Annotated in this window: 53 protein-coding genes, 2 tRNA genes and 1 pseudogene; 19 read left to right on the top strand and 37 right to left on the bottom strand. The window is 59.2% G+C overall.

The window, feature by feature from the left end; translation table 11 throughout:
- The first annotated feature begins 157 nt into the window (after nt 1-157).
- The gene (locus tag MHY24_RS10060; protein ID WP_367398059.1) at nt 158-1522 is read left to right on the top strand and encodes a hypothetical protein; all 1365 of its coding nucleotides are present in this window, start codon (nt 158-160) and stop codon (nt 1520-1522) included.
- 21 nt (nt 1523-1543) lie between these two features.
- Nucleotides 1544-2167 (top strand): hypothetical protein, encoded by a 624-nt coding sequence (locus tag MHY24_RS10055; protein ID WP_239230361.1) that lies wholly within the window; start codon nt 1544-1546, stop codon nt 2165-2167.
- A gap of 309 nt (nt 2168-2476) precedes the next feature.
- On the opposite strand, the gene MHY24_RS10050 is transcribed toward MHY24_RS10055, so the two are convergent.
- A protein-coding gene (locus tag MHY24_RS10050) for an IS3 family transposase (protein WP_239230352.1) occupies nt 2477-3711 on the bottom strand; the annotation gives its coding sequence in 2 pieces (ribosomal slippage) (nt 2477-3423 and nt 3423-3711; 1236 coding nt in all).
- Between the two features lie 1098 nt (nt 3712-4809).
- Between MHY24_RS10050 and MHY24_RS10045 the strand changes: the two genes are divergently transcribed.
- A complete protein-coding gene (locus MHY24_RS10045; protein ID WP_239230350.1) occupies nt 4810-5337 on the top strand; it encodes a hypothetical protein in 528 nt (175 codons plus the stop codon).
- Nucleotides 5338-5528: 191 nt separating this feature from the next.
- Nucleotides 5529-6191: pseudogene (locus MHY24_RS10040) on the top strand (HNH endonuclease signature motif containing protein); the annotation flags it as partial.
- A gap of 92 nt (nt 6192-6283) precedes the next feature.
- Here MHY24_RS10040 and lepA read toward each other — a convergent pair.
- Complete coding sequence (gene lepA, locus MHY24_RS10035; RefSeq protein ID WP_239230348.1) at nt 6284-8134, bottom strand: translation elongation factor 4; 1851 nt, start codon at nt 8132-8134, stop codon at nt 6284-6286.
- An 18-nt stretch (nt 8135-8152) separates the two neighbouring features.
- On the opposite strand from lepA, the gene MHY24_RS10030 reads away from it, so the two are divergent.
- Complete coding sequence (locus MHY24_RS10030; RefSeq protein ID WP_204611198.1) at nt 8153-8689, top strand: type II toxin-antitoxin system PemK/MazF family toxin; 537 nt, start codon at nt 8153-8155, stop codon at nt 8687-8689.
- A gap of 271 nt (nt 8690-8960) precedes the next feature.
- Nucleotides 8961-9224, top strand: a complete 264-nt coding sequence (gene rpsT / locus MHY24_RS10025) for a 30S ribosomal protein S20 (protein WP_239230339.1) — start codon at nt 8961-8963, stop codon at nt 9222-9224.
- A 117-nt stretch (nt 9225-9341) separates the two neighbouring features.
- On the opposite strand, the gene MHY24_RS10020 is transcribed toward rpsT, so the two are convergent.
- The gene (locus MHY24_RS10020) at nt 9342-9920 is read right to left on the bottom strand and encodes a TetR/AcrR family transcriptional regulator (protein ID WP_204611196.1); all 579 of its coding nucleotides are present in this window, start codon (nt 9918-9920) and stop codon (nt 9342-9344) included.
- 333 nt (nt 9921-10253) lie between these two features.
- Between MHY24_RS10020 and MHY24_RS10015 the strand changes: the two genes are divergently transcribed.
- Nucleotides 10254-11096 (top strand): DNA adenine methylase, encoded by an 843-nt coding sequence (locus tag MHY24_RS10015; protein WP_239192421.1) that lies wholly within the window; start codon nt 10254-10256, stop codon nt 11094-11096.
- Entirely contained in the window at nt 11089-12420 is a 1332-nt protein-coding gene (locus tag MHY24_RS10010; RefSeq protein ID WP_239230337.1) for a hypothetical protein, read from the top strand. Before MHY24_RS10015 ends, MHY24_RS10010 begins: the two co-directional genes overlap by 8 nt.
- Here the strand turns inward: MHY24_RS10010 and MHY24_RS10005 are convergent.
- From MHY24_RS10005 to MHY24_RS09925, 17 genes are all read right to left on the bottom strand, one after another.
- Nucleotides 12417-13064 carry a LysE family translocator gene (locus tag MHY24_RS10005; protein WP_239230335.1) on the bottom strand — a complete coding sequence of 216 codons (648 nt, stop codon included), beginning with the start codon at nt 13062-13064 and terminating at the stop codon, nt 12417-12419. The two genes, MHY24_RS10010 and MHY24_RS10005, sit on opposite strands and share 4 nt — an antisense overlap.
- Entirely contained in the window at nt 13061-13450 is a 390-nt protein-coding gene (locus tag MHY24_RS10000; protein ID WP_239230333.1) for an ankyrin repeat domain-containing protein, read from the bottom strand. Before MHY24_RS10000 ends, MHY24_RS10005 begins: the two co-directional genes overlap by 4 nt.
- Nucleotides 13451-13460: 10 nt before the next feature.
- Nucleotides 13461-14438 carry a DNA polymerase III subunit delta gene (holA, locus tag MHY24_RS09995; protein WP_204611191.1) on the bottom strand — a complete coding sequence of 326 codons (978 nt, stop codon included), beginning with the start codon at nt 14436-14438 and terminating at the stop codon, nt 13461-13463.
- 1 nt (nt 14439) lies between these two features.
- The gene (locus MHY24_RS09990; RefSeq protein ID WP_239230331.1) at nt 14440-15852 is read right to left on the bottom strand and encodes a ComEC/Rec2 family competence protein; all 1413 of its coding nucleotides are present in this window, start codon (nt 15850-15852) and stop codon (nt 14440-14442) included.
- Between the two features lie 18 nt (nt 15853-15870).
- On the bottom strand, nt 15871-16563 hold the full coding sequence (locus MHY24_RS09985; RefSeq protein ID WP_239192389.1) for a helix-hairpin-helix domain-containing protein: 693 nt from the start codon (nt 16561-16563) through the stop codon (nt 15871-15873).
- 99 nt (nt 16564-16662) lie between these two features.
- Nucleotides 16663-17538 (bottom strand): DegV family protein, encoded by an 876-nt coding sequence (locus tag MHY24_RS09980; protein WP_239230329.1) that lies wholly within the window; start codon nt 17536-17538, stop codon nt 16663-16665.
- Nucleotides 17538-18236 (bottom strand): histidine phosphatase family protein, encoded by a 699-nt coding sequence (locus tag MHY24_RS09975; protein ID WP_204611184.1) that lies wholly within the window; start codon nt 18234-18236, stop codon nt 17538-17540. The genes MHY24_RS09980 and MHY24_RS09975 overlap by 1 nt, the downstream gene beginning before the upstream one ends.
- 6 nt (nt 18237-18242) lie before the next feature.
- Nucleotides 18243-18686, bottom strand: a complete 444-nt coding sequence (gene rsfS / locus MHY24_RS09970) for a ribosome silencing factor (RefSeq protein WP_179387589.1) — start codon at nt 18684-18686, stop codon at nt 18243-18245.
- A gap of 146 nt (nt 18687-18832) precedes the next feature.
- A complete protein-coding gene (gene nadD / locus MHY24_RS09965; protein WP_204611183.1) occupies nt 18833-19450 on the bottom strand; it encodes a nicotinate-nucleotide adenylyltransferase in 618 nt (205 codons plus the stop codon).
- A 23-nt stretch (nt 19451-19473) separates the two neighbouring features.
- Nucleotides 19474-20742 (bottom strand): glutamate-5-semialdehyde dehydrogenase, encoded by a 1269-nt coding sequence (locus tag MHY24_RS09960; protein ID WP_239230327.1) that lies wholly within the window; start codon nt 20740-20742, stop codon nt 19474-19476.
- A 97-nt stretch (nt 20743-20839) separates the two neighbouring features.
- Entirely contained in the window at nt 20840-21745 is a 906-nt protein-coding gene (locus MHY24_RS09955; RefSeq protein WP_239230325.1) for a D-isomer specific 2-hydroxyacid dehydrogenase family protein, read from the bottom strand.
- The gene (locus MHY24_RS09950) at nt 21745-22674 is read right to left on the bottom strand and encodes a D-isomer specific 2-hydroxyacid dehydrogenase family protein (RefSeq protein WP_239230323.1); all 930 of its coding nucleotides are present in this window, start codon (nt 22672-22674) and stop codon (nt 21745-21747) included. The genes MHY24_RS09955 and MHY24_RS09950 overlap by 1 nt, the downstream gene beginning before the upstream one ends.
- A 33-nt stretch (nt 22675-22707) precedes the next feature.
- Nucleotides 22708-23940, bottom strand: coding sequence for a glutamate 5-kinase (proB, locus tag MHY24_RS09945; protein WP_239230321.1), 1233 nt, complete (start codon nt 23938-23940; stop codon nt 22708-22710).
- A gap of 60 nt (nt 23941-24000) precedes the next feature.
- Nucleotides 24001-25533 carry a GTPase ObgE gene (gene obgE / locus MHY24_RS09940; protein WP_239230319.1) on the bottom strand — a complete coding sequence of 511 codons (1533 nt, stop codon included), beginning with the start codon at nt 25531-25533 and terminating at the stop codon, nt 24001-24003.
- Nucleotides 25534-25770: 237 nt separating this feature from the next.
- Complete coding sequence (gene rpmA / locus MHY24_RS09935) at nt 25771-26049, bottom strand: 50S ribosomal protein L27 (RefSeq protein WP_005324079.1); 279 nt, start codon at nt 26047-26049, stop codon at nt 25771-25773.
- Nucleotides 26050-26091: 42 nt separating this feature from the next.
- Nucleotides 26092-26397 (bottom strand): 50S ribosomal protein L21, encoded by a 306-nt coding sequence (gene rplU / locus MHY24_RS09930; protein ID WP_005324077.1) that lies wholly within the window; start codon nt 26395-26397, stop codon nt 26092-26094.
- Nucleotides 26398-26623: 226 nt separating this feature from the next.
- Nucleotides 26624-30490, bottom strand: coding sequence for a translation initiation factor IF-2 N-terminal domain-containing protein (locus MHY24_RS09925; protein WP_239230317.1), 3867 nt, complete (start codon nt 30488-30490; stop codon nt 26624-26626).
- A 203-nt stretch (nt 30491-30693) separates the two neighbouring features.
- Between MHY24_RS09925 and MHY24_RS09920 the strand changes: the two genes are divergently transcribed.
- Entirely contained in the window at nt 30694-31461 is a 768-nt protein-coding gene (locus tag MHY24_RS09920; protein ID WP_239230315.1) for a hypothetical protein, read from the top strand.
- Here MHY24_RS09920 and arsB read toward each other — a convergent pair.
- Nucleotides 31458-32522, bottom strand: coding sequence for an ACR3 family arsenite efflux transporter (gene arsB, locus MHY24_RS09915; RefSeq protein ID WP_239230313.1), 1065 nt, complete (start codon nt 32520-32522; stop codon nt 31458-31460). The genes MHY24_RS09920 and arsB overlap by 4 nt on opposite strands.
- Before the next feature lie 108 nt (nt 32523-32630).
- On the opposite strand from arsB, the gene MHY24_RS09910 reads away from it, so the two are divergent.
- Nucleotides 32631-32981 (top strand): metalloregulator ArsR/SmtB family transcription factor, encoded by a 351-nt coding sequence (locus MHY24_RS09910; RefSeq protein WP_239192360.1) that lies wholly within the window; start codon nt 32631-32633, stop codon nt 32979-32981.
- 269 nt (nt 32982-33250) lie between these two features.
- Here MHY24_RS09910 and ndk read toward each other — a convergent pair whose 3' ends face one another.
- From ndk to MHY24_RS09880, 6 genes are all read right to left on the bottom strand, one after another.
- Complete coding sequence (gene ndk, locus MHY24_RS09905; RefSeq protein ID WP_005324068.1) at nt 33251-33661, bottom strand: nucleoside-diphosphate kinase; 411 nt, start codon at nt 33659-33661, stop codon at nt 33251-33253.
- Between the two features lie 79 nt (nt 33662-33740).
- Nucleotides 33741-34052 (bottom strand): hypothetical protein, encoded by a 312-nt coding sequence (locus MHY24_RS09900; protein WP_239230311.1) that lies wholly within the window; start codon nt 34050-34052, stop codon nt 33741-33743.
- A gap of 46 nt (nt 34053-34098) precedes the next feature.
- Nucleotides 34099-34611 carry a DUF4233 domain-containing protein gene (locus MHY24_RS09895; protein ID WP_005324066.1) on the bottom strand — a complete coding sequence of 171 codons (513 nt, stop codon included), beginning with the start codon at nt 34609-34611 and terminating at the stop codon, nt 34099-34101.
- Nucleotides 34608-36143, bottom strand: a complete 1536-nt coding sequence (locus tag MHY24_RS09890; protein WP_239230309.1) for a folylpolyglutamate synthase/dihydrofolate synthase family protein — start codon at nt 36141-36143, stop codon at nt 34608-34610. Before MHY24_RS09890 ends, MHY24_RS09895 begins: the two co-directional genes overlap by 4 nt.
- The gene (locus MHY24_RS09885; RefSeq protein ID WP_239230307.1) at nt 36143-38863 is read right to left on the bottom strand and encodes a valine--tRNA ligase; all 2721 of its coding nucleotides are present in this window, start codon (nt 38861-38863) and stop codon (nt 36143-36145) included. The genes MHY24_RS09890 and MHY24_RS09885 overlap by 1 nt, the downstream gene beginning before the upstream one ends.
- A gap of 80 nt (nt 38864-38943) precedes the next feature.
- The gene (locus MHY24_RS09880; protein WP_239230297.1) at nt 38944-39894 is read right to left on the bottom strand and encodes a malate dehydrogenase; all 951 of its coding nucleotides are present in this window, start codon (nt 39892-39894) and stop codon (nt 38944-38946) included.
- A gap of 334 nt (nt 39895-40228) precedes the next feature.
- Between MHY24_RS09880 and MHY24_RS09875 the strand changes: the two genes are divergently transcribed.
- Nucleotides 40229-40993, top strand: coding sequence for a TetR/AcrR family transcriptional regulator (locus MHY24_RS09875; protein WP_204611162.1), 765 nt, complete (start codon nt 40229-40231; stop codon nt 40991-40993).
- A gap of 10 nt (nt 40994-41003) precedes the next feature.
- Here the strand turns inward: MHY24_RS09875 and clpX are convergent, their stop codons facing one another.
- The gene (gene clpX, locus MHY24_RS09870) at nt 41004-42299 is read right to left on the bottom strand and encodes an ATP-dependent Clp protease ATP-binding subunit ClpX (RefSeq protein ID WP_239230295.1); all 1296 of its coding nucleotides are present in this window, start codon (nt 42297-42299) and stop codon (nt 41004-41006) included.
- A 227-nt stretch (nt 42300-42526) separates the two neighbouring features.
- Between clpX and fabG the strand changes: the two genes are divergently transcribed.
- Nucleotides 42527-43294: a 3-oxoacyl-ACP reductase FabG gene (fabG, locus tag MHY24_RS09865; protein WP_239230293.1), complete on the top strand. Its 768-nt coding sequence runs from the start codon at nt 42527-42529 to the stop codon at nt 43292-43294.
- Between the two features lie 99 nt (nt 43295-43393).
- On the opposite strand, the gene MHY24_RS09860 is transcribed toward fabG, so the two are convergent.
- The 6 genes from MHY24_RS09860 to MHY24_RS09835 all read right to left on the bottom strand — a co-directional run bounded on the left by MHY24_RS09860 (nt 43394) and on the right by MHY24_RS09835 (nt 48695).
- Nucleotides 43394-43648: a hypothetical protein gene (locus tag MHY24_RS09860; RefSeq protein ID WP_239230291.1), complete on the bottom strand. Its 255-nt coding sequence runs from the start codon at nt 43646-43648 to the stop codon at nt 43394-43396.
- Between the two features lie 164 nt (nt 43649-43812).
- On the bottom strand, nt 43813-44103 hold the full coding sequence (locus MHY24_RS09855; protein WP_049377224.1) for a hypothetical protein: 291 nt from the start codon (nt 44101-44103) through the stop codon (nt 43813-43815).
- 3 nt (nt 44104-44106) lie between these two features.
- Nucleotides 44107-45405: an inorganic phosphate transporter gene (locus MHY24_RS09850; RefSeq protein WP_239230365.1), complete on the bottom strand. Its 1299-nt coding sequence runs from the start codon at nt 45403-45405 to the stop codon at nt 44107-44109.
- A gap of 321 nt (nt 45406-45726) precedes the next feature.
- On the bottom strand, nt 45727-47229 hold the full coding sequence (locus MHY24_RS09845) for a peptide MFS transporter (protein WP_239230289.1): 1503 nt from the start codon (nt 47227-47229) through the stop codon (nt 45727-45729).
- Between the two features lie 222 nt (nt 47230-47451).
- The gene (locus tag MHY24_RS09840; protein ID WP_239230287.1) at nt 47452-48075 is read right to left on the bottom strand and encodes an ATP-dependent Clp protease proteolytic subunit; all 624 of its coding nucleotides are present in this window, start codon (nt 48073-48075) and stop codon (nt 47452-47454) included.
- Between the two features lie 20 nt (nt 48076-48095).
- Nucleotides 48096-48695 carry an ATP-dependent Clp protease proteolytic subunit gene (locus MHY24_RS09835; RefSeq protein ID WP_005324051.1) on the bottom strand — a complete coding sequence of 200 codons (600 nt, stop codon included), beginning with the start codon at nt 48693-48695 and terminating at the stop codon, nt 48096-48098.
- Between the two features lie 138 nt (nt 48696-48833).
- Here MHY24_RS09835 and MHY24_RS12110 point away from each other — a divergent pair, with 138 nt between their 5' ends.
- The 6 genes from MHY24_RS12110 (at nt 48834) to MHY24_RS09795 (ending at nt 54298) form a co-directional block, all read left to right on the top strand.
- Nucleotides 48834-49514, top strand: coding sequence for a metal-dependent transcriptional regulator (locus MHY24_RS12110; RefSeq protein WP_005324050.1), 681 nt, complete (start codon nt 48834-48836; stop codon nt 49512-49514).
- 115 nt (nt 49515-49629) lie between these two features.
- Nucleotides 49630-50097, top strand: coding sequence for a class Ib ribonucleoside-diphosphate reductase assembly flavoprotein NrdI (gene nrdI / locus MHY24_RS09815; RefSeq protein ID WP_005324049.1), 468 nt, complete (start codon nt 49630-49632; stop codon nt 50095-50097).
- A gap of 50 nt (nt 50098-50147) precedes the next feature.
- Nucleotides 50148-52343 (top strand): class 1b ribonucleoside-diphosphate reductase subunit alpha, encoded by a 2196-nt coding sequence (gene nrdE / locus MHY24_RS09810; protein ID WP_239230285.1) that lies wholly within the window; start codon nt 50148-50150, stop codon nt 52341-52343.
- 52 nt (nt 52344-52395) lie between these two features.
- A complete protein-coding gene (gene nrdF, locus MHY24_RS09805) occupies nt 52396-53421 on the top strand; it encodes a class 1b ribonucleoside-diphosphate reductase subunit beta (RefSeq protein ID WP_239230283.1) in 1026 nt (341 codons plus the stop codon).
- Nucleotides 53402-53677 carry a hypothetical protein gene (locus tag MHY24_RS09800; RefSeq protein WP_070564615.1) on the top strand — a complete coding sequence of 92 codons (276 nt, stop codon included), beginning with the start codon at nt 53402-53404 and terminating at the stop codon, nt 53675-53677. Before nrdF ends, MHY24_RS09800 begins: the two co-directional genes overlap by 20 nt.
- Before the next feature lie 39 nt (nt 53678-53716).
- Entirely contained in the window at nt 53717-54298 is a 582-nt protein-coding gene (locus MHY24_RS09795; RefSeq protein WP_239204981.1) for an NADPH-dependent FMN reductase, read from the top strand.
- Between the two features lie 173 nt (nt 54299-54471).
- On the opposite strand, the gene tig is transcribed toward MHY24_RS09795, so the two are convergent.
- From tig to MHY24_RS09780, 3 genes are all read right to left on the bottom strand, one after another.
- Nucleotides 54472-55830: a trigger factor gene (tig, locus tag MHY24_RS09790; RefSeq protein ID WP_239230281.1), complete on the bottom strand. Its 1359-nt coding sequence runs from the start codon at nt 55828-55830 to the stop codon at nt 54472-54474.
- 90 nt (nt 55831-55920) lie between these two features.
- Nucleotides 55921-55994, bottom strand: a tRNA-Pro gene (locus MHY24_RS09785).
- 134 nt (nt 55995-56128) lie between these two features.
- Nucleotides 56129-56953, bottom strand: a complete 825-nt coding sequence (locus tag MHY24_RS09780) for a DUF1542 domain-containing protein (protein ID WP_239230279.1) — start codon at nt 56951-56953, stop codon at nt 56129-56131.
- Nucleotides 56954-57075: 122 nt separating this feature from the next.
- Here MHY24_RS09780 and MHY24_RS09775 point away from each other — a divergent pair.
- Nucleotides 57076-57150, top strand: a tRNA-Gly gene (locus MHY24_RS09775).
- The last annotated feature ends 172 nt before the right edge of the window (nt 57151-57322 follow it).

Below are 57322 nucleotides of genomic sequence, written 5' to 3'. Positions count from 1 at the left end.
AAACGAGTCTCAAGAACAGCCGGCAGACTCATGGAAGGAGCCCGAGTATCCGGCTGGAAACAAGCCATCAACCAAATGGCCGTGGCCTACCCCGACCGCTTCGACAAATACCTATAAACCCCGCCCCACACACAAACAACTTGACACGCTCAGCTCTATCCGCGCCGAGGCCCCCACCCGCCGAGTGGATACTACTCAAGATATTGCGCCTTTTGCTAACGGTGTCTACAACTACGACACCGGGGAGTTTAAGCCCTATATCCCAGACCAGACCCACCTGTTTAAGTTCGCTACTAAGTGGACCCCCGATGCCCCATTACCTGTCATTGACCAGGCAGACGACACTCAGTGGCGACCAGATGAGTGGCTTGGTTCCTTATTCAAGGATGATGCAGAGCTAGTGCTATCCATGTGGCAGGTTATAGGAGCACACATTCGCCCTTATAACAGCTTTGACCAATGGCCCACATTCTACAAGAATGAGACCATCCAAGAGCTTGGTACTACACGCCGCTGGTCCATCTCCACTAAGGACAAAATGCCCATTGATGTACCACACCTTATTACTACCGGTACGGTGCGCGGCGCGGCTATCCGGCAGGGCTACAACCAAGCATGTGTGGATTTAAACACATTAGTAGATAGCATCCCGCAGGCCGCTAACCACGCGTACTACCTCAACTCTATTGCTGACCGGGCCATCATTGTAGACATTGAAAAGACGTGCCCTAAAGATGTGGCCCCATCTCTGTTAGGCATGTTGCCGGACGCACTGTACTCGGAAACTTCTATGAGCGGCAAAGGCTACCACCTAGTTATGCCGCTACCAGAGACCTTTCATCAGTGGCCGGACGCGACAACCAGACCGGTACTCAAGCACCCTAAAGGCTGGTTCGCGCTTCTGCAGCGTCATTGGGTGACATTTACCCGCAACCCCATACCAGATGACATTGTCGCCGAATCTCGCGAGGCCGTGCGTGTGGACTGGGACACACTTTGGGCGTCATTAGCCGAAAAAGCACCCGCCCCAACTGTTGTTAACAGCTTCGATATCACCGAAGAGGACCTGTTGCCGGAGGACTACAGCGACGAAGACGCTGAAGTAGAAGACCAGATAACAGAGGTAGTCACCGCAAGTATGGAGTGGCTGGAAGAAGAGAGCCGACTACCGGACCGAGAGAACTACGGCGGAGACTGGAGTCGCTACGAGTTCGGGCGTATTGCCATCATTGTTCAGAAAGTTTTCAAAGATATTTTGTACCGCGTCATCGCGGAGAAGGGAGCTGACTATGTACAACGGGAAGACCACGGTGGGGTTCACCCAGGGACCGTCATCAGGATATCTACCCGGGTGGCCCGGGAGGTACTTGACCATCGTGACAAGCACGAGCAAGAGCGCGACGGAATGGACTTCATCGTGTGGCGCGTAACACAAAATCTAGAGTTGCAGGACCTAGACGAGCTGATAGATAAAGCACTCGCCATAGGAGATGCGACTACTACCCAAAGTGAGAACTACTAATCGAAAGGATATTCATACATCATGCCCATCCTTAACCAAAAGACCAAAGAGGCGAAAGTTACCTACCGTGAAGTTGATGGTGTCAAGGTAGATACCGAATCTAGTAACCCAGAATACAACGAGTTTATAAAAGACCTCGCTAAAACCACGCCGGACATTTTCCCGCACATTGTGGGGTGCAAAATGACTGCCCGTTATATTGCCCACCGTGTAGAAAATTTGGGAATTGTCGTAGCCACCGGCATCGAGTACGTCCATCCCTTTACGACGAACATAAACGTAGTCATGGCCCCCGTAGAAGATAACAGGGTATCTATCATCATCGCCCGAGGCTTGAACTGGGGCAACGAACTAGATGCTGAAACCGGTGAGTTATCCACCTACGACCACGCAGCTACCGTCACTATCAAAACATGGGATTGCACAGACCACTCAGCCGGCAAGACCTACTCGTCGGTTGTTCGCGAGGTGGGACACCAGCTTAACGAGGCGGTACGGACATCTAATCCGATAAGACTAAACGCGTACGGTCAGAGTGGTAGCGCCGACGTAAGAGCGGTCACCCTTGAACTGGACAATATTATCGCCAAGCTGGGTAACCGACTGCACAAGTTCTACGGCCACAAGCTAGAGCCCAAGAAGTAGCCACCAACCACCGAGGGGCGATTCCACCACCGTCGCCCTTTTATAAATCATAAATATTCATTTAGAAGTCGACCACCAAAACACTGGATTAGTCTACTCTGCAGAGTAGTTACCACAACACCGAAGACATGTAAGCGCAAGAAGAATACGAAGTCGGTATGGCAGGATACTTATACCGAGCTTGTCTTCGGGCTGCAGGGATTCACGTTCGAAGACTGGAAGGATATCTAGAGCTTTATGGCCAATATCGTATCAGTACGATAGTCCATAACCGTAGCGTCAGGAGTTGAAGTGCCCCGGGTTTTGTTCCTAGGCGTTTGCCTTGATTTCTATTATTGCTTGCGGCGGGTGCTGGTCCCAAAATTCGGTTTCCACTTCGACCGGGGTTCGGTATCCCAAGCTTTGGTGAAGCCTCGTCTCGTTCCACCATGACACCCACTCAAACGTCGCGATTTCCACCTCGACAACCTCATCCCACCTGCGAGTATGGATCAGCTCGTTTTTGTAGGAACCATTAACGTTTTCCGCCAGAGCATTGTCATAGGAATCCCCGACAGTTCCGGTGGAAGCGGCAATCCCGTGCTGGGCAAGACGCTCGTTGTAGACAACGCTGACATACTGCGCGCCGTGATCCGAATGATGAATGAGACCTGTTGTTTCCTCAGCACACACGAGCGCCTGGTTAAGAGCTTGCAGCGGCAACGCTTCGGTGCGCATGGAATCTGATAACGCCCACCCAACGATCCGTCGGGAGTAAACATCGGTGACAAACGCGGCATACACAAAGCCTTTCTTCGTGCGCACGTAGGTAATATCAGCCACCCACAGCTTGTTCGGGCCTTCGGCTTTGAATTCTCGCTCCATCAAGTCCGGGCGCAAATCCGGCCTTTGAGGTGTGCGAGTGGTCATAGGCGAGCGGCCTTTGCCTTTGCCAGAAACACCGGCCAGGCGCATTAAACGGGCAGTTTGTTCACGACCGATTTCAATTCCGTCACAATGAAGAGCATGCCACATTTTCCGCACACCGTAGATGCCGTAATTATCCCGATGGATAGCACTAATGCGTTCAACCAGCACAGCATCACGAAGGCGGCGAGCACTTACCCCACGGGCCTTGGACTGACGATACCCACGCGAGGTGATGAACCCACCAGCGCGGTTATTTTTCAACGTCTTACAGATAAACTCGACAGAGAAACGATTCCGGTATTCATCGATGAACCGGATCACTTCCGACGTTTTGGACCTGGTTCCGACGCGAAAAAAGCTGAGGCAGCCTTTAAAAGTTCATTGGTGTCGCGTAGCTCTTGATTTTCACGGCGAAGCCTCGCGTTTTTGGCGGCCAGATCTTCAGGCACGGGTTCTGGGATGTTTCCCGCACGGCGGGCCTGTTGGGTCCATTGACGGGCTGTGTGCCATGACACCCCCAGCTTTGGGGCTACTGCCTGGCACGCGGCTTGCATCGACATATTTTCCGCCAAGATGCGGTCCTCTACAAGACGGACCACACGATCCTTCGCATCCTGGTCAAATTTTCTTGGCATATTCCAGATTTTCCCATCTACTCAAACGGAACAAAACCTGGGACACTTCATATATTGATGCAATCCTTGAAGAGCAGCAACTGGATGTTGCTGCATAGATTTTAAGCCGACTAGGTCATCGAAGGCCTCGCCCCTCGGGCGGGGTCTTTTTATATGTGGGTATAAGAGAGGCGTCGGCTATGCCGACCACATGCAGGGGTTTTACCCCAAATGTGCCACTCTCTCTTATGCCCTTTATCCCCCTTGCGCCCTTAGACCGCCTACGGCGGTCCTTGGCGCGGTAAAAACGTCCGATGACGTGGGTAAATGGGTAATAAAGTACACTTTAAAAGTACCCATTTAAACGCGTCTTCGAGTATTTTAAAATTAAACCGCAGGTTTAAAACCCCTGGTCAGGGGATTTTTAAAGTATCCAATTTTTAAAATTGGAGTGCTATCGTGGCACACGATAAAAATTGGCCGGGTTGGAGCGATATCGCTGCAACCAATTTTAAAACTGCCCCTTTTGAAGGGGCTACTACCTCGTGGCTGGCACACCCCGGTGGCACTCTTGTCACCTCGCGGTGTGGCCCAAAAAATAGACCACCCGTAGGTGGCTTTGGGCTGCTAACCATGTATGGCTAGCGGGTGGTTGCTAGATGGTCGCTGTATGGTCGCTACCACACACGGACACTCTACGGTTAGTATCTGGTCAGTATCTGGTATGTACCATACACGAACCACACGTGGTCGGTATCTGGTCACTGTAAGGTCGCTACCACATACTAACCGTATATGGTCGGTACATGGTCGCTGTATGGTGAAAAAGGGTTAAGTAGCAGAATGCGTGTCCGTTCGGCGTGTCGCGGGGCGGGTACACGGTTGGTTACTTCATGGGGCCTTTTCGGACCTGCCCCCTGTTAGGTCCTAGCTACTGAAGGAGTAATTCTCCCTTCTGAAGAAACGGTAAGACAACATTAACCCAGTGTGTTAATGTAAGTATATCCTGTCAACGGGCTGCCATACGCCTGGCAATTTGGTCAGCAAAGCCCCCTTTTTCGATAAAGGGGTGAGGGACTAGCACTTAATATACGTGGATATTTTGATTGGAGAATGAGGATGCGTAAATCTCAAGCACTTGGAAGCCTTTTAGTAGCAGTGTCGTTGGTGGCAACAGGCTGCGGGGTTTCCGGAGGGCCAGAGAAAACTTTCAAAAAGGCAGCTAATGAACGCTGGGACAACCAGATGGATCTTTTTGAGATTGCTGACACGTATCAAGGCGGTGACAGCGAGAAAGCTGAAGAGTCTGCGAGGGAGTGGACAGATGACTTTAATAAATTCCAGTCAGAATACATCTGTAGAGAAGAACGCACTCCAACAGATTCAGATGAAATTTTCAAGCTCATCAAACAAATGAAGCCGAGTGAAGTTCCAAGCGAAGACGACAGAAAGGAATCTAAAGAAGCGTTCAAGGATGCACTTAAAGATTTAGAAAAGTTCGACGACTCAGACGACGAGGCTTACGTTAAGTCGGAGCATGAGGACTTCAAGGACTTTTTTGGAGTCAGCCGTGTCCATATGAAAAAAGAAGATGGGGACTGGAAAGCTTGCGATGACTCCCTGTTTCAAGGCTCTGGAATAATGTGAAAGCGACTATAATGTACCAGCTTATGGGCGTGGTCGAAATTTTGTTTTTCTAAAAGTCCGTTTTCTTCATTTACCCAGCACATACCGGGCATCGTGGTCTGTTCTTACTCACCCAGAAAGCACACCAACCCCCGACTACCACATGGGGGTGCCATTCCGATGGATTGAACACGAAAAGGGCGGCTATAAGCATCAAGACCATATATCCGCCCGATTTACCGGAAAAGGGCGTGCGGATGACGCGGCGCAAGGGAGGGCCGTCGACGCTTTCGATTACCGGTGATTCCGATTTCATTGCTGACCTGCACGCCAGCATCAATGAGGAGAAACCTCTCGATTCCGTGGAGAATATCTTCTTCCGCGGCGGAGCTACGGCACGGCCTGCCGCGACGACGAATATCATCATCCAACTCGATGAGTTGGATGAAATCTTAGGTGGTGGAGGCGAGGAGATCACGCTGCGTCTGACCAATGGTGCCGAAATCAGCGGCGCCAAGCTGGTGGAAAAGCGCCTGGCCGAAAGCGGGCTCGTCACGCTTGTCCATCCTTATGAGGGGCCGGTGAACCTGTATCGCACCTCGCGGCAGGCCTCGGATAAGCAACGGCTGATGGCGAGTGCGGAAAACCCCACCTGCCCGTGGGCCGAGTGCAATTATCCGGCGGATAAGTGCCAGATTCATCACCTGCAGGCGTGGAAGCACGGCGGCGAGACCAATATGGCAAACCTCAGCGTGGCGTGTCCGTATCACAACGGCGTGAACGACGACGATCCGCACGCGCCCCCGGTGCGCGGCCGCCTCGAGCGGCGGCAGGGCCGAATAGTCTGGGTCCCGCCCTGGGCCGGGTCGACCTAGTTACACGCTTTGGGCACTCAGGCCGCCGCTTCACCTGACCTCGCAACCACGCCGTGGCTGCGAGGCGGGTGCGGCATGCGTGAAGTGGTGTTTTAATCTTCGGCGTCGGTAGACAGCGCGGCCACAAAAGCCTCCTGCGGCACCGAGACGGAGCCCAGCGTCTTCATGCGCTTTTTGCCGGCCTTCTGCTTTTCCAGCAGCTTGCGCTTACGGGAGATATCGCCGCCGTAGCACTTGGCCAGCACGTCCTTGCGCATAGCGCGGATGTTTTCGCGGGCGATGATCTTCGAGCCGATGGCCGCCTGGACGGGCACCTCGAACTGCTGGCGCGGGATGAGTTCCTTGAGCTTTTTGGTCATCTTATTGCCGTACCACTGGGCGGAATCGCGGTGGACGATGGCAGAGAAGGCATCGACTGGGTCGCCATTGAGCAAGATGTCGACCTTTACCAGGTCCGCGAGCTGCTCGCCGGCCTCCTCATAGTTCAGCGAAGCGTAGCCCTTGGTGCGGGACTTGAGCATATCGAAGAAATCAAAGATGATTTCGCCGAGCGGCATGGTGTAGCGCAGCTCCACGCGGTCCTCGGAGAGGTAATCCATGCCTCCCATCTGGCCGCGCTTGGACTGGCAGAGTTCCATGGTGGGGCCGACAAATTGCTCAGGCACGATGACGGTCATCTTCACCACGGGCTCATAGACCTCGTTGAGCTTTCCTTCCGGCCAGTCAGACGGGTTGTGGACCCACTTTTCCTCGCCGTCTTCGGCCACCACGCGGTAGGTCACCGATGGCGCGGTGGAAATCAGGTCGAGGCCGAACTCGCGCTCCAAGCGGTCGCGGGTAATTTCCATATGCAACAAACCCAAGAAGCCGCAGCGGAAACCAAAGCCGAGGGCGACGGAGGTTTCGGGCTCGAAGGTTAAGGAGGCGTCGTTAAGCTGCAGCTTTTCCAACGCATCGCGCAGGTCCGGGAAATCGGCCTGGGAAATGGGGAAAAGGCCGGAGTAGACCATCGGGTCCGGGTCCTTGTATCCCTTAAGTGGGGTTTCGGCGCCGCCGTTAGACCAGGTGACGGTATCGCCCACCTTGGTCTCGCGGACGTCCTTTACGCCGGTAATGAGGTAGCCCACCTCGCCAGGACCCAAGCCCTCACACTTTTGCATCGTGGGCGAAACGATGCCGATTTCCAGCAGCTCATGGTTGGCGTTGGTCGACATCATGGTGACCTTCTGGCGCGGGGTGAGCTTGCCGTCCACCATGCGGATATAGGTCACCACGCCGCGGTAGGTGTCATAGACGGAGTCAAAAATCATGGCGCGGGCCGGCGCATCGGCGTCGAATTCAGAAGATGGCGGCGGGACTAGCTCGCAGACCTTGTCCAGCAGCTCGACGACGCCCTCGCCGGTCTTGCCCGACACGCGCAGCACCTCTTCCGGCTCGCAGCCGATGATATTGGCGATTTCCAGCGCGTATTTTTCCGGGTCGGCGGCCGGCAGGTCGATTTTATTGAGGACCGGGATGATTTCCAGGTCGTTTTCCATCGCCAGGTAGAGGTTGGCGAGGGTTTGGGCTTCGATGCCCTGGGCGGCGTCGACAAGCAGGATAGCGCCCTCACACGCCTCGAGCGCGCGGGAGACCTCGTAGGTAAAGTCCACGTGGCCGGGGGTGTCGATCATCTGCATGACAATCTGCTCCCCCTGCGCGGTGCCGGACTGGGGCACCCACGGCAAGCGCACATTCTGCGCCTTAATGGTGATGCCGCGCTCGCGCTCGATGTCCATATTATCGAGGAACTGGTCACGCATATCGCGCTCCGCAACCACCTTGGATAGCTGCAGGATGCGGTCCGCCAGCGTCGACTTGCCGTGGTCGATGTGAGCAATAATGCAGAAGTTTCGGATTCGGGCGGGATCCGTAAACGTCGTGGCCGCAAAGTTTTCAGACATACGTCTACAATAGTCGACATGAAAAGCGCCATGCTCACCCGTCTGCGCCAAGCGCTGGGAATCAGCGAGCGCGAGCCAATAGACACCGGCCTGAGCCGCATTAATTCCCGGTTGGGGCTGGATAGGTCGGATGAGTTCCACGGGCCGCGCAAGGCCGCCGATATCCAGGTAGAGGCCACTGCCTCCCACCCCCGGTCCATATTTTTCACCCCCGATATGGACGGCCAGGCCGACTCCGGCGAGGTGGTCTGGGTGTGGGTACCGGCCGAAGGTAAGCAGGCACCACCGCGCGAGCGCGCCATTTTGGTCGTCGGCCGCACCCGCACCACGGTAATGGGCTTGCTTATCTCCCCCAACCCAAAGCATGCGCTTGACGACGCCTGGCTGGAAATCGGTTCCGGCGAATGGGACGAATCCGGGTGCGATTGCTGGGTGCGCCTCGACCGCCTGCTCGAGGTATCCGAGGAGCAGGTGCGCCGGCAAGGCACGCTTTTTCCGGAACGCAGATTCGAACGAATCGCGAATAGGTTGCGGGCGCGCTACCACTGGGCCTAGCCGCCGCGCGGCCGGTGGCTAGGGAGCCAGCGGGCCGGGAGCCAGAGACCTGGGAGACGGCTGTCGCGGGGAGGGTTTTGGCAGGTCGGGTTCGGTACTGCTATTGTGTGTTGGTTACTTACTTGCCGGGCGCGTTGGTCGGGGCGGGCAGGACCTTGGGTTCGCTCTTCGAATACCAGCGCCGAGCGCGCCAGTAATTGCTGGCCGCGGGAGTAGTCCGAGTAGGTCGGTTTCTACGTCAATCACTTTCGATTACTAAGAGGTATTTTTCATGGCAAATATCAAGTCCAAGCAGAAACGCGTTATCACCAACGAGAAGGCACGTCAGCGCAACAAGTCCGTTCGCTCCGCCGTCCGTACCGAGATCCGCAAGTTCCGCGAGACCGTTGCCGCTGGCGACAAGGCTGCTGCTGAGAAGCAGCTGCGCGTGGCATCCCGCGCCCTGGACAAGTCCGTGTCCAAGGGTGTCTTCCACCGCAACACCGCAGCCAACAAGAAGTCCGGCTTGGCTTCCGCGTTCAACAAGATGGACTAAGAGCCATTGCACAGATCATCCCCCGGTCGCGCTCTACGGAGCGCGCCGGGGGATTTTCTTAGCTTATTTTGGCCGGCGGAACCGGCAGGTAGGGCCGGTAAGACTTAGGCGGGGCGCTTAGGCCAGTTCATCGTTGAAGTAGTCTTCGAAGATGGCGCCGGCGTTGTGGAAGGCGTCGGCAAGCGAAGTGCCGCCACGGGTTTCCACGAAGGTCTCAAAGGCGGTCAGGAACTGGGTGTGGATGATGTTGACGGTCGGCGTAAGACGCGGATCGGAGGACTTCCAACCTTCGCGAGCCTGCACCGCCTGGCGGACGCGCTGAATGATGCGGCTATTGCGCTGGCAGTACAGGGCGCGCAGCTTCGTATCCTTAGCCAACGCCTGGGCCGTGAGCTGGGAAATTTCGGGGAAGAACTCATCGCCTACGGCACGATTGAATACGGTCATGGCCATGATTTTGGAATCTTCGCGCAGGCTTCCGGTGGGCAATCCCGCGGCGAAATTTTGGAATTGGTTCTCCACTTCCTCCGACATTTCGGAGCCTAAAACTGCCGATTCTTTGTCTTTTATGTAATTAAAAAGCGTACGGCGGGAAACGCCCACTTTGTGAGCGAGCTCCTCCATGGTGAACCCGTCATAACCATTCTCGATGACGAGGTTGAGCGCAGCGACTCGGATTTTTGATATACGCGGCATGAATGCCCCTTTCTGTCCCGACGCTCTTCAAGCTTCAGTATCTTTTCTTTCTCCCTAAGAAATTGTGAGGAAATTCTATTTTGCCTACAAGCTAAGGGATTTTGAGGCGATTTTATTACCTTATATTCGGTCAGAGAAACTGCCATGCACACCAGGGGAATTCCCCGCCGACACGGCTGCGCATTTTCGCCCGCCATGGCACCATTAGGCGAAACTGTGACGTTGGACAACCAAGATGGCGCCGCCGCGCGGCCACGCATCCGATTTACCCGCTCGCACGTTCGAAAACCCGATGGTGCTTGTGTCCGGTGGGACGGCTAAGATGAGTCAACGATGAAAAACGTTAAGCCACTGGTGAAATGGGCGGGCGGGAAGCGCCAGCTCTTGCCGCATATCCACGCCGCCCTGCCGGCGGAGGCCCCGCGGCGTTATTACGAACCCTTCATCGGTGGCGGCGCGGTGCTTTTCTCTCTGGAGCCGGCCAGCGCACGGGTCAACGATCTCAATAGTGAGCTCATCAACCTCTATGAGGTGGTGCGTGGCGGCGTCGATGAGCTCATTGAGGAGCTCGCGGGCTACCCCAATGACGCAGAGTTTTTCTATGCGCTGCGCGCAGTGGACCGGGATGCCCACAAGTTTGCCGCCCTCTCCCCCGTCGAGCGCGCGGCACGAACGTTGTATCTCAACCGCACCTGCTATAACGGCCTGTACCGCGTGAACGCGGCCGGTCAATTTAATGCCCCGTTCGGGCGTTATAAGAATCCCACCATCTGCGATGAAGACACGCTGCGCGCGGTGCACCGCTATTTTGCGGATAATGATGTGGCCTTCTCGCAGGGTGATTTCGCCGCGGCGGTAGCACAGGCGCGCGAGGGGGACTTTGTGTACTTCGACCCGCCCTATGACCCGGTGAATGTGACGAGCTCGTTTACCGGCTACCAGAAGGGCGGCTTTGACCGTGCGGAACAAGAGCGTCTCAAAGAGGTCTGCGATGACTTGGATAGGCGCGGGGTGAAGTTCCTGTTGTCTAATTCGGCCACCGAGTTCATCCGCGAGCTCTATGCGGACTATGAAGTAGGCATCGTGGGGGCAACGCGGGCGATTAATTCCGTTGGTTCGAAGCGGGGCAAGGTCGACGAGGTCCTGGTGCGCAACTACGAGGTCCGCGGTGACTAGCGGGCCGGAAGCGCAGGAGCTGCGGGCGCGCTTTGGTGTGCCGGAAACGGTGAAGCTCGGCGTCAATGACTGGGGCTGGCTGCGCATCCTGGCGTCGGGATACGACGCGGAGCTGGAGCGGCGCGGGTATTTCTATATTGGCGCGCGGGAGCTAGAACGGCTCTCGGGCCGGCAGCCGCGGCTGATGGCCAAGCATGATTTTTCTACGTCGCGGCCCTGGATTTTTCAGCGTCTCCAGCTGGGAATCGTACCGGTCAGCCGCAGCGAATATCTGGTGGGGCGATTCAACCTCTACGAACGGTTTCCAGAAACCCAGCGCGGCGAGGTACGCACGCTGGAGTTGCCGGCGGGGCTGGACACCCTCTCGTTGGAGGGGGTGAGCTCGGAGGCGGTGGCGTTAAATGGGGCGTCGGCAAGCGGGATGCTAGAGGACTTCTTGGGCTGCGGGCCATTGCAGGCGACGGTGGCCGGGCGCATGTCCACGCGCGGGCTTAAGGTGCGGCTGCCGGACTTGGGCGTGGATGTGGCGGTGGACCGCGCGCAGATGGAGATCGACGGCGGCTTCGAATCGCTCGAGCACCTGGTGCTGGTGGAGGCGAAGAACCACCTTTCGGATGATTTCAATATCCGGCAGCTATATTTTCCGTATCGCCGGTTCCAGCAGCGCCTGGCCAAGGATGTCGTGCCGGTTTACCTGGTGTACTCCAATGGTATTTTCCACCTGTACCGCTATGAATTTCGGGACCCGGCGGATTTTCGCAGCATTGCGCTGGTCGATAGCGCCCGCTACGCGCTGTCCGCCTCGACTCTGGATGCGCAGGCGGCGCTCGATATTGTGCGGGCGGTAGAGCCCGAACCCGAGCCAGCCGTGCCGTTCCCGCAAGCTAATAGCTTCGAGCGGGTGGTCAACCTGCTGGAGCTCATCGCCCTGCAGCCGCTAAGCAAGGCGGAGATTACCCAGCGCTATGATTTCGACCCGCGGCAGGCGGATTATTATGCCAATGCCGCGCGCTACCTGGGCCTGGCGGAGCCGGTGAAGGAAGCGTGGGAGCCGACGGAGCACGGGCGGCGGGTTATCGAGCAACCGCAGCGTGACGCCCGGAATGCGGCGCTCATACGAGCGCTGGCGGCGCGGCGGGTTTTCCGCGAAGTCCTAGAGCTCAGCCTGGCCCGCGGCGCGGTGGCTAGCACCGCAGAGATTTGTGCGGCCATGGAGGGGCTGGGCCTGAGCTTGGCGACGTCCCGGCGGCGCGCATCCACCGTCGCCCGCTGGACCCAGTGGGTGCTGGACACGGTGGCAGAGGGCACGCCGCGCCTGTTTTAGGCCAGCAGGTTCTGCCCGCCGGAGATGATGAGGACGATGCCGGCGATGATAAAGAAGAGGCCAGAGCCGATGTCGATCCACGGGCCGGCGGCGATGAGCTTGCGGCGCACGGCATGGGTGGAAATTACCGTGGCGACGACGAGGAAGAAGAGGAAGGCCGACAGCGAGAGCGAAAGTGTCAGCGCAATGGCCAACCAGATGGGTGGGCTAGCCGGAAGCAGCGGGGCGATCATCGCGGCGAGGAAGAGCACGATTTTCGGGTTGGACATATTCGTGGCCAGGCCGACCTTGAAGGCGGTGCGCAGGCGGCCGAGCTGGGCGGCGGCGTCTTCCAGATCCACGGGCGGGTTGGCGCGCTGGGCGATGCCGCTGCGCAGCGCGCGGGTTCCCATAAACACTAAGAAGCAGCCGCCGATGGCCTGGACCGCGCCGAGGATTTCTGGAAAGGCGGTCAGCAGCGCGGCGGCGCCAAAGACGGTGGCGGCGCACCAGAAAAGCACACCGATCTGGATGCCGGCGGCCGCGGCAATGGCGTGGCGGCGCGAGCGGGTGGCGTAGCGGGTCACCAAAATGATGTCCGGCCCCGGCGAGGCGACGCCCACCAGGTTCATCAGCAAGAGGGTGAAAAAGGATGTCCAGGTCACTCCCCCGCCTCGCTTTCGAGGCGGGGGATAAGGTCCTCGCGGCCGAACAGCCGGGCAGAATCCAGCGCGGAAGGCTGGCCGGCGGTGGGGTCGGCGTGGGCGGCAAGGAGGGCGTCGATAACCGCGTCTTCCTTCTTGAAGATGGCACCGGCCAGCGGGGACTGGCCGCGGTCATTGAGTAGGTTGACGTCTGCGCCGGCGCGGGCAAGTGCGGTAACCAGCTCGGCGTGGCTGTGATAGGCGGCGAGCATGATAAAGGACTGGCCTTCGTGGTTGACGAGGTCGATATTCACGCCGTGGTCGATATAGGCGAGGAGGTCCAGGTTGCCCTCGCGCGCCATGTCAAAGAGTCGACCGGCGAATTCTTGCACTTGCGTTTCAGACATGGTTTCTAGCTTATCGCGCCAGTTCCGCGACGCGTTTGACGGCCGCCTCTAGGGCGAATTCGGGCTCACCGCCTTGGCCTTTGACGGCGGCATCGAGCTCGGAGACGAGGATGACGGCCTTGGTGACATTATCGGCGGACCAGCGGCGGGCCACCGGCTGGGTCATCTTGACCACGTAGGGTGCCAGGCCAGTTTGGCTCGCCAGCGAGTACTGGTCCCCGCGCGCGGAGTAAAGGCGGGCGACAGCGCCGACCTTATTGGCCAGCGCGGCGGCAATCGCCACGGGGCTCGCGCCCAGCTGGAGGGCTCGGCGGCAGGTGGATACGGCGGCTTCGACGCGGCCGGCGACGGCGGCGTCGGCAATGTCCCAATTGGCCACCTCGGCCACGCCGACGTAGTAGTTTTGCACCGCTTCGCGGGTAACGTTGCCGCCGGTATCGGAGACCAGCTGAGAAATGGCCGAGGCCAGCTCGCGCAGGTCAGAGCCCACGCCTTCGAGCACGGCGTGGATAACGTCCGGGGTGGGTCGCACGCCGTGGCTGGAAAATTCGCGGGTGGCCCACTGGCCCAGCTCATTGGGGTAGAGCGAAAAGACCTCGTGGACCTCCGCAATCTTGCGCAGCTTGGCCACGAGCTCGGGCTGCTTCTTCTTTTTCTTCAGCGTCTTGGCCGTCACGGAGTAGATGATGACCATGGTCATGCCCGGCGCGGGGTTGGCACAGGCGCGCAGGAGGATATCGACTACTTCTTTGCCGGCACGCTCGCAGTCGCTGATGACGATTACGCGGTTATCGCCAAAGAGCGACGGGCTGGTGGCCTCGAGGAGCTCTCCCTCAGAGACCTCGGAGGCCTTGAGCTTGGTCAGCTCGGGCCGGGTGCCGGAAGATCCGCTCTCCTCGGCCGCGGCGCGCTGGATGTGCAGGCGGGCGCGTTCGGTGAGGAATTCATCGTCGCCGAGGATGAGGTGTACTGGAGGCATGCCCGCCATTCTAGCCTGCGGCCAGGCCGAGCCAGGCGATGCCCGCCAGCGTCAGCGCCAAGGTGAGCCACGGGCGGTGATAGAGGAGGCCGGCAATGATCCAGGCGTAGGCAAGCAGCGTAAAAAGCGGGTTAGCAGGAATGGTGACCACGGGCAGGTGGGCCACGCCGTGGGCGATGGTATTAATCCACCACGAGAAGGGCTCAATGAGGCGCAGCAAGCCGGCGCCCAGCACATCGAGCGGGCCCAGCTGGGCAAAGATGGCGGCGATAAGCCCCACGATGGTAATCGGCACGGTGGCGGGCTCGACGAGGATATTGGCCAGCACGGAGACCACGGAGACCTCGCCGGACATGAGTGCCACCAGCGGGAGGGTGACGATATCGGCGGCGATGGCCACGGCAACCGCACGCAGGAAGATGGCGGGCCAGCCGGTCACGGCCAAGTGCTTATAGATGAGGGGGCTGAGCGCCCCGATGCCGAGCGTCGCCGCGCAGGATAAGGCGAAGCCAAAGTGCACGGCGAGGTCGGAATCCACGAAGAGCAGCGCGATGATGCCGAGGCTTAAGGCATGGATGGGCTCCATGCGCGTGGAATTGAGCACGGCGAGCAGCCCCACTACCCCAGCGACGGCCGCGCGCTGAACGGAAGGTTCGAAGCCCACAAGCAGAACATAGGTGGCAAGGGCGCACAGGGAGGCGGCCACGCGGGCGCGGGGCCCGAGCGCGAAGGCGGCGCAGACCACGGCCGCGGCGGAGCAGACTATGGCCACATTGGCCCCAGATACAGCGCTCAAGTGTGAGAGCCCGGTGGCGATATACAGGTCGCGCTCGGCGGTATCTTGCAGCGCGGTATCGCCGAGCACCATGCCGGGAATCAGGCCTTGGCTGGAGGGCCCGACGGTATCGAGGACCAGCGCCCGGAAATTCTCGGCCACCTCGGCCGCCCAGCCGGCCAGGCCTTCGGGCTCGGCGGTTACCTGCACGTCGGTGGCATTGGCGCTGAGCTTTCCGACGCCCGCCCTATCCGACTCCCCTACCCTCACACTGATCGTAAGTTCGGCGCCAGCCGCCGCCGGGACCGGTTCCGGGCTAAAGACCGGCAGCTGGGTGGGGTATCCCGGAACCTTGAGCTTGAGCAGCCAGCCGCCCGTGCTGGTCTGCGTCGGTGCAGTGACAAGGCGCCCGGTGACTTCGCTGCCGAGGTCGAAGGCGGCGGCGCGAGCCTGGCGCACCGCGGCGACGAGCGCCGCACCCCCAGCGACCGCCCCGCAAAAGAGCGCTTGGCCCCATTGACGGGCAATGAGGCACAGCGCGACGATGACCGCGATGAGTGCGATGGCCCAACCGCGGCCGGCGAGCAGCACGGCGATGACGGCCAGCCAGGCGGTAGCCGCGCCGGGGACGAGCCGCAGTTCTCGCATCGCACGCTCAGGTACGGGCTAGAGCTGGACTTGGTCTTTAAGCTGTGCCAGCTTCGCCGGCCCGATGCCGGAGACCTCCAGGAGCTCTTCCACATCCTTGAAGCCGCCGTGCTCCTCGCGGTAGGCCACGATGGCCAGCGCGGTCACCTCGCCGACGCCCTTGAGTTCGGTGAGCTCCTCGGCGGTGGCGTTATTGAGGCTCACGCCGCTGCCGCTAGCGCTGCCGCCAGGGCTGCTGGAGTTGTCGCCGGCGGGGGCGGGTTCACCGGGTGCGGGAGGTGGAGCGGCGCCGGAGGGCAGAATGTGGAGCTGTTGGCCGTCGGAAAGCCGCTGCGCATGGTTGAGCGCCATGGTCTCGGCGCCTGGTAGCGGCTGGGCGGCGGCGAGGGCATCGGCGACGCGCGCACCGGGCTCGAGTGTCTTCAGGCCGGGCTCGGCAACTTCGCCGATGACCGAGACGATGATTTCGCTGGGTTCCTCGCTCGGGGCATCGCTTAATGCCGCGGGCTCGGGCATGCCGGAGGATTCTTCGGATCGCGCATTGATGCCGAGCCAGACCACTACGCCGATAACGAGAATGACCGCCACAGCGCAGGCCTGCCAGGGGCTGATGCGCAGTCGCGGGCGCGGGTAATCGATGGCGAGGAGTTCTTCCTCGCCGGTGGGTTGGGTAAATTCGCGGAGTCGTTCGCTGATCTTGGGTGCCGCCATGGCGCTGAGGCTAAGCGCGGGCGCACACCAGTGAAAGGTCGAGCGGAGGTGGGCTGTGGATAACTTGTTGTGGGCGTCAACGAACCCGGCGCGGTGGGCCTAGTTATCCACAGAACGGCGCGGCGAGAAGGCGCGGGGTCGACCACGTGTGTGAGGATGTGCTGGTTCGGCGGGAGGCTCGGAGCTAAACACAGCGGAGACGCCGATGGCGGAGGGGCCGGCGTGGACAGAGAGGACGTCGTTAAGCGGAGTGCAGATAAAGGACGAACCCTGCGGCAGCGCCGCTTCAAGGAGCGCCTCCTGCTTGGCAGCCGCGTCTTCGGCTTGGTTGTGCTGGATGGCAACGAAGGCCGGCTCGCCGTCCGCGCGGGAGGCGATGAGGTCCACCAGCTTGGTAAAAGCCTTGGTCTGGGTGCGGGTCTTGCCCACCAGCTCCAGCTTGCCCCGGGTAATCGACATAATCGGCTTGGTGGCCAACAGCGCCGTAGACAGCACGGCCGTGGCCGGGGAAAGGCGGCCAGAGCGGCGCAGGTCCTCCGTGGAATGCAGGTAGACCCAGGTAGCCGCGCGCTTGAGGGTATCGATGGCCGCGGCATAGCACTCGTCCAAGCTGGCGCCGCGGGAGGCGAGCTTGGCGGCGGACATGGCGGCCGCGCCCATGGCCATACCGGCCGAACCGGAGTCAATTACCCGCACCGTGTGCGGAAAGACGCCGGAGGCGGATACCGCGGCGGAATAGGTGGAAGATAGCTCTTTGGACAGGTGAATGGCCACCACGCCATCATCCTGGGCACGCTCCATTTCGCGGCCGTAGGCGGCGGCCAACTCCAGCGCGCTCAACCCCGAGGTGGAGCGCTCCAGGCCATCCTTGCCGTGGCTTTCCATAAGGTGCAGGTCAATGACGGTGATGGATAGCTGCTCCGCCAGCTCCGGCGGCAGGCCCGCGGAGGAGTCCGTAATGACGCGGACCGTCACTAGATATCCGCCCCGCCGTCCCCGGTGACCTCGCCGCCCATATTCCAGCCGTCGAAATACCACTGGGCGCTGCCCACATTATCTGGGGTGAACTCCAGGGAGGATAGCGGCGTTTCCGGGTTAAAGTCCGGGCGGGCGGTCAGCTGCGACCAATGGGTATTCTTCAGTCCGGAGAGGATGCCGTACTGCGCGTGGTCAAGGCCCAGCAGGTGGCAGGTCAGCGCCGAGATGGCACCCCCATGGGCCACGATGAGGACGGGGCCCTGATCCCAGCCGGCGAAGTCTGCCATGAGCTCATCGACGACGGGCCGGGCACGCTCGGCCACATCCACGCGGGATTCGCCCTCCGGCGGGGCCCAAGTGGGATCGTGGCGCCAGATGGCGCGCGCGCCTGGGAACTCTGCATCTACTTCGGCGGAGGTTCTGCCCTGCCACTGTCCTAGGTGTGTCTCGCGCAGGCGGGCATCCGTGGTGAAATCCATGCCGAGGGCCTCGGCGACCACGCGCGCGGTTTCGCGCGCGCGGATGAGGTCAGAGGCGACGATTTTAGACACGCCCTGATCCTGCAGCAGGCGCGCGGCGGCGCGGGCCTGCTCATAGCCTAGCTCGGACAGCTCAGTGTCCAGGTGGCCCTGCATACGGCCGGTGGCGTTATAGGCAGTTTGTCCGTGGCGGATCAGGATCAGGCGACGGCTCATGCGGGTTTAAAGCTCCTCGTCCTCACCAGGGACCTTATCGGCCAGCGGGAGCTCATCAATGGAATCGACCTCGCGCGGGTTGACGCCATTGGTCCATTCACCGGGGCGCTCTGGGGCCTCGATGCCCTCAATCTCCAGTGCTGGGCAATCGTGGTACAGGCGGTCCAAGCCGTAGAACTCGCGCTGGTCATTGCGCTGGACGTGGACGACGATATTGCCATAATCCAGCAGCACCCACCGGTTCTCGCGGTTGCCTTCGCGGCGCTGCGGCTCGAAGCCTTGCTTGGTCATTTCGTCTTCGACTTCATCCACGATGGAGCCGACCTGGCGCTCGTTATCTGCAGATGCGAGCACGAAGACCTCGGTAATAGCGAGGACATCGGAGACATCAATGGCCGCGATATTGGTGGCCAGCTTTTCTTGCGCGGCGTGTGCCGCGGTTTCTGCCATGCGGCGGGCGAGATCAGAAGTAGACAATGTGTAAAAATTCCCTTTTCGCGTCTGAGTATATTCGGTATGAACTATCTCTAGTGAGCATCTATTCTTGCACGTTTAGCAGGCCCGTGCCCAAAATCTGGGGAAGGCCGCGGAAGTTTCTATAGGGGCTTATCTGGGTTAGGCCCATAGAGATTGTTCTTGGTGATGTACTGCACCACCCCATCCGGAACGAGGTACCACACGGGTTGCCCCTGCCCGGCGCGTTCGCGGCACGCCGTGGAGGAAATGGCCATGGCGGGGATATCGATAAGATCGATAGCCTCCTGCGCATCGGCAGGTAGCATATCGGCGCTCAATTCATAGCCGGGGCGGGTCACGCCCACAAAGTGCGCCATCTCCAGCATCTCTTCCCAGTTATGCCAGCTCATGATGGAGGCCAGCGAATCGGCACCGGTAATGAAATAAAACTCCGCATCTGGGAAGAGTTCACGCAGGTCGCGCAGCGTATCGATTGTATAGGTGGGCCCCTCGCGGTCAATGTCTACGCGCGAGACGGTAAATCTCGGATTGGAGGCCGTGGCCACCATCGTCATCAAGTAGCGGTGCTCGGCCGCAGTGACGTCGCGGTGGGACTTTTGCCACGGCTGGCCGGTGGGAACAAAGATGACGGTATCGAGGGCAAAGCGGTGTGCGGCCTCACTGGCCGCTACCAAGTGGCCGTTGTGGATGGGATCAAAGGTGCCACCCATGATGCCGATGCGCTGTGGGCTAGTCATGGGTGGTGATTATAGCCGCACCACTAGGGGCGGGTCTGTCCGGTACCCTGCAGGATCCACTTAGAAGAGGTGAGCTCCGGCAGCGCCATCGGGCCGCGGGCGTGCAGCTTCTGGGTGGAAATGCCGATTTCGGCGCCCATGCCGTAGACCTCGCCATCGGTGAAAGCGGTAGAGGCGTTGAGCATGACCGCGGCGGCATCTACCTCGTTGCCGAACTTCACTAGGACGTCGGCATCCTGCGCGGCGATGGCCTCGGTGTGGCCAGTGGTGAACTCAGCGATGTGGGCAATGGCACCGTCGACGCCGTCGACCACCTTGGCGCAGATATCCATGGATAGCGACTCTTCGCGCCAGTCCTCATCGGTGGCCTGCACGGCATCCTTGACGCCGAAAGCCTCGAGCTCGGCGACGTCGCCGTGGATGGTCACGCCCGCCTCCTGCAGCGCGGTGATGATGCGGAGCTTGGCGGAGTCGTCCAAGGCGGCGTCGATAAGCACGCACTCCGTGGAGTTGCACACTGAGGTGCGGCGGGTCTTGCCGTTGATGACCATGTCGATGGCCTTGTTCAGGTCCGCAGAGGCGTCCACGTAAAAGTGGCAGTTGCCGGTGCCGGTCTCAATTGCTGGGACGGTGGCGCCGGTGACGACGGCCTCAATAAGCTTGGCGCCACCGCGCGGAATGACCAGGTCCACCAGGCCGCGAGCGGTGATGAGGTCCTGGACGGAGTCGTGGGTCTCGCACGGCAGAAGCTGCACGGCCTCGCGCGGGAGATCGAACTCGGCGAGGGTATCCTGCAAGATTTCTACCAGCTTGGCATTGGAGTTGCGGGCGGATTTGGAACCGCGCAGCAGCGGCACGTTGCCGGATTTGATGGCCAAGCCGAAGGCGTCCACGGTGACGTTCGGGCGGGCCTCATAAACCATGCCCATGACACCGAGCGGCACGCGCACCTGCTTCATGTGGATGCCGTTATCCATCGTGCGGCCCTGCAGGATCTCTCCTACCGGGTCCTGCAGGCCGGCTACCTGGCGCAGGCCCCCGGCAATGCCTTCGACGCGGGCGGCGTCAAGGGAGAGGCGGTCAATGAGGGACTCGGACATGCCGCGCTCGCGGCCGGTCTCGATGTCCTGCTTATTAGCGGCGAGGATACCTTCGGTGTGGGCGATAAGGTTTTCGGCTGCGCGCTGCAAGATTTCGTTCTTGCGCGGCGTGGACAGCTGCGCCACGACGGGCGCTACGTCCTTGGCAGCACGGGCTTTGGACAGAACTTCTTCGCGTTCAGTGTTGCTCATGTCATACCAGCCTAACGAAAGGCCACGCGCATTTCAGCGACCTCAGCCGCGGTGGGGTTGAGCTGGCCATCGTCAGCGCGGCTACCGGGGCTATCCATCAGTAGCCGGCTTCAGTATCTACTTCCGTAGGGATTGCCTCACCGGCGGCAAAGTGCTCCATGACCTTTGCTGCATGCGCACCGATGCGGCGCCGCACCGAATAAGGCGGATTGGCCAGGTGCGGGGTAATGACCACGTTGGGCATCTCCCATAGCGGGTGCCCATCGGGCAGCGGCTCGGGGTCGGTGACATCCAGGCCAGCGCCGGCGATGTGGCCGGCACGTAGGGCATTGACAAGCGCGTCGGTATCCACCAGCGGTCCACGGCCGACGTTGATAATCACAGCATGGCTGGGCATGGCGCGGAAAGCGGCGGCGTCGAATAGCTGGTGGGTCTGGTCCGTGAGCGGCGCAAGCGCCACAAAATAGTCGGCGGCCGGCCACACGCGCTCGATGTCGGCCGTGGCGAAGGTTTCATCGGCGCCCTCCACCGGATTGCCGGAGCGATTGACCGCAATGATGCGCGGGCCAAAGCCCTCTAGCATGCGGATAAGCCGCTTGCCGATGCCCCCGGCGCCCACCACCGCAACCGTCTTATCCTCAAAAAGGAAGCTGGTGTGCGCCTCCACCTCATCGCGATTATCCCAGCTAGTCCCCACGCGCTTATGCGCATGCAACTGGGCAAGCAGGAGTGCAATGGTGGATTCGGCCACGGTGGCGTCATATAGCCCTGCCGCGTTGGACCAGCGGGCGGAGGTATTTCGCATGACGTCGAGCAGGTGGTCCACACCAGCAAACGGGACTTGGACGAGGCCCACGCTTGGCGGCAGGGGCTGTGGGAAATCATCTGGACCGCCGTTGAAGATGAGCACCTCGGCCTCCTCCAGCGGGGCACGCTCGTGGCCGGCAGCATCGAGGGCCTGCAGGGTTTCCTCCCACGGGGTGGGTAGCATCGTGTACTTCATTAGTAGCCAGCCTCCGCATCGACGCGGGTGGGCATGGCCTCTCCCCTCTCCCACGCCGCGGCATTGGCGTTGAAGATAGCGCCCAGGTGGTACTGCGCCACCTGCGCGGAGGCGGCCATGTGCGGGGTCATGGTGCAATTGGGCAGGTCATAAAGCGGATGGCCATCGGGCAGCGGCTCGGGATCCATAACCTCCAAGCCGGCGCCGGCGATGTCGCCGCAGCGCAAGGCCTCCACAAGGTCATCAGTGACCACGGTGCTGCCGCGGCCGACGTTGATGAAGATGGAGGAGGGTTTCATGGCGCGGAAGGTGGCGGCATTGATAAGCCCCTCGGTGTCCTTGGTGGCCGGCAGGATGCAGAAAATGAAATCCGCCTCGCCCCACACGTGGTCGGCCTGCTCCATGGGCACGACCTCATCGGCGCCTTCCACCGCGCGGCCGGAACGATTGACTGCGGTAATGTGCACGCCAAAGGGCTTGAGGAGCTTGATGAGCTGCTTGCCGATGCCCCCAGCGCCAAAGATCGCTACCCTCTTCGGCCCTTGCTGGTCATAGAGCCAGGCCTGGGATTCATCCAGCTCCTTGGCCACCGACCAGGTAGCGGCTTGGGCGAAGGCCTTGTGGTGGTGCGCCTGGGAAAGGGCCAACCCGAGTGCGGACTCGGCCACAGGCTGGGCAAAGGCACCGGCGGAGTTGCACCATGGCACGCCGTCTGGGGTAATGACGCCTGCATCGATGAGCTGGTTGACGCCGGTATAACAATGCTGCACCCAGCCGATATTCGCCGGCATCTCCGGGATGCGGCGCGGGTTGGGCGCATTATTGATATAGACCTCGGCGTCCTCGATGCTGCTCACGCGTTGGTGCCCGGCAGCCTCGATGTCTTCTACCATCGGCTGCCAGGTTTCCGGTCCCATGAAATACTTCATGCCCCAACCATACGGGGAATCTCGGACTCGGGTTTAGATGCGGGAGGCGAAGTTGGACAGATAATCCGCGTGGACGACGGAACGGCGCTGCTCCTCGGGAAGCTCTTCCATCTTCTTGCCCTTGATGGCGTGGAGCTCCTCGGAGTCGAAGCGGACCTCGCCGCGGCCGATGACCTCACCGTTCGGGCCCAAGATGTCGATGATTTCGCCCTTGGTGAACTCGCCTTGCACATCGGTAATGCCGACGGCCAGCAAAGACGTTCCGCCCTTGGTCACGGCCTCCTTGGCGCCTTCATCGAGACGGACGGCTCCGCCGGTATCGGCGCAGTAGAGAGCCCAGAACTTCCAGGCGGACAGCTGGCGTTCCTCGCGGGTGTGGAAGACGGTGCCCACGGAGGCGTCGGCAAGCGCGGGACCAATATTGTCCGTGGAGGTCAGCAGCACTGGAATGCCGCCGCGGGTAGCCAGGCGGGCCGCGGAGACCTTGGTGGCCATGCCGCCGGTGCCGACCTTGCCGCCATCGCCAGCCACAACGCCCTTCAGATCCTTGCCGGTGCGCACCTCATCGATGAACTTGGCATCCGGCTCGGCCGGGTTCTTATCGTAAAGGCCATCCACGTCAGAGAAGAGGAAGAGCGCGTCAGCGCCCACCAGGTTGGCCACCAGCGCGGAAAGGCGGTCGTTATCGCCAAAGTGCATCTCGGACGTCGCCACCGCATCGTTCTCGTTCACGATCGGGATGGTGCGCAACTGGCGCAGGCGGTCGATGGTGCGCTGCGCATTGCGGGCACGGTCGCGGTGGCCGGTATCGGACGCGGTGAGGAGGACCTGGCCGATAGTGCGCTTATAACGCGCAAAGGACTGACCCCACACAGAGGCCAAGTGCACCTGGCCGACGGACGCGGAGGCCTGCTTGGTAGCCAAATCGGTGGGGCGCTGGTGCAGGCCGAGCGGGCCCATACCGGCGGCAACCGCACCGGAAGAGACAATAATGACATCGGAGCGGCCCATGCGCGCATGGACGGCATCGACGATGTGATCAATCTTTTCCTGGGAGACACGGAAGTTCTCATCCGTGAGAGAAGAGGAACCAATCTTTACCACGACGCGCTTAGCCTGAGCGATTTCGTGGCGGAGATCCGACTCAAACCCTGAAGCAGTGGGGTTTTCAACGCGAGGTTCCGGGAAAGGGGTATCAGCGGTAGGACCGGCAAAAGGTTCTACCGGAAGCGGAAGGATGGGTTCTTTCTGTTCATCAGAAGACATGCCAACCGAGTTTACAAAGCCCACCCTCCAGCACACCCCAAGAATAGGGGGATCTGGAAACTAGCCCTGCCACCTATCGCGGTTAGCGCCCTCGCGGGTGACCTCTTCATCGGTGCCGTAATCGTATTCATCGATAAGACCACGGCGCGCCTGAGAGGCGCGCTTGCGCTCCGCTGCAGAAGCACGGGCTGTTCCTTTAAGGCGAGCATCCTCACCGCGGCTCGCCATCGTCGGATCACCGCCGGTCATCGGCTCCCACTCAAAGGTAATGCCGCCGATAGTAACCGGGCAGCCTTCTACAGCACCCTGCTCGCGCAGCTCATCCTCCACACCGGCCTTGGCCAAGCGGTCCGCCAAGAAACCCACTGCCTCATCATTTTCAAAGTCAGTCTGGGTAATCCAGCGATCAATCTTCTTGCCCTCAACAATGAAGCCACCCTCGACATCCGGATCGGCCTTGACGGTGAAATCAGCAAACGCGCCGGTGTGCTTCTTATGGCCTTGGGCCTTGGGATGGATAACGGTGTGGTTTTTATCCTTCTTTGGCGACGGCTGGGCCTTACGGTGCTCAGTGACCATATCCATGAGCCGGAACTTCAGCGGATCCAGACCCTTGCGAGCGACGGCCGAAATAATAAAGACAGGCCAGCCAAACTTCTCTTCCAGATCATCCTTGACAAATTCCGCCAGCTCTTCGGCCTCAGGCACGTCTGCTTTATTCAAGATGATGACACGCGGGCGCTCACGCAGATCCCCTAAACCAGTATCTTCCTGCAAAGCCTCCTGGTACTTTGCCAACTCATTTTCCATCGCCTCAATATCAGAGACCGGATCACGGCCGGGCTCAATGGTGGCAGTATCTACCACATGGGCAAGCACCGCCGTACGTTCAATATGGCGCAAAAAATCTAGACCGAGACCCTTGCCATCGGCCGCGCCTGGGATAAGGCCCGGTACGTCCGCGATAGTAAAGGAGCTATCTCCCATATCCACCACGCCGAGGTTCGGCTGCAGCGTGGTAAAAGGATAATCACCGATCTTGGGCTTTGCGGCCGATAACACCGAGATGAGCGAGGACTTGCCTGCCGATGGAAAGCCCACCAGCCCTACATCCGCCATGGATTTCAGCTCAAGGATCAGGTCATGGGCTTGACCCGGTTCACCCTGTAGAGCAAAGCCTGGTGCCTTGCGGTTCTTGGAGGCCAATGCGGCATTGCCCAGACCGCCAAACCCGCCTTCTGCAGCCACAAACCGCGTTCCCGGAACAGTAAGGTCCGCCAAGGTTTCGCCCTTTTCGGTGCGGACCACCGTGCCAGCCGGGATCTCCAAAATCAGGTCTTCACCGCGAGCACCATTGCGCATATCGCCGGCGCCATTGCCGCCGCGCTGGGCCTTAATGTGCGGTCGGTAGTGAAAATCCATCAGGGTATGGATCTGCTCGGAGACCTCGAGGACAATATCGCCGCCGTGGCCGCCATTGCCGCCATCTGGGCCGCCTAAGGGCTTAAACTTCTCGCGGTGGACAGACACACAGCCGTGTCCACCGTCGCCTGCTTGCAGGTGCAGGACGACGCGGTCAATAAAACGTGCCATGGTCAAACCCTCCGTTTGTTAAATCTTTGTCCCCGCCAGTGTAATGCGTGTCTTGGGCTGGACTCCAACCGCAGCTGACAGAGACGGCCTACCTCGTGGGCCATCCCATCGGTTGTGTACGCTAGCGTGGTGTATCTATTACCCGGGTGGAGCCTCGTTTCGGTATCCACAAAACCAGAAAATCCTCGAGCCGCCCTCACTGGAGCAGACTCGAGGATTAACCTCATCGGCCTGAAGTTAGGCAGTCGCTTCTGCAGCAACCTCTTCAGCCGGAACGATGTTGACCATACGACGGCCACGCTTGATACCGAACTCAACGGAGCCAGCTGCAAGCGCGAACAGGGTATCGTCGCCGCCGCGGCCTACGTTCTCACCTGGGTGGAACTTGGTACCGCGCTGACGCACGATGATCTCGCCGGCATTAACCTGCTGACCACCGAAGCGCTTGACACCGAGACGCTTGGACTCGGAATCGCGACCGTTGCTGGAGCTGGAAGCACCCTTCTTGTGTGCCATGTGGTTTTCCCTCCTTTAGGGATAATTACAGCCGGTTAAGGCTTACTTGATACCGGTGATCTTCAAGGTGGTCACAGGCTGGCGGTGGCCCTGACGCTTCTTGTAACCAGTCTTGTTCTTGTACTTCAGGATATCGACCTTAGGGCCCTTACCCTGCTCTACGATTTCTGCGGAGACAGAAACCTTCTCCAAGTCGGAAGCCTTGGACTTAACATCGGCGCCATCGACGAGCAGAACCGGGGTGAGAGCTACGGCAGAGCCTGGCTCACCCTCGATCTTCTCGACCTTGACGAGGTCACCTTCAGCAACCTTGTACTGCTTGCCGCCGGTCTTGACGATCGCGTACATAGAGGGTTACCCCTTATCTAAACTCGCTCGGAAGCAACCGGGGAGGCCGCGTTCCGAATGGACACTTACACATTGCGTTTAGTTCCCGCGCGAACATGCCCGCACAGCTCACTAAGTGAGTGTCGGACTGATCCAGCGCCGTGAGTACTAAACAGCGACTGTCAAAGACTACCCCGTAGCGGGCACAAAATACAAACCACGCTTTTTGTGCCCGCGTGGCGTAGCCCTAAGACGTGCGTCGCCGTGCTACGCGGCGTCGGCCACGCCCAGACTTAGCGCGCGCGTTTCCCCGGTGTGCACCGCTCGCGGAAGCCTGCTTTTGAGCGGCGTTATCCTGCGCCTTTGGTGCCTTGGCGCTTGCCGACGTCCCCTTCTTGCGCACCGCCCTCTTCTTTCCACGGCGCAGCACCTTGGTATCGCCCGTGGTCGCCCGCTGGCCAGCACCGGTACGATCCGGCGAGCCATCCTGCTGCGTCGAACGGTCTCGGGCGGTCTTCGCTACCTTCGGATTCTCTGCTACCGCCTTTTTAGGAGCGGCCTGGCGCACGGCACGGCGACGCCCACGGCCCTTGCCACCGGCGCGCCCCGCGCGTGCGGCGCCAGCTGCCTTTTCATGGCGCTGCTCGGCGGACCCGCCCGCCTGCTTGTGTTCGTGCTCCTGCGCCTTTTCCTTGACCTCGTGCGGCACGCGCGAGGTAGTCCGACGCTTGGCCTGCTGGGTGCGTACCGAACGACGGCGGCCACGCCCGCGAGCCTTGCGCTCTTCGCGCGAGGCCTGCTGCCCGTGCTGGGCTTCAGCTCCGCTAGCGTTACCGTCGGTATCGGCAGAGTCGTGGTCACCAGAGACCGCGAAATCCTGCGGCTGCGGGCGCCTATCGGAGCGCGAATTGCCGCGGGTGCGGCGCTTGCGGCGCGGGGAAGCCTCAAACTCGGCTACTGCCTCGTCATAGGTCTTTCCAGTCGCCTTCTGTGGAGCGGCTTCCTTTTCCGGTGCCTTCTGCTCGCCGCCTGCAACCGTGTGCGTGGCCTTAGACCGGCGCGTCGCCCGGCGCGGCTTCTTGCCACGCTTGGAGCCTGCTCCAGCACCAGGGTGTGCCTGAGCAACGGCACCCGAGTCCGCGTCCGTATCCGCATCGGGGACGTAGGAATTAAATTCCTCCACCTCATCGCTCTCGGCAGCATTATCCGCCGCGGCATACGCGATGGCCTCGATATCGGAAACCTCAGTCTGAGTGCGCTTGCGCGCGCGGCGGCGACCGCGTCCACGTCCGCGCTCCTTGCTGCGGTCGTGGTCTCCGCTGTGCTCCTCCGATCCAGCGTGGGACTGAGCCGGACCACGCTCATCCACAACGACGTTTGCTACCAGGTCTTCCAACGACGTCTTCGCAGATTCTCGCGCGGCCTCTTCGCTCTCGGTACCGTAGACCGGCGCCTGGGTTTTCTTAAAGCGCTTAGGCTTGGAGGAGCTCTCGGGGGCGTCGTCAAGCTCGTGCTTATGCATCGCCACCGCAGTCGGGTGCTGCTGCGGATCGTGGTGCTGCTTCTTGTGTGCCTTGGACTTGCGGCCAGAATGCTTGGAGCGCTGATCGTCCTCGGCCTCGTCCACCGGATACTGGTGAATGATGATGCCACGGCCGTTGCAGCACTCGCACTCGGTAGAGAAGGTCTCCACCAAGCCGGTGCCCAGGCGCTTACGGGTCATCTGCACCAAGCCCAGCGAGGTAACCTCGGATACTTGGTGGCGGGTGCGATCGCGGCCCAAGGCTTCCTTCAGGCGGCGCAGCACCAGATCCTGGTTTTCTGGCAGGACCATATCGATAAAGTCCACGACGATCATGCCGCCGAGATCGCGCAGGCGCATCTGGCGCACGATTTCTTCGGCCGCCTCGAGGTTATTGCGGGTAACGGTTTCTTCCAGATTGCCGCCGGAACCGGTGAACTTGCCGGTATTGACATCGATGACGGTCATGGCCTCGGTGCGGTCGATGACCAACGTGCCGCCGGAAGGCAACCATACCTTGCGCGAGAGCGCCTTATGCAGCTGCTCATCAATGCGGTAAGCCTCGAAGGCATCCTGCCCGCCGTGGTCCTTGGCGCGGTAGCGCACCACACGGTCCGCAAGGTCCGGCGCCATGGAATCTACATAGGCGCGGACGGTATTGAAGGAACGCTTGCCATCGACGATGAGCTCGGTGAAGTCCTCGTTGAAGAGATCGCGCACCACCTTGATGAGCATATTGGGCTCTTCATACATGGTCACCGGCTTAGCGCCCTTGGAGGACTTTTCCTTCTTAGCGTGTGCCACGATGTCCTCCCACCGGCTGTGCAGGCGGTTGACGTCGGTGGCGATTGCCTCTTCTGGGACGTTTTCGGCGGCGGTGCGGATAATCGCGCCGCCATCGCCTGGAACCACGCGGCCGAGGATATCCTTTAAGCGCTTGCGCTCCGGAGCGGGCAGCTTGCGGGAAATGCCGGCGCTGCGCCCACCTGGTACGTAGACCAGGTAGCGACCAGCAAGGGAAATCTGGGTGGTAAGCCGCGCGCCCTTGTGACCGATGGGATCCTTGGCCACCTGCACCAGCACCTGGTCACCAGACTTCAGGGCGTTTTCTACCTTGCGGGCGCGCCCGTGCAGCTTGGTCTTGCGCCAGTCGATTTCACCGGCGTAGAGCACGCCGTTTCGGCCCTGTCCAATGTCCACGAAAGTCGCCTCCATGGACGGCAGCACGTTTTGGACGCGGCCCAAGTAGATATTGCCAATGAGCGAGGCCTGGGATTCGGTGGTCACGAAGTGCTCGACCAACAGGTCATCCTCTAACACGCCCACCTGGGTGATAATGCCGGCGCCGTCCTCGCGCTCCTTATCGCGCACCACCATGGTGCGCTCCACAGCTTCGCGGCGGGCAAGGAACTCCGCTTGGGAGACGATGTGCTGGCGGGTGCGGCCCTTTTCGCGCAGCTCGGCACGGCGGCGCTTCTGAGCCTCGATGCGCGTGGAGCCGCGGATGGCTTTCGGCTCTTCAATGTGCTCGGGCTCGTCTGCCTGCTCTTCACGCTTCGCACCGGCGCCGCGTCCGCGGGATGCGCCGCGGCGCCCGCGGCGGCGGCCCTCAGGCTTTCCGGAACCGCGGTCGGAGCCGGAGTGCTCGCGGCTTTCTGCGGCGGAGTCTGCAGCATCCTCGTTGTCGTCGCTTGCGGAGTCGTCGGCTGAGGAGTCCTCCTCCGCTGCATCTAGAGCCGGTGCGAATGCCGCAGCCTCGTCCAGCTGCGGGGCCATGAAGATGGGCGCAAAGTCATAGTGCCCGGAGTCTTCCTCGGATTCGGCCCGTGGGACGATGTGCGGCGCGTAGTAGTCATCCTCGAAGTCCTCGCCGGCTTCTGCCAGCGCCTCGTGCAGCTTTGCCGCATCAACCGTTCCGGTATCAAAGCCGCTCGCAGATGCTTTTTCGGCCTCCTCCGTGGCTTCTGCTGCTTCGGGTACTTCTGCTTCAGCGTGCTCGGAGTCCTCGGTGGCTGCGCCAGTTTCGGCCGCAGCCTGAGCAAGCGATGCCTCTACCTTGTCTTCGATCTGGGAGATTTCATTATCCACGTTCTTGCGCACGCGGTGGCGCAGGGGTTCTTCGTCTTCCGTGGACTGCCCCCCTTCCTCTGACTCGGCGGTATCTGCCGGCTCTTCGGGCGCTGGTGCGGCGGACTTACGGGTGGCCTTGCGGGCGCGCTTGGCGCGCTTCTTCGCTGGCTTCTTTTCCGGTTTCTCGTCCGGGTTTTCTTCCGGTTGCGCAGCAGGCTTGTCCTCGGGATCTTCAGCCGACGCTTCAGTGGTATCGCCCGCGGGGGCGTCGGCAACCGCAGCGGCATTCGCCACAGCATCGAGCACCTGGCCTGCTTCCTCGCGGGAAAGGGAGCTTTGCGCGCTCTTTTTCAAGCCCATGTCTTTAAGCTGTGCCACCAACTCGCGCGAGGAAAGCCCCAGCTGCTTGGCTAGGGAATACACGCGGGTCTTGTCCTTGAGTTGGCTGCGCTCCAGGTTCTGGGCCAAAAGCGCCGCTGCCTTGAGGCTTTCAGTTGTTTCTTGAGAGTTCTGTGCCACCATGTTCGGGCTTACTCCTGTATATCGTCTCTATGGGGCGCGGCCTCGGGCGCAGGCACGGCCGAAGACCGTACCGCCGCCGCACGAGGCATAGTGCGCGCTAAAAAAGTTTGTGGGATATGAAGTTATGCCGCGTCTCGTACGCGCTATCCCCCATTGTGTCACAGAACCGCGGGCAAGCTGGCAGGCGGTGTTATGTTGGCGGGGTGGCAGAACTAGCACGAATCCCCGCGCGCGAACTCGCGCAGTACCGACAGCGCAATGAAGTCCCGGTGCGCTCCGCACTTTACTTTGGCGTACCGGCCGGCTTTGCCATTGGCTTCGCCAACACAGGCGTGGACTATATGTTGATGGGAGCCGGTGTTTTTGCCGTCTTTGCGGTGCTGGGGTTGGTGCACCTCATCCGCAATTACCCGCGCGGCATCAACGCTGCGCAAGAGGAATTCCGCGATGGCGACTATCCCACGATTGCTTATATCGCACCGTTTATCCCGATCGCTGCGCCATTGGTCATGGCGCCACTGAGCGCAGCCGGCCTGCTCCCAGAGGTAGAGCTGGCCCCGCCCGTTGCCGGGATGCTGTCCGGCGCGTGGTGGGCCTTTGGCTTGCCGTTGGGCATCTGGAGCATGTTTTCCCAGTCCTTCCGGATCGGCCGGCGCCGCATTAACAAGATCCTGGAAAAAGACCCGCTCGACGGGGTTACGGAGGCTCGCTTGGAGCTTGCCGACGCCCACTCGGACATCCTCACCGCCCTCGTCGCCGCCGGCGCGGTGCAGGGAAACACGATTAATTCCACTGCCCTCTCGAAGTTCATGAAGGTAGACCTCGACCCACTATCCGAGCACCTCGATGCTTTGGCAAAGGCGGACCTGGTGAAGCTAAGCCGCATGGGCCTGCGCACCGCGCCCGCAAAGTGGACCATCACCATCACGCCGACTGGGGTTCGCTGCCTATATCAGGTGGGCCGGCGTTAACTTGGCAAGCTTTTGTCTCCTGAGAAGAGCTTCGGGCCTATCCAGAGCATTATATAAACGAGGCCCACGAGCACTGGGATTTCAATCAGTGGCCCGATGGTGCCGGCGAGGGCCTGTGCTGACGCGGCGCCAAAGGTGCCGATGGAAACTGCAATGGCTAGCTCGAAGTTATTTCCGGCTGCGGTAAAAGCCACGGAAGCAGACTGTGCGTAGTTCATTCCCCCGGCTTTTGCTACGCCCAAGGCAAGGAAAAACATTCCAACGAAGTAAATAACCAGTGGAATCGCCACTCTAACCACCGCAGTAGGCTGCGCTACCAACTGTTCTCCCTGCAGGGAGAACAGCAACACAATGGTATAGAGCAAGCCGATCATCGCCAAGGGAGAAACTACCGGAAGGAAGCGGTTTTCAAACCATTCGCGGCCTTTGACTTTCTCACCCCAGACCCGTGAGAGCACTCCAAGCAGCAGGGGGACTCCCAAAAATACGAGAACCGCGGTGACGATAGACCAGAAAGAGAAATCAGCAGAGGTGGTATCTAGCCCCAACCACCCTGGCAAAATCTGCAAATAGAACCATCCCAGCACACCGAACATGGCTACCTGGAATACAGAGTTTATGGCGACAAGAACGGCGGTGGCCTCCCGATCGGCGCAGGAGAGATCGGACCATACTAGGACCATTGCGATACAACGGGCTAGCCCAACGATAATCAGGCCGGTTCGCAGCTCTGGCTGATCGGCAAGAAATATCCACGCCAGGGTGAACATCACTGCAGGCCCCACCAACCAGTTCAACACAATCGATACCACCATCAACCGGCCATCGGCAGCAATATCTCGGGTCTTTTCATAGCGGACTTTAGCCAGGGGCGGATACATCATAACTAGCAGGCCCAGCGCGATTGGAAGAGAAATACCGCCAACCTCTAGAGCAGACAGTGCTTCTCCAATGCCTGGCAGGAAGTGGCCTATCAATAGCCCCACAGCCATGGCCATGATGATCCAAACGGGAAGGAATCTATCGAGAAATGACAACTTTGGGCGTTGCGTAACGGCCATGGCTCTCCTTGTGCGACGAGTAATTCAACTTTCGAGCAGTACTTTAGTCACCCATATTGATACTCGTCAATATAACGGAGTGGGAGGCAGACTCCTTATACTGTGTACATGGACTCCTCCCCTAGCAATGCCGATAACACCCCGGATGCACAGTGCTGTTCCCTGAGCAGTGGCCCGCTCAGCCAGGGCGACTCCCTCCGCTTTTCCCAGCAATTTAAGGTACTTGCCGACCCAGCCCGCCTGCGCCTGCTATCCGTATTGTGCGACGAGGGCTGCGGCCCAATGAGTGTTACGGAGTTAACCGCGCTTTCCGGCCTTAGCCAACCGACGGTTTCTCATCACCTCGGCAAGTTGAGGGAATCCGGTCTTTTAATCAAGCAACAATCGGGCCGTACCGTTACCCATCGAGTGCAAAAGGAAGCCTTCCGCACACTGCGCCAGTTACTCTCCTTCGATTAGGAGAACTCCAGTCCTAGTCTGCGAAGTAAATGACTTCGCGTGCTATATCCTCAGCAATGATCTGCCGCGTTAAGCACCTTCAGCCCCGAAACAAAACCCCTGCTCCAGTTCTGCTTCTCTACGTATTTGCGGCTTTGCCGTTTCAATACTTATTCAGGGTAGGGCCGGATTCTCGGCATGTGGCTCTCCGCCTAGGCTTATGAGTCAAGCAATAAATAAAGCCCGAGCCTACAGGCTCGGGCTGAATGATGCGCTAAGTGCGCAGAAGTTTAGAGGTTCGGGAACCAGATAGCGATTTCGCGCTCTGCGGACTCTGGGGAGTCAGAGCCGTGCACGATGTTCTCGCCAACGGTCAGGGCGAAGTCACCGCGGATGGTGCCCGGGGTGGCCTTGGAGACTGGGTCGGTGCCGCCAGCCAGCTGGCGCCATGCCTCGATGGCGCGCTCGCCCTCAACAACACCAGCGATAAGCGGTGCGGAGGTGATGAACTCGACGAGGTCGCCGAAGAATGGCTTGTCCTTGTGCTCCTCGTAGTGCTTCTCCGCGGTCTCGCGGTCAGCAACGCGCAGGTCGAGCTCGGCCAGCTTCAGGCCCTTGCGCTCGATGCGGGAGATGATTTCGCCTACGTGGCCGTTCTTTACGCCGTCCGGCTTGATGAGAATCAGTGTACGTTCAGTCATGCCCCACACTGTACCGAAACCGCACGCATGCGTCGCGCGCTGGGGTATTCCTTTGGGGTAAAAGCGTGGGGGTCCAGGGCTATGCGAGTTGTTTGACTATCTCTTCGGCGCGCTCCTGCGAAGTCCCCCTGAACCACAGGCGCACCTGACCTACTGCTGCGCCGAATTGGCCGTTGGCCAGCAGTCGTTGCAGCTCCGCGAGCTGCTCCTTATCCAAATCCTCAAAGGTGGCTTCTTTGGCCGGCTCGAAGTTGCTCCGCAGGGCCAAAACTAGAAAAACGCCGCCAATAATGAGGGCGACTAGAGGTAGCCACGGCGTTCCCGTTGCGGCGCGGGCTACCACCGCGGCAATGCAGGCGAGTGCGGCAAGGACGAGATAGAGATTGCGCATGGGCGCTAGTCTATCGCGTCTGCCCCACCCGCCGGCGGTATCGAGCCTATTTCTCGTTGAGGTGCTGCGTGGTGAGGTATCCGCGCTTCATGCGGGCAATGAGGTTGCTGCGCAGGTAGACGGCCAGCAGCCACTCCATGCCAAAGATGATGAAGATGGCGGCCACAGCCCAGTGGACCATAAAGCCCACAATGACGCACAACAGCTGCGCCCATACGATGACGGACAGCGCCCACTTCTTATTCATGAACGCGATCATCACGAGGTGGAATACCACTGCGGCGATGACAAAGCCGTAGTTGAAGGGGGTCCACAACGTACCGTCATAGAGCTTGTAGAGCATCGGCAGCGCGAAAGATAGGGCGAGCGCCTCCATGGTCAGAGAGCTGGCAATGACCATCCCGTTGAAGCTTTTGAGTGGGTCCTTGACTGGGGCTTGGCCCATGCCAAGCGGGCCGATCTCGCTTTCCGGGATCTGTTCTTCGCGGCCACGGCCGCGGGTGCGGCGGGGCGGGCGAGGCTGGTGTTCCCCGCGCGGGTGGTGATTATCGCGGCTCATGCAGGTTCCTTTCCAAACATCGCGCGGGCATCACCAGCGGTGACGACCGAACCAGTGATGATGATGCCGGAGCCGGACTGGACCTCGGCGTCCTCGGCAAGCTCCACGGCCTGGGCATAGGCGCCCGGCAGGTTATCGGCTACGTGCACGCGTTCCTCGCCAAAGATATCGCGGGCGGTCTCTGCCAAGTCGTAGGCATCGAGGGCGCGCGGCGAGGAGTTTTGGGTGATGACGACCTCGGTGAGGTAAGGCTCTAGTGCGGTGAGGATGCCGGTGGCGTCCTTATCCGCAAAAATAGAGAGCACACCGATGAGGCGGGCGAAATCGAAATCGCGGTCCAGCGCAGACCCGAGGGCCTTGGCGCCATGTGGATTATGGGCGGCGTCAATAAACGTCGTTGGTGAGGTGCGCACGCGCTCCAGGCGGCCGGGTGAAATCGCTTGGGCAAAACCATTGCGCACGGTCGCAACATCCAGCGGGTGGCCGGCCGAGGCGCCGAAGAACGCCTCCACCGCAGCAAGAGCCACGGCGGAATTCTTGGCTTGGTGCTCGCCGTGCAGGGGCAGGAAAATATCCTCGTACAGGCCGCCAAGGCCCTGGATGTTGACCTGCTGACCACCGACGGCGATGCGGGACTCGAGGGCAGCAAATTCGGAGCCGGAGCGGGCGACGCCCGCCTCCACGTCCACGGCCTGCTGCAGGATAACCCGCATTGCCTCAGGGTCCTGTTCCGCGATAACCACGATGTTTTCATTGGGAGTCAGCGGATCATCGGCATCCTCGCGCGGCTTGATAATGCCGGCCTTTTCACCAGCAATCGCTGCGAGGGTATCGCCCAGGTAATCCGTGTGGTCCAAGCCCACCGGAGTAATGACGGAGACGTCCGCGTTGACCACGTTGGTGGCATCCCACCGGCCGCCGAGGCCGACTTCAACAACGGCGACGTCCACGGGAGCGTCGGCAAACGCGGCATAGGACAAGCCGACAAGGACCTCGAACTTGGACATGGGAACGTCCGACTGGGCATCGACCATCTCCACAAAAGGCTTGATCTCGTGCCAGATGCGCACATAATCGCGCGGGTGGATAGGCTGGCCATCGATGCCGATGCGCTCCGTGACGCGCTGCAGGTGCGGGCTGGTGACAAGGCCGACACGGCGGTGGAAGGCGCGCAGGAGCGAATCCACCATGCGTGCGGTAGAGGACTTGCCGTTGGTGCCGGCAATGTGGATGACATCGAAAGAACGCTCAGGGTGGCCAAGCAGATCCATGAGCATCTCGATGCGGTCGAGGGAAGGCTCAATCTTGGTTTCCGGCCAGCGCTCATTGAGCTCTTCTTCTACCTCCGCTAGGGCGCGCAGCTCTTCGGCCGACACCTCTTGCGGTGCGGCCTCGTTGTACTCGTCCTCGCTGCCCATGCCCAAGTTGAGAGTCAGGCCGGACTCGGTGATTTCCACCGGGCCACCATCGGTGCCTTCTTTGAGGGCATCGACGATTTCGAAGTCCTCAGTCTCCTTGTCCTTGTCCGCCACTACTTCAGGCCCTCCAAACGGCTGGTGATGCGCTCGACCTCTTCGCGGGCAACCTGCTGGCGCTCCTTGATCTTATTGACCACTTCTTCCGGCGCCTTAGACAAGAAGTTCTCGTTGCCCAGCTTCTTGCCCGTCTGCTCCAGTTCCTTATTCGCCTTGGCCAGATCCTTCTCCAGGCGCTTGCGCTCGGCTTCTACATCCACGGCGCCGTGGGTATCCAGGGTGACCTCCACGGTGGCCTGGGAAAGACGCACCTCGATGGAGGCGGAAGGATCGAAATCCTCGCCCGGGGCGGTGGTATTGGCCAGGTTGCGCACCAGTTCCTCTTGGCCGGCGAGATCCGCTGCGGCGAAGTCGAGGCGGCCCGGCACCTTCTGGGAAGGCTTTACGCCCTGGTCGGAGCGGAAGCGGCGCAGCTCGGTGATGAGCTTATCGGCGTCCTCGATGCGGCGGGCGGCTACCTCATCCTTGGTAGCGCCACCATTGGTATCGGCAACGGTAGGCCACGGCGCAACGACGATGGACTCGCCGCCGGTCAGCGCCTTCCACAGCACCTCGGTAACGAATGGCATGGTCGGGTGCAGCAGGCGCAGGACGACGTCGAGCACGCGGCCCAACACGATTTGGGTATTGCGGCCCTGCTCGCTTACGCCATCGCGCGGGATCTGGGTCTTGGCAATCTCCAGGTACCAGTCACACAGCTCGTCCCAGGTGAAGTGGTAGAGCAGCTCGTTGGCCTTAGCAAACTGGTAGTCATCCAGGTAGGCATCCACCTTGGCGCGGACTTCTTCGGCGCGGTCGAGGATCCACCGGTCGGCGTCGCTAAGCTCCGTGCGGTTCGGCAGCGTGGCCACTCCAGCGCCGTTCATGAGCGCGAACTTGGTGGCGTTAAAAAGCTTGGTAGCAAAGTTGCGGGCGGCCGCGGCGGCGTCGGAGCCAAGCGGCAGGTCCACGCCGGGGTTGGCGCCGCGGGCAAGGGTAAAGCGCAGCGCATCCGCACCGTAATCGCGCACCCAATCCATCGGGTCAATGCCGTTGCCCAAGGACTTGGACATCTTGCGGCCCTGCTCATCGCGGACCAGGCCGTGCAGGTACAGATCCTTGAACGGAACCTGCGGGCGGCCATCGGTGCCCTCACCCAAAAGCTCCGGGGTGTGGCTGCCGGCAAAGGTGCCAAACATCATCATGCGGGCCACCCAGAAGAACAAAATGTCGTAGGCGGTGACCAGCACGTTGGTGGGATAGAACTTCTCCAGATCTGGGGTCTTTTCTGGCCAGCCCAGGGTGGAAAATGGCCACAGCGCGGAGGAGAACCAGGTATCCAGCACGTCCGGATCCTGCTCGTATCCTGCCGGTGGCTCCTCGTCTGGGCCGACACAGACGATGTCTCGCTGGCCGTCCTCGCCTTCTGGCCCGTACCAGATAGGAATGCGGTGGCCCCACCACAACTGGCGGGAGATGCACCAATCGTGCATGTCATCGACCCACTCGAAGTAGCGCGGCTCGAGCGACTGCGGGTGCAAGGTGGTATCGCCCTCGCGCACGGCGTCGCCAGAGGCCTTGGCCATCTTGGCCACGTCCACGAACCACTGCAGGGACAGGCGCGGCTCGATGGGCTCGCCGGAGCGCTCCGAGTGGCCCACGGAGTGGACGTATGGGCGGATTTCCTTAACAATGCGGCCCTGCTCGCGCAGCGCTTCCCGGATCTCCACGCGTGCTTCCTCGCGGGTCAGGCCGTCGAAGCGGGTACCGGTATTGGCAATGTGGCCGGTGGTATCGATGACCGTGGGCATATCCAAGTCATGGCGGGTGCCCATCGCGTAGTCATTCGGGTCGTGCGCCGGGGTGATCTTCACCGCGCCGGTACCGAATTCCATGTCCACGTAATCATCGGCGATGATCTTGAGCGTCAGGTCATCGCGGAACGGGTGCGACAGCTCCTTGCCCACCAAGTCGGCATAGCGCTCATCGTCGGGGTGGACGGCAATGGCGACGTCACCCAGCATGGTCTCCACACGGGTGGTGGCCACGATGAGGTGCGGTTCATCGTCATTGAGCGAGCCATAGCGGATGGACACCAGCTCGCCCTCGACGTCCTTGTACACCACCTCGATATCGGAGACGGCGGTCTCAAGCACCGGCGACCAGTTCACCAGGCGGTTGGCCTGGTAGATCATGCCCTCATCGTAGAGGTTCTTAAAGATGGTCTGGACGGCGCGGGAGAGGCCATCATCCAAGGTGAACCGCTCGCGGGTCCAGTCCACGGAGTCACCGATGGCGCGCATCTGGTTCTGGATGGTGCCGCCGTACTGCTCCTTCCACTCCCAGACCTTGCCAATGAATTCTTCGCGCTCATAGTCCCAGCGCTTTTTGCCCTCGGTCTCCTTGAGCTTGGCCTCGACCTTGGTCTGGGTGGCAATGCCGGCGTGATCGGCACCGGGCAGCCACAGGGTGGCGTAGCCCTGCATGCGCTTGCGGCGGATAATGGAATCAATCAGCGTGTGGTCCAGGGCGTGGCCCATGTGCAGCTGGCCGGTCACATTTGGCGGCGGCAGCACGATGGAATAAGGCTCGGCCTCCGAATTCGCATCCGGGGTGAAGTAGCCCTTTTCTACCCAGCCCTCATAGAGGTCCTTCTCTACGGCCTGCGGCTCCCACGACTTGGGCAGCGCATCGGCGCGGTTGGTACCAACTAATTGCTCATTATTTTGCTCAGTCACCTGGCCGATTCTACCTTGCACGTCAACCGGCTCAGCCAGGCAGGGTGCGCACCGAGTATGAGGTGCGCACCAAGCGGGTTTTAGAGCAGGTCCGCCACGGCCTTGCGCTCCTCGCGCAGCTCGGCCACAGAGGCCTCGATGCGCTCTTTTTGGAACTCGCTAAGCTCCAGTCCCTGCACGATCTCCCACTGGCCGTTGCGGCTGACCGTGGGGAATCCGCAAATAAGGCCCTTGTCGACGCCGTAGGATCCGTCCGATGGCACCGCCGCGGTGCGCCAGTCCTCGGTGCCATGAATCCAGTCATGCATGTGCTCCACGGCTGCCGACGCCGCCGATGCGGCCGAGGAGCTGCCGCGTACCTCAATAATCTCCGCACCGCGCTTGGCCACCTTGGGGACCATTTCCTCGCGGTACCAGTCCTGGTCCACCTCAGCGTTGGAGTAGGTGATATCCGGGAACTGGCTGGCGGAGTGGTTGCCCCAGACCGCCACTTTGGTGAAATCGGTGGTGGACTTGCCCGTCTTTAGCGCGAGCTGGCTCAGGGTGCGGTTGTGGTCCAGGCGCATGAGGGCAGTGAACTGGGAATCATCCAAATCGGGAGCATTATTCGCCGCGATGAGGGCATTGGTATTAGCCGGGTTGCCCACCACGAGCACACGGACATCGCGCGCGGCGTAGTCATTGATGGCCTTGCCTTGCTTGGTGAAGATGGCGCCATTAGCCTCCAGCAGGTCGGCGCGCTCCATTCCCTTACTGCGCGGGCGAGCGCCGACAAGGAAGGCGGCCGAGGTGTTTTCAAAGGCTTCCTTAAGACCATCAGTAACCGTAATGGAGTTAACCAACGGCAGGGCGGAGTCGTTGAGCTCCATGGCTACGCCTTGAGCCTTATCCACCGCAGCGGGAATTTCCAGCAATGCTAGGTCTACCGGGGTGTCTTTTCCGTACACATCGCCGGCAGCGATGCGCCACAGCAGCGAATACGCGATGTTGCCGGCGGCGCCGGTGACAGTGATCTTGACGGGCTGAGTCATGATGTAAAAGCCTCCTCAATCAGGGCTGCGACAATGTAATTCATCCCCGAGCTTAGCCCCACCCCCAGCCTCCGCGCTGTGAATCTGGCCCCCCTCTTTTGGAGGGAAAATCTAGGGCACTTGCGTTAAATTACCCCCATTCACCTCCAAATTAGCGCCCCCAATGGACCAGAAACTCCCGCACGGGGTGATTAATCGGGCATGATAGGAAAAGGAAATGCGGGACACTCCCCCGCGCTGCACACCCAGAATGCATAGGGATTGCCTACTCCCGCACTATTAGACATCAGTTCACCGCGCCACCGCCGCGCCGCAAGGATTAAGGACTTACGCAATGAGCACTGAGAATACTGACCCACTGCAGGCTGCAGACCAGGCGGATTCTCCTCACGCTGCCCACGCGGAATCCGTCAGCATTGACTCCGTGGTGGACGTTGCGATCAAGCAGTTTTCTCGCTTTGGTTTTACAGAAACCAAGCTAGAGACCATCGCCCAAGAATCCGGCATGTCTAAGCGCATGATTCACTATCACTTTGGCGATAAGAAGGGCTTGTACCTGCGTGCGCTGAGCACTGCCGCGCAGCGCCTCAATCCGCCTGAAGATGCCCTGGAAATCGATACCGCAGTTCCGGTCGAAGGCGTGCGCAAGTTGGTGGATTGGCTCTTCCGCGAGCGCGTAGCCAACCCGGAGGCCATTCGCATGCTGGTATGGGAAACTAACCAGCAGATTGTGGACCCGGCACAGCAGGCTATTGCCGACGTCGCCGGGGTAGCCCTCCACCTTGACCGCCTGCTGCTCTTGGGCCAAGACGCCGGCGCCTTCCGCCCCGGCATTTCCGCCAATGACATCTTCACCCTGATTTCCTCGTTGACGGTTTACCGCGTGACAAACCAGGTGATGGTGGAAAACATGCTGGGCGTGAACTTCAATACCCAAGAAAATATCGACGGCATGCATAGGCTCACCGTCGATGCTGTGCTGGCGTTTTTGACCGCCAATATTCCGGACTCAGGCCACGAGTCCTACCTCACCTCGTCCTCGTTCGATACCAAGGAAGGCGACGAGGCCTCCCCGCAGGATATCTACAACGAGGAGTAATAGCGCCGGCTTAAGCGGATTCCTTTGCCTCATCCTTATAGCTAAACTGCGGCTCCGCTCCCTCGGTCACGCACTCCGGGGTGATGTGTACCGTGGCAATATCCTCGCGGTCTGGCAGGTCGTACATGACTGGGACCAAAAGCTCTTCCATGATGGCGCGCAGGCCACGCGCACCCGTCTTGCGCTCCAAGGCGAGCTCCGCGATGGCATCCAATGCCGCTGGCTCGATGTCCAATTCGCAGTCATCCATCTCAAAGAGGCGGCTGTACTGCTTAACCAGGGAGTTCTTGGGCTCGGTGAGCACCTTGACCAAAGATTCACGGTCCAGGTTATCCACCGTGGCCACGACCGGCAGGCGGCCGATGAACTCTGGAATAAGACCGAACTTCACTAGGTCCTCAGGCCGTACCTGGGAGAAGAGATCGACCTTTTCGCGCTCGTCCTTGGTATCCAGGTTGGCTCCAAAACCCACGCCCTTCTTGCCCACGCGATCCGCAATGACCTGATCCAGGCCCGCGAATGCGCCGGCCACGATGAACAAAATATTGGAGGTATCCAGCTGGATAAACTCCTGATTCGGGTGCTTGCGGCCGCCTTGCGGCGGGATGGCCGCCACGGTGCCTTCCAGGATCTTCAGCAGCGCCTGCTGCACGCCCTCACCGGAGACGTCGCGGGTAATGGACGGGTTCTCCGACTTACGGGAAATCTTGTCCACCTCATCGACGTAGATGATGCCGCGCTGGGCACGCTCCACGTCAAAGTCCGCGGCCTGCAGCAGCTTCAGGAGGATATTTTCCACGTCTTCGCCTACGTAGCCGGCCTCGGTGAGGCTGGTGGCATCGGCAATGGCAAAGGGGACATCGAGAAGCCGGGCCAAGGTCTGCGCCAGGTAGGTCTTACCGGAACCGGTGGGGCCCAGCATCAAGATATTGGACTTAGAGATCTCCACCTCATCGCCCTCGGCCTTCTTGCGGCGGGCCTCCAACGCGGCCGACTCTTCGGCCTTGATGCGCTTGTAGTGGTTATAGACCGCCACAGACAGCACACGCTTGGCCTTGTCTTGGCCAATGACATATTTGTCTAGGAAGGCGGAAATCTGCGAGGGTCGAGGCAGGCGCACCTCTGCATCAGAGGATTCTTGCGCCTGCTCTTGGCCCAGTTCCTCTTCGATGATCTCATTGCATAGCTCGATGCACTCGTCGCAGATGTAGACACCGCCGCCGGCGATGAGCTTTTTCACCTGCTTCTGACTCTTGCCACAAAAGGAACACTTGAGCAGGTCAGCGCTTTCTTGCATACGTGCCATTAAGTTCTTTCACACTCGCTTTTCGTACCGCTATCCACAGTTGGAAGGATGATTCTACCCTTCCGAGCGGCTTAATCTTCATCTGTTTCTACCTTAGTAAATCAACCCGACAGGCCCTTCATTCATTCCCTCCCGCGTGGCGAATTTCCCAGGCCTTTCCTGCTCTTGCGGCCTAAACTAGAAGGTGAAATCACCCTCATCCCACCCCTTTTAGGAACAGGAGCATCATGTTCGATCTCACAGGCCGGGTAGCCATTGTCACCGGCGGCGCCTCCGGCATTGGCCGCGGCATCGTCGCCTCGCTGCGGGAGGCCGGCGCCACCGTTGTCATCGCCGATATCGACCTGGACCACGCCACCGCTACCGCTAAGGAGTTGGGTGCCAGCGCCATTCGCGTGGACGTCACCGACCGCGCCTCGGTTAAGGACATGTACCGCCAGGTCACTGCCGAGCACGGCGGCTTCGACATTGTGTGCTCCAATGCCGGCGTCTTTCCCAACTGCCCGCTGGCAGAGATGACCGATGATAAGTGGGAGGCAATGTTTGCCATCAACACCCACGGCACTTTCAAGGTGGTCCAGGAGGCACTCCCCTACCTCAAGCAACGCCGCTATGGGCGCATCGTCATCACCACATCTATCACCGGCTCGCACACGGGCTTTCCGGGCTGGGCCCACTACGGCGCCTCCAAGGCGGCCCAGCAGGGATTTATGCGTTCGGCCGCGCTGGAGGTGGCCCGCGACGGCATAACCATCAACGGCGTCCTCCCTGGCAATATCCTCACCGAGGGCCTCGAGGCCCAAGGCCAGGAGTACCTCGATCAAATGACGCGGTCGGTACCGCTACACCGCCTGGGCACCCCACGCGATATTGGCACTGCAGCGGCCTTCCTGGCTTCGGAAGAGGCAGGCTACATCACCGGCCAAACCCTCGTCATAGATGGCGGCCAGCTCCTGCCCGAGACACCTGAGGCCATACTGCCGCCGCGCGATTAGCCGCCCTTGCCGACGCCCCCGTGTGCCCCACGCAGCACAAAGCCCCCTGCTACACAGTGTGCGGCAAGGGGCCTCGTGGGGATTTCATTCAGGTGCTGCTTACTGCAGCCAATCGAAGTCGAGCAGGAAAAGTTCTGCATCGAGCATCTCGTGTTCATCCGGAGCATGACCGGTGACCGCTTCAAACACCTCTGCAATATCCTTAGTCGTAGCAGGGGTCTTATCAGCGTCAAGCAGGGATTCTGCCACCAAAGCAGGAACCGGAGCACCCGATACAGTGTCCAGCCCGGTACCAGTGGTGGAGCCCTTGAACGCATCAGCGATGCCGTCCAGCAATGTACGCATCTTGTTCATTTCTCACACCTCCATGTGGCTTTCTCTCTATTTGATAGAGAAAAATATACGCGGCACACCCCCGCCAAGCAACCCTTTAGTCACTTTAAGTTAACCTTTTGTTAACTTACGGAAAATGTGCCGCACGCCACATGAGAAGTTTACCCCCAAGGAAGGACAATGACTTAGAGGTCACCAAACGGCGTGAAGCCAAAGTAGTGGTCCAGCGTATCGCGGGCAATCCACATGATGGCCACCAGGATAACTACGGCCAGCACCGCATAGACAGTCCAGCCAAGCACCTTCATCTGAGGGCTTGCAGGGGTATCGCCAACAACGACGCCGTTATCGTCGCGAATGGGGTCACCGGTCATACACCGCATGCCCAAGGAGAAAAGTAGCGGAATGCCAGCGCCGAAGACCAACGCCAAGCCTGCAACGTGAATGAGGGACTGGAAGATTTCTGCAGCAGTCATGGTTTAGCGCTCCTCTTGAACAGTAGACGGCACGGAAGCATCCCCCGCATTGGTAGCGGACGCCGGTGCGGCGCCGGCAGCAACTGGCTCCTTGCGGTCAAAGCCCGCACCCATGGAGGAATCCACGGACTCAGAGTTCGGGTCCCAATCGTTATTCACGTTAGAGGCATCCACTGGGCTCATGCGGGAACGAACGACGATGAGTCCGGCCAGGGCCAGCAACAAGACGAAATCCACAATGGCACCAGTTGCCACGTTGGTGAAGGAGGAGACACCGTGTGCCAGCCACCAGGTAGCAAAGCCTACAAAAGCCGCGCACGGCAGGGTGATAAGCCAGGCGGAAACCATGCGCATTGCCACACCCCAGCGAACCTCGGCGCCCCGCCGACCCAAGCCGGTACCCAGGATGGAACCGGTGGACACGTGAGTGGTAGACAGTGCCATACCACCGGTCGCAGAGGTGAGGATAATCGCTGCGGAGGTAGCCTCGGCGGCCATGCCCTGCGGGGACTCGATCTCCACCAGGCCTTTGCCCAGGGTGCGGATAACGCGCCAGCCGCCAGACAAGGTACCGGCCGCAATGGCGACGGCACAGGAGATAATGACCCAGGTGGGAATGCGGGCGTCGGCAACCGCATGCCCAGAAGCAACCAGCGCTAGGAAGATAACACCCATGGTCTTCTGCGCATCACCAGCGCCGTGAGCCAGGGACACCAGGCAGGCGGTGACAATCTGGCCATGGCGGAAGTGTTCATTCTTAGCCTTATTCGGAATGGTGTTGGTAACCCAGTAGATAAGGAAGGTAGCGCACGCAGATACCAACGCGGCGATAATTGGGGAGGCAACAGCCGGGATAATAATCTTGCCGGCAATAGAGGACCACTCCACACCAGCCGAACCCATAGCGGCGAACGCAGCACCGATGAGACCGCCGAACAAAGCGTGAGAGGAACTGGAGGGCATGCCCAGCAGCCAGGTAAATAGGTTCCAAATAATGCCACCGATAAGGCCGGTGAAGACCACCATCAGCAGTGCTTGGCCGTCGGTGTCCGCGGCCGCACCGGAAAGGTCATAGGAATCAAGGTTCACAATGCCTTTTGCCACGGTCGCAGCAACGTTGACCGAAAGGAAGGCACCGACAAGGTTGAGGACTGCGGAGATTGCTACCGCAGTAAAAGGTTTCAAGGCACCAGTGGCAATGGACGTGGCCATCGCGTTGGCAGTGTCATGAAATCCGTTCGTAAAATCAAAGGCGAGAGCGGTAACCACCACAATGCCGAGGATAATCAGAGTCGCTGTCACAGCGTTGGCCCCTTGGAAAGAAAAGATGATGAACACGATACGCATCTACGGCGCCTTGACGCGTCGCGGACGAAATGCACAATACTCCTGCCAAGAACCACAGACAATTGTTTTTCTTTAACGTTTTCTTTGGTTACCCTTTTGTTAACCTGCTGGGGCTTAGAATCGAGCCCAGGAGGATTCCAAAGGGATAAAATTTCCCCAGCTAATGCTAATTATATGCCCCCACCTCCCCCGCTTAGTCCGAGTGATAAAAACCACTTAGGGAGGTATGCCAACATCACGCCGACATACCTCCCATTTAAGGGTGTTTTACAGCACCTAGCGGAAGGTAGAGAACTTCTTTACCACCCAGCGGCTTAGAACAAGCAGGATGGCGCCCAACACGATGGATACAACACCAAGGGAGATGAAGAAGGTATTCTCCGCGCCTGCATCATCCGGGTTATAGAAGCTAGCCAAGGAGCCGGCCAGCGAGGTACCCATAGCCACCGCCATCATCCACACCGCCATCATGCGGGACGGGAATGCGACTGGCGCCACCTTGGTGGCAAGCGCATTGCCTACCGGCGACAGGAGAAGCTCCGCCATAGTGAACAGGAACAGAATGAGGATGATGACATACATCGGCGTGGAGTTCGCCGCCGCACCCGAGTACGGCAGGAAGAAGAACAAGGAGATGCCGATGACGATATTGGCTACGCCGAACTTCACTGGGGTGGACCACTGCCTATCCCCAAGCTTTGTCCACATCGTTGCAAAGACAGCAGAGAAAATGACAATGAAGATCGGGTTAATGGACTGCACCAGTGATGGCGGGATTTCCCAGCCAAACATGTGGCGATCCAAGCGCACATCCGAATAAATCGTCATTACGGTGAACTGCTGCTGGAAGATACCGAAGAACAAAACGCCGGAAACGAACATCGGGATAAATCCGAGCAGGCGATTCTTTTCCTCGCGGGTCACCAGCTTCGAGGTATACATCTGAGCCCACAGATAAATTGCAGCTACTAGAGCCACCGCGGTAACGATATTGGACAGCCAATCCACCTGAATAGCGCCGGTGGCCAGCGCCACAACCATGACCACGATAATGGCCGCAACTACCACCCCGCCCATGAGCAGCTGCTTCGAGCTAGCCGGGTTGGGCACCTCGTGCCCCGCATCCTTAATGGTGGTTTTGCGCATAAGGGAATATTGGATCAAGCCGAGCGCCATACCAATTGCCGCGATTCCGAAGCCCCAGTGGAAGCCCTTCCAGCCCCACAGCGCAGTGGTAATTAGCGGACCAAATAGACCACCGATATTGACGCCCATATAGAAGATGGAGAAGCCACCATCGCGACGCGGGTCATCGCGGGTGTACATGGAGCCGAGCACGACCTGGGCAGTGGTCTTAACGCCGCCAGAGCCGACAGCAATCAGGACTAGGCCGATGGCCAGTCCAGTTACCGCAGGGATAAATGCCAGGGCGAGGTGGCCGGCCATGACCAGAACGGCCGAATAGAACAGCGTGCGCTCGGCCCCCAAAACACGGTCAGCGACAAGAGAAGCCAACAAGCAGGCCATGTACACCAAGCCTCCGTAGGCACCCACGATCGACGTAGCATCAGCCCGATCCAAGCCAAGTCCACCATCAGTGGTGGCGTAGTACATATACAGCAAGACAAGTGCTTGCATGCCGTAGAAGCTAAAGCGCTCCCACATTTCCACGCCAAAGAGATTGGCCAAGCCCCAAGGGTGGCCAAAGAATGTGCGTTCGCCGCTCTGCGGGGTGGGCGCGGCGGCCTGTGCTGCCACGTCAGATGTGTGTTTCTCCATAAGATTATCTGACCATTCGGAGTTCTAAATCACAAATCCGACGCTATAGGTTTAGTGTCTCACGATAGAAATAAACCTAACGACCTGCAGAAATTTCTCTTCGAGCTTCACCCCATTCGGGTGCAGGGAGAAAGCCCTCCAAGCAGCAGAAAACGCAAAGGGCCCTGCCCGCAGCTCAAGTTTGGCTGCAGGGCAGGGCTTTATGGGACGTTCTATCCCGTCCTAAGCGTTGAGTTTGCGGTACCCAAAGACCGTATCGATGATGCCGTATTCAACGGCTTCCTCAGCAGTCAGAATCTTATCGCGATCGGTATCGATGCGGATCTGCTCTGCGGTACGGCCGGTGTGCTCCGACAACGTAGTCTCCATCAGCTTGCGCATACGCTCAATCTCAGCGGCCTGAATCTCCAAGTCAGAAACCTGGCCCTGAGTGCCTTGGGTTGCTGGCTGGTGGATGAGCACGCGGGAGTTAGGCAGCGCTGCGCGCTTGCCCGGTGCACCCGCAGCCAAAAGCACGGCTGCTGCAGAAGCGGCCTGACCCAAGCACACGGTCTGAACGTCAGGACGCACGTAGCGCATGGTGTCATAGATAGCCATCAACGCGGTAAAAGAACCACCCGGCGAATTGATGTACATGGTGATATCGCGGTCCGGATCCTGGCTTTCTAGGACCAGCAGCTGCGCCATGATGTCATTAGCAGAGGTGTCATCCACCTGGGTGCCCAAGAAGATGATGCGCTCTTCAAAGAGCTTGGAATATGGGTTGGTTTCCTTGGTGCCCTGTGCGGACTGCTCAATAAAGGACGGCAGAACGTAGCGGGAATTTGGCATCTGAGGTTGATTCATAGTGATTTTCTCCTTATTCCCTAGTTGCTCAGTGGGCCGTTAACGGACTCAATGACGTGGTCAACAATGCCGTAGTCCTTGGCCTGTTGGGCGGTCATCCAACGGTCACGGTCGGAGTCCTTGGTGATCTGCTCAAAGGTCTGGCCGGTGTGCTCGGCAATGAGCTCCGCCATCTCCCGCTTGGTCTGAGCAAATTGCTCAGCCTGGATGGCGATGTCCGCAGCGGTACCACCGACACCAGCGGAAGGCTGGTGCATCATAATGCGCGCGTGCGGCAGAGCGTAGCGCTTGCCCTTGGTGCCGCCGGAAAGCAGGAACTGACCCATGGAGGCAGCCAGGCCCATGCCGTACGTGGCAATATCGCACGGCGAGTACTTCATGGTGTCATAAATAGCCATGCCCGCAGTGACAGAGCCACCCGGGGAGTTGATGTAGAGCGAAATGTCGCGAGTGGGGTCCTCGGCGGACAGCAGGAGGATCTGGGCGCACAGCTTGTTCGCAATCTCATCATCGACCTGGGTTCCCAGGAAGATAATGCGCTCGCGCAACAGGCGCTCGTACACGCTATCGCTCAGATTCATACCCGTAGACGACGAGTTCATTGAAATCTTCTCAGACATTAGTGGTTCTCCTTCAAGTGAAGAATGCTTTAACTGGCCCCACCTTACCGGCATTCCTCTCAAACTTGGCCTCTGTTCGCTATGAGCGTTGGGCCACAGCGCCAAAGGCGCACACGGAAGCTGGGTTAACATTTACTCATGTCTGTTTCCGAGCTGTCCACCAGTACCCAGAACTATTTGAAAGCTATCTGGGGGCTAAAGGAATGGTCATCCGAGCCCGTTACCGCCACGCTTATAGCGAAACAGCTGGGACTCAAGCTCTCCTCGGTTTCCGATGCAGTGCGCAAAATGGCGAAGCAAGGGCTCGTGTCACACACGCCCTATGGCTCTGTGGAGTTAACCGAACTTGGCAGGCAGTACGCATTGGTCATGGTGCGCCGTCACCGATTGCTTGAGTCTTTTTTGGTTCAAGCATTGGGCTACACCTGGGACGAAGTCCATAATGAAGCCGAAAATCTCGAACACGCGGTGTCTGACATGCTCATAGAACGTGTGGATAAGTTCCTTGATTACCCCACTAGGGATCCGCACGGCGATCCTATCCCTACGGTTGATGGACAGATCACCATCCCCAGTGCGCATCGCCTCACCGACAGCGGTGCACAATCGCAGGTGACCGTGGAACGCATTTCTGATTCCGACCCACAACTGCTGAAGTTCCTTGAAGAGCGCGGCATTGTCACTGGGGCTGTTCTTAGCACGCGCGAGGGAGCGCCCTTTTCAGATTCTCTCGAAATACAGGTGGCCGGCGGCACTCAGTGGGTAGTACTTGGACGCCCAGCTACCGACGCAGTGTTTGTAGCACACCACAACCTTTAGACATTCCCCTTTGCATTAATCCTGCTCTCACCTGCCCTTTTCAAAACTACGTTAGACCGTAGTTGCAACTACGGCATTGCGTAGTTAGTCTTTTCGAATATCACCTACCCCACTTATGGCTAAGGCCAGGATGAGCAGGATTGCCATGTCAGACTCACCAGATTTGGTGTACTTTTCCAGCGTTTCAGAGAACACGAAAAGATTCGTCGAACGCTTAGATAGACCCGCGGTGCGCATTCCACTGCGCCCCAAGAAAACCGGGATGATCCAGGTTTCACACCCGTACGTACTCATCGTTCCCACCTACGGCGGCGGCTCGCTCAAACGCGCAGTCCCCAAACAGGTCATCGACTTCCTCAATGACCCAATCAACCGCTCCTTTATCCGGGGCGTTATTACCTCAGGGAATACCAACTTCGGAAGTGCTTACTGCGTCGCCGGACGCATCATTTCCGCCAAGTGCCACGTACCGGAGCTGTATCACTTCGAGCTTCTCGGCACCCAGAAGGACATCGCCGCCGTAAAGCAGGGCCTTCAGAAGTTTTGGGAGCAGCAAAAGCAGCTAACGATGACACCCCATTAATCCCCCACAAGATGAAGAACACATCCGCATCACACAGATTGGAAAACACAATGTGGCCTCTTGATGCCACCCCCACACAGACTATTGGCGCTACGCCCCGCACCGCTTCAGCAGACAATGCCGGCGGTGTCGTCAAGCGCAAGAGCTACCACGCACTCAACGCGCAGCTGAACTTGTTCGACGCTTCTGGAAAAATCCAGTTTGACAAGGACATTCAGGCAGCACAAGACTATGTCACGCACCATGTCGCTCCCCGCATGCATCAGTTCGATTCCACCAAGCAACGCTTGGAATGGTTGGTTGATAACGAGTACTACGAGCGGGATTTCCTTGAGCTTTATGATGACGCCTTTCTGTGCGCCATGTACGACAGAGCACATCGAGTTAAGCATCAGTTCCGCACCTTCCTCGGCGCATTTAAGTTCTTCACTTCATATGCACTGAAAACCTTTGATGGCTCCCGATTCCTAGAAGGCTACGAAGAACGCGTCGCCACCACAGCTTTATACCTTGCACAGGGCGACGAAGAGCTCGCAGAAAAGCTGGTGGATGACATCATGACCGGACGCTTCCAGCCCGCCACCCCTACTTTTCTCAACGCAGGCAAAGCCCAGCGCGGCGAAATGGTCTCCTGCTTCCTCCTGCGAATCGAAGACAATTTGGAGAGCATTGGCCGCTGCGTGAACTCTGCACTGCAACTATCAAAGCGCGGTGGTGGAGTGGCCCTGTTGCTGAGCAATCTGCGCGAATCCGGAGCCCCGATCAAAAAGATTGAGAACCAAGCTTCCGGCGTAGTCCCAGTCATGAAGATTCTCGAAGATAGCTTCAGCTATGCCAACCAATTGGGCTCCCGGCAGGGCGCTGGAGCCGTCTACCTGCATGCGCACCATCCAGATATTCTTCGCTTCCTGGATACCAAGCGGGAAAATGCCGATGAGAAAGTCCGCATCAAGACTCTTTCGCTGGGGGTTGTTATTCCAGATATAACCTTCCGTCTGGCCAAAGAGAACAAGGATATGCATCTTTTTAGCCCGTATGACATCGCTCGCGAGTACGGCGTAGCCATGTCTGACATGTCCATCACCGAGTACTACGACGAGCTGGTTGCCAATCCGCGAATCTCTCACACGACCATTAAGGCCCGCGAGTTTTTCACCACGCTGGCTGAGCTTCAGTTTGAATCCGGATACCCCTACATCCTCTTTGAGGATACGGTCAACCGCGCTAATCCCCTCAAAGGACATATCAATATGTCCAACCTGTGTAGCGAAATCCTCCAGGTCAACACGCCATCGACCTACGGAGCTTCGGGTGACTACACCACCGTTGGCCAGGATATTTCCTGCAATCTAGGTTCGCTCAACATTGCGAAGGCTTTTGAATCGCCGGACTTCGGGGAGACCGTCGAAACCGCAGTGCGTGCCCTCACGAAGGTTTCAGACCTGACGAATATCGAAGCTGTTCCCTCCATCGCTCACGGAAATGCTTCCATGCATGCCATTGGTCTGGGCCAAATGAATCTCCACGGCTTCCTTGCTTCACAGCGTATTCCTTATGGCTGCGCCGAGGCACTGGACTTTACAAATATCTATTTCCTCACGGTGACCTACCATGCGCTCCGCGCATCCCATGCACTCGCGGTTGAAAAAGGTCAACGATTCACAGGCTTCGAAGAATCCACCTATGCCACTGGCGCCTACTTTGACAAATACATCGACCAAGACTGGGCGCCAGCCACTGAACACGTAAAACAGCTCTTCCACGAAGCAGGCGTGCAGATCCCTCAACGCGAGGATTGGCTACGGCTCAAGAATCAAGTGATGCAAGACGGCATCTACAACGCCTACTTGCAGGCAGTTCCACCCACTGGATCAATTTCCTACATCAATGACTCCACCGCGTCCATCCACCCAATTGCCTCCAAAATTGAAGTACGCAAGGAAGGCCGCTTGGGGCGCGTGTACTACCCCGCGCCGGAAATGACCAACGACAACCTGGAGTATTTCGATGACTCCTACGCCGTGGGATACGAAAAAATCATCGACACCTACGCCATGGCCACCCAACACGTGGACCAAGGGCTTTCCCTGACCTTGTTCTTTACCGCTGATACCACCACGCGGGACATCAACAAGGCACAAATCTATGCCTGGAAAGCCGGAATCAAGACCCTCTACTACATCCGTTTACGCCAATCCGCGCTCCAAGGAACCGAGGTCGAAGGCTGCGTCTCCTGTGCTTTGTAGGAGCACGGTCCTCCCCCTTGTCCACAACCATTCACTCAGAAAGAAAGAAGCTATGTCGTCAACATCGAATAGTGCTGAACTAACCAGCATTTCAGTTACTCCGCCGAGCTACCGGCATGATCCTTCAGCCCGCATCCGCGCCATCAATTGGAACCGGGTGAGCGATAACAAGGATCTTGAAGTGTGGAACCGTCTAACCGCCAACTTTTGGTTGCCAGAAAAGGTCCCGCTTTCTAATGATCTCCCGGCGTGGCAGAAGATGACACCCGAGGAACGCAACCTCACCATGCGGGTGTTCACGGGACTCACCACCCTGGATACTGTCCAGGCCACCGTGGGTGAAATCTGTCAGATTCAAGATGCCCGCACCGAACACGAGGAGGCCGTGTATACCAACATCGCCTTCATGCAGTCAGTCCATGCCCGTTCATACTCTTCAGTGTTTTCTACCCTGAGCAGTACAAAGGAAATTGATGAAGCATACCGCTGGGCGGTGAATAACGACCTTCTCCAGGCACGCGCCAAGAAAGTTCTCGCGCACTATTTTGGGCCGGATCCACTCAAACGCAAGGTGTCATCGACGTTGCTTTCCTCGCTGCTTCTCTACGCGGGTTTCTATCTTCCCTTGCACTTTTCTGTCCACGCCACCCTGACAAATACGGCAGACATGATCCGCCTCATTCTGCGTGACAAGGCAGTGCACGGCTACTACTCGGGTTACAAATATCAGCGCGGTCTGGAATCCACGACCCCGCTACGGCAGAAGGAGATGCATGATTTCACCATTTCTTTGCTCGAAGAGCTTTATGCACTAGAGCTGGACTATTCCGGCGAGCTATATGAGCCTTTGGGACTCATGGATGATGTAGCCGTGTTCGTTCGCTATAACGCCAATAAGGCACTCATGAATTTGGGCTACCCGGATTATTTCCCGCCCGAAGAAACGGAAGTGAACCCAGAAATCCTCGCGGCCCTAGCCCCCGGAGCAGATGAGAACCATGACTTCTTCTCCGGATCTGGTTCCTCCTATGTCATTGGTACTGCTGAAGAAACGAGTGATGATGACTGGGATTTCTAAACCTTTTCCGCGACCGGACCAAGGAAGCTGGCTTGAGACCATCGCGCTGTTTGAAGCCATCCGCGAAGGAAACCAACCCGCAGCCATGCGGCTGTTGAATACATCCGCCGCACGAGAGGCCGTCCTCGGGGGGCTTCTAGGACTCATCGAACTGTACTTCCGCCATGAAGAAGGAGACAAAGTAGATGGCTTCCTCACCGCCGCCCACGCTGCCGGCCCACCACCGGCCTTTGGCTGCAAGCCTTTTCTCCCTTGACCACGTCTCCCTACACCCAACTAAGAAAGAAGGTTTACCATGACCACCCCACGTATCAGCGTTATCGTCGGCAGCCTGCGCCGAGAGTCATTTGCACGCAAGATTGCACACGAGGTGCTCACGATGATCCCTGAAGGCTACGAGGCAAACATCGTGGAAATCCGTGACTTGCCGCTCTATGACTTCGACTACGATGACCCCGCCGTCACGGACAAGCCCACTCCGGCTGAGTACACCACCTTTCGCGAGACCATCAAGAACTCGAGCGGGATCCTCTTCATTACGCCAGAGAACAACCGCACTATCCCTGCCTGCCTCAAAAACGCAGTGGACATCGGCTCTAAACCCAACTCAGATGTGGCGTGGAAGAACCTTCCCGTAGGTATCATTAGCCACTCTGTAGGCCGCATGGGCGGCTACAGTTCACAGAAGAACCTTCGCCTCGCTCTGTCCTACTTCGACATGCCGCTCCCTGGTCAGCCCGAAGTATTTCTGGGCCAATCCCCCACCCTTTTCGAAGAGTCCGGGCATCTCAATCAACGTACCGCAGACTTTGTCAAGGATTACGTTATGCGCTTCCTGCAGTTGACCGACGAGGCCTTTAGAGCCAAGAACGGCTAGCGGTATCCCCAGCCAACACACATCACGCCCTCTTCGAAGTACTCAAAGACTCCTAGAGGGCGTTCACAATGACACAAACCCCGGATTCAGGCTCATCCTTGAGTTACCTGAATCCGGGGTTTCATGCGCGCTCGCCACCACACATGTGGCAGCAGCGCGTTACAAGCGGGAGATTACTTCTCCTCGGAAGCTTCTGCAGCGTCCTCTTCTTCGATTTCACCGAAGTACTGGTCAACGTCAACCTTATTGCCCTCTTCATCCTTGACGGTGGTGCGGCAGATAGCGGCAGCCAGTGCCTTGCCACGGCGCACGTCAGAGAAGAGGTTTGCGATCTGGCCGTTGGACTGCAGCTGCTGGATGAACTGGTTCGGGTCCATGCCGTAGGACTGAGCGGTGAACAGGATGTGGTCGGTCAGCTCCTGCTGGGAAACTTCCGGCTCTTCCTTCTCTGCTACAGCGTCAAGGAACAGCTGGGTGCGCACGGACTCTTCTGCCTGCTCGCGAGTCTGCTTATCAAACTCCTCGCGGGAGGTGCCCTGTGCCTCAAGCAGCTGAGCCAGTGCCTTCTCATCGTGAGCCAGCTGGCCCAGGATCTGGTGTAGCTGGGAGTGAGCCTGCTCGTCCACTACGGACTGCGGCAGTTCGAATTCAACCTGGGACAGTGCGGACTTCAGAACCTCATCGCGGATCTGTGCAGCCTGCTCAGCCTTCTTGGTCTCCTCCACCTGGGTCTTGGTGGATTCACGCAGCTCGTCCATGGTGTCGAACTCAGAAGCCATCTGAGCAAACTCATCGTCCATAGCCGGCAGCTTGCGCTCCTTGGACTGCTGGACATGGACCTTGATGGTGGCCTCTTCGTCCTTGTGCTCACCGGACTGGATGGTGGAGGTGAACTCGTTATCCTCACCGGTCTTCATGCCGCGCAGGGCAGTATCCAGACCCTTGATGAGGTCATCATCGCCGATACGGTAAGACAGCCCCTCGGTGGAAGCGTCTTCGATCTTCTCGCCGTCAATTTCAGCGGTAATGTCGATGATGGCGTAGTCGCCGGTCTTCATCTTGCGCTTGGTGTCCTTGAGCTCACCAAAGCGCTCTGCCAGCTCCTCTAGAGCCTTGTCGACGTCATCCTCGTCAGCCTTCAGGGCTGGGACGGTAACGGAGATCTTGGAGAAGTCCGGAATCTCGAACTCAGGACGGATATCAACCTCTGCGGTGAACTCCACGAAGTCCTTGTCCTCGATCTTGGAAATGTCAACGTCCGGCTGGCCGATCACCTTCAGATCGTTTTCCTTGACTGCCTGCTCGTAACGGGAAGGCAGCATGTCATTGACAACCTGCTCCAGGATGGGGCCGCGGCCGAAGCGAGCGTCAATAAGCTGGCGCGGTGCCTTGCCCTTACGGAAACCTGGAATAGAAACCTGCTGCGCGATTGCCGCGTAAGCTTGATCGATTTCCTGGTCCAGCTCCGCAAACGGAACGTTGACGGTGAGCTTAACGCGGGTATCGCTCAGCTTGTCTACGGTGGTCTTCACGAGTGAATCTCCCTGGCTTCATTGTTTTACGTACATAAACTTAAAGGGGGTCCGGAAATCCTTATTAGGGCATTTCCAGACCCCCATACGTCGGGGCGACAGGATTTGAACCTGCGACCCCCTGCTCCCAAAGCAGGTGCGCTACCAAACTGCGCCACGCCCCGTATGTAGGCCACCAAGTTACCTTGGCTGCGTTGCATACCTGAGACAGTGTACCGTGTCCGTTTTAAATCTCCTAAACGGACCCCCACTTAACGGAATCAACGCAGCACAGAGGCCGCTTTTGACAGCCTAGCGGCTAGAAATCGAAATCAAACATTCCGTCAAAGAATCCGCCGCCATCACCATCGCCAAGGCCATCAAACAGGCCGCCACCGTCATCGCCGCCACCCATGTCACCGGTGTCGCCAGCATCGCCAGCGTCACCACCCATGTCGCCAGCATCGCCCATGCCATCACCGCCACCCCAGTCGCCGCTTTCAGCAGCGGCCGCGGAATAACCAATGCCAGACATACCGGAGAACAGGGCATTAAACATCATGGAGTAGCCAACCATCCACACGCCGGTCTGCAATGCATCAGCCCACCATGGACGGGAGTACCAGCCGGCCGGGACAGGACGACCTGCCACGGTTCCGCCTGGGTAATAGTTCGGGGTATCCGCGGAGGCATACGGCGAAGCAGTGATCTGCTGGCCATTCGCTTCCACGGTGCGCTTTTCTGTCACCTTGCCGGCGGCGCGCTGCCCCTCGAGCGGTGGCAACTCTGGACCCGGGTTCATACCCATAATCTCGCGCGCGGCATTCACATAGTGCATGCCTTCCAAGGCGGACTCACGCGCGAGATTCGCCTGCTTTGCAGTAGTAGCGCGCGAAATCGCCGAGTTAGCTGCAGTAAAGCGCTCCGAGGCGTCGGCCATTGCCTGCTGGGAGGCAGAATCGGTGCCAGAAATCTGCATTACCTGCCCACCTAGGCGTTCAATCCACCGGCGAGCATCGGCTTGTGCGTCAGCCAATTGCTGCGCCTCTCGCTCCTCGCGGCGCTTTTGAGAGCTGCGGGAGGAAATAAACCAGGCGCTTCCACCAATTGCCAGCGCAACGAGCAAAATTCCCACTATGATCATCGCTTTCTATAGATAGGTCCGTTCCTTTTATAACAACGGCGCAAACGCCACCCTAGTTCCCTATTTTCGTTTTTGCCCCCGTGTACGCTAAAGTATGGCGCAGCGTTTCAATAGCGCGCTGTGGGAATGTCGTATAGTGGCTAATACCTCAGCCTTCCAAGCTGAAGACGCGGGTTCGATTCCCGTCATTCCCTCCACGTCTCGCCCATCTTCCAGGTGGGCGATTTTTCGTTTTACTTCCCCGGCCCTGCGGCCTAAACGACAGAATGTGTTGTTTTGCGGCGTGTCGGGCTAAACGACATTTTGTGTTGGTGGGGTTTAGCGTATGTGGCCTTTGCGTATTCCCATAGAGTGGTTGTAGGCAGTGTC

Source organism: Corynebacterium sp. ACRPQ (assembly GCF_022347225.1).
Lineage (GTDB): Bacteria > Actinomycetota > Actinomycetes > Mycobacteriales > Mycobacteriaceae > Corynebacterium > Corynebacterium tuberculostearicum_D.
This window is presented reverse-complemented; position numbering and strand designations above follow the sequence as displayed.

Bases quoted from the DNA above. Each gene is read 5' to 3' on its own strand.
- MHY24_RS09960 (WP_239230327.1), bottom strand. From the start codon at position 20,742: ATGAGCAACACTGAACGCGAAGAAGTTCTGTCCAAAGCCCGTGCTGCC.
- MHY24_RS09985 (WP_239192389.1), bottom strand. From the start codon at position 16,563: ATGGCGGCACCCAAGATCAGCGAACGACTCCGCGAATTTACCCAACCC.
- nrdE (WP_239230285.1), top strand. From the start codon at position 50,148: ATGTGGCCTCTTGATGCCACCCCCACACAGACTATTGGCGCTACGCCC.
- rsfS (WP_179387589.1), bottom strand. From the start codon at position 18,686: ATGGCAGAAACCGCGGCACACGCCGCGCAAGAAAAGCTGGCCACCAAT.
- MHY24_RS09800 (WP_070564615.1), top strand. From the start codon at position 53,402: ATGATGACTGGGATTTCTAAACCTTTTCCGCGACCGGACCAAGGAAGC.
- MHY24_RS09835 (WP_005324051.1), bottom strand. From the start codon at position 48,695: ATGTCTGAGAAGATTTCAATGAACTCGTCGTCTACGGGTATGAATCTG.
- nrdI (WP_005324049.1), top strand. From the start codon at position 49,630: ATGGCTAAGGCCAGGATGAGCAGGATTGCCATGTCAGACTCACCAGAT.
- holA (WP_204611191.1), bottom strand. From the start codon at position 14,438: ATGGCGGGCATGCCTCCAGTACACCTCATCCTCGGCGACGATGAATTC.
- MHY24_RS10055 (WP_239230361.1), top strand. From the start codon at position 1,544: ATGCCCATCCTTAACCAAAAGACCAAAGAGGCGAAAGTTACCTACCGT.
- ndk (WP_005324068.1), bottom strand. From the start codon at position 33,661: ATGACTGAACGTACACTGATTCTCATCAAGCCGGACGGCGTAAAGAAC.
- MHY24_RS12110 (WP_005324050.1), top strand. From the start codon at position 48,834: ATGTCTGTTTCCGAGCTGTCCACCAGTACCCAGAACTATTTGAAAGCT.
- rpsT (WP_239230339.1), top strand. From the start codon at position 8,961: ATGGCAAATATCAAGTCCAAGCAGAAACGCGTTATCACCAACGAGAAG.
- MHY24_RS09910 (WP_239192360.1), top strand. From the start codon at position 32,631: ATGGACTCCTCCCCTAGCAATGCCGATAACACCCCGGATGCACAGTGC.
- clpX (WP_239230295.1), bottom strand. From the start codon at position 42,299: ATGGCACGTATGCAAGAAAGCGCTGACCTGCTCAAGTGTTCCTTTTGT.
- lepA (WP_239230348.1), bottom strand. From the start codon at position 8,134: ATGTCTGAAAACTTTGCGGCCACGACGTTTACGGATCCCGCCCGAATC.
- fabG (WP_239230293.1), top strand. From the start codon at position 42,527: ATGTTCGATCTCACAGGCCGGGTAGCCATTGTCACCGGCGGCGCCTCC.
- nadD (WP_204611183.1), bottom strand. From the start codon at position 19,450: ATGACTAGCCCACAGCGCATCGGCATCATGGGTGGCACCTTTGATCCC.
- nrdF (WP_239230283.1), top strand. From the start codon at position 52,396: ATGTCGTCAACATCGAATAGTGCTGAACTAACCAGCATTTCAGTTACT.
- MHY24_RS10020 (WP_204611196.1), bottom strand. From the start codon at position 9,920: ATGCCGCGTATATCAAAAATCCGAGTCGCTGCGCTCAACCTCGTCATC.
- MHY24_RS10030 (WP_204611198.1), top strand. From the start codon at position 8,153: ATGAAAAGCGCCATGCTCACCCGTCTGCGCCAAGCGCTGGGAATCAGC.
- MHY24_RS09845 (WP_239230289.1), bottom strand. From the start codon at position 47,229: ATGGAGAAACACACATCTGACGTGGCAGCACAGGCCGCCGCGCCCACC.
- MHY24_RS09880 (WP_239230297.1), bottom strand. From the start codon at position 39,894: ATGACTCAGCCCGTCAAGATCACTGTCACCGGCGCCGCCGGCAACATC.
- MHY24_RS09925 (WP_239230317.1), bottom strand. From the start codon at position 30,490: ATGGTGGCACAGAACTCTCAAGAAACAACTGAAAGCCTCAAGGCAGCG.
- MHY24_RS09840 (WP_239230287.1), bottom strand. From the start codon at position 48,075: ATGAATCAACCTCAGATGCCAAATTCCCGCTACGTTCTGCCGTCCTTT.
- MHY24_RS09875 (WP_204611162.1), top strand. From the start codon at position 40,229: ATGAGCACTGAGAATACTGACCCACTGCAGGCTGCAGACCAGGCGGAT.
- MHY24_RS09975 (WP_204611184.1), bottom strand. From the start codon at position 18,236: ATGAGCCGTCGCCTGATCCTGATCCGCCACGGACAAACTGCCTATAAC.
- arsB (WP_239230313.1), bottom strand. From the start codon at position 32,522: ATGGCCGTTACGCAACGCCCAAAGTTGTCATTTCTCGATAGATTCCTT.
- MHY24_RS09990 (WP_239230331.1), bottom strand. From the start codon at position 15,852: ATGCGAGAACTGCGGCTCGTCCCCGGCGCGGCTACCGCCTGGCTGGCC.
- obgE (WP_239230319.1), bottom strand. From the start codon at position 25,533: ATGGCACGTTTTATTGACCGCGTCGTCCTGCACCTGCAAGCAGGCGAC.
- MHY24_RS10045 (WP_239230350.1), top strand. From the start codon at position 4,810: ATGCGTAAATCTCAAGCACTTGGAAGCCTTTTAGTAGCAGTGTCGTTG.
- MHY24_RS09795 (WP_239204981.1), top strand. From the start codon at position 53,717: ATGACCACCCCACGTATCAGCGTTATCGTCGGCAGCCTGCGCCGAGAG.
- proB (WP_239230321.1), bottom strand. From the start codon at position 23,940: ATGTCTTCTGATGAACAGAAAGAACCCATCCTTCCGCTTCCGGTAGAA.
- MHY24_RS09860 (WP_239230291.1), bottom strand. From the start codon at position 43,648: ATGAACAAGATGCGTACATTGCTGGACGGCATCGCTGATGCGTTCAAG.
- MHY24_RS10000 (WP_239230333.1), bottom strand. From the start codon at position 13,450: ATGTCTGAAACGCAAGTGCAAGAATTCGCCGGTCGACTCTTTGACATG.
- rpmA (WP_005324079.1), bottom strand. From the start codon at position 26,049: ATGGCACACAAGAAGGGTGCTTCCAGCTCCAGCAACGGTCGCGATTCC.
- MHY24_RS09855 (WP_049377224.1), bottom strand. From the start codon at position 44,103: ATGACTGCTGCAGAAATCTTCCAGTCCCTCATTCACGTTGCAGGCTTG.
- MHY24_RS09780 (WP_239230279.1), bottom strand. From the start codon at position 56,953: ATGATCATAGTGGGAATTTTGCTCGTTGCGCTGGCAATTGGTGGAAGC.
- MHY24_RS09955 (WP_239230325.1), bottom strand. From the start codon at position 21,745: ATGAAGTACACGATGCTACCCACCCCGTGGGAGGAAACCCTGCAGGCC.
- MHY24_RS09950 (WP_239230323.1), bottom strand. From the start codon at position 22,674: ATGAAGTATTTCATGGGACCGGAAACCTGGCAGCCGATGGTAGAAGAC.
- MHY24_RS10015 (WP_239192421.1), top strand. From the start codon at position 10,254: ATGAAAAACGTTAAGCCACTGGTGAAATGGGCGGGCGGGAAGCGCCAG.
- rplU (WP_005324077.1), bottom strand. From the start codon at position 26,397: ATGTACGCGATCGTCAAGACCGGCGGCAAGCAGTACAAGGTTGCTGAA.
- MHY24_RS09895 (WP_005324066.1), bottom strand. From the start codon at position 34,611: ATGAGCCGCGATAATCACCACCCGCGCGGGGAACACCAGCCTCGCCCG.
- MHY24_RS09900 (WP_239230311.1), bottom strand. From the start codon at position 34,052: ATGCGCAATCTCTATCTCGTCCTTGCCGCACTCGCCTGCATTGCCGCG.